This window comes from Candidatus Pantoea deserta (genome assembly GCF_003813865.1).
In the GTDB taxonomy this organism is placed as follows: domain Bacteria; phylum Pseudomonadota; class Gammaproteobacteria; order Enterobacterales; family Enterobacteriaceae; genus Pantoea; species Pantoea deserta.
In genome coordinates this window covers 1-57,237 of the sequence record NZ_RMVG01000023.1, presented here as the reverse complement: position 1 = coordinate 57,237, position 57,237 = coordinate 1, and the positions used below count along the sequence as shown (strand labels likewise).

The following is a 57,237-nucleotide window of genomic DNA, read 5'->3' as shown; positions in this document are numbered from 1 at the left end:
CGGCGACGTCAGCGGCGAGATTCTGCTGCGCCGCCGCAGCGGTGAGCTGCTGGATGTGGCGCAGGCCGCTCCGAAAGTAATGCGGCGCGTGCGCGGGGCCGATATGGCGATGATCTTTCAGGAACCGATGACCTCGCTTAATCCGGTGTTTACCGTCGGCGAACAGATCGCCGAATCCATCCGCCTGCATCAGGGCAAAAGCCATCAGGCGGCGCTGGCGGAGGCGCGGCGCATGCTCGACCTGGTGCGCATTCCGGAAGCGCAGGGCGTGCTGGCGCGCTATCCGCATCAGCTCTCCGGCGGCATGCGCCAGCGCGTGATGATCGCCATGGCGCTGTCGTGCCGACCTGCGCTGCTGATCGCCGATGAGCCGACCACGGCGCTTGACGTCACCATCCAGGCCCAGATTCTCCAGCTGATCCGCGTACTGCAAAAAGAGATGCATATGGGGGTCATTTTTATTACCCACGATATGGGCGTGGTGGCTGAAATGGCGGACCGCGTGCAGGTGATGTATCGCGGCGATGTGGTTGAGAGCGCGCCGGTGCAGCAGCTGTTCGACGCGCCGCAGCAGCCCTATACCAAAGCGCTGCTGGCCGCCGTGCCTAAGCTTGGCGCGATGCGCGGCCAGCCGCTGCCCGCGCGTTTCCCGCTGCTGCATGCCGACGCGCAGGCCGAGCCGGAAACGCCGCAGGATACGGTGCGGCGCGATCTTGCCCCCATCTTGCAGGTGCGCGATCTGGTCACGCGTTTCGATATTCGCGGCGGGCTGCTTAATCGCGTAAAGCGGCGCGTGCACGCGGTAGAAAAAGTCAGCTTCGATCTTTACGCGGGCGAAACCCTGGCGCTGGTGGGGGAGTCGGGCTGCGGTAAATCCACCACCGGGCGCTCGCTGCTGCGGCTGGTGGCAAGCCAGGGCGGCACCATTACCTTTAACGGTCAGCGTATCGACACTCTGGCCGGTTCGGCGCTGGCCCATCTGCGGCGCGATATTCAGTTTATTTTTCAGGACCCTTACGCCTCGCTCGATCCGCGCATGACGGTGGGGTTCTCTGTGATGGAGCCGCTGTTGGTGCACAAGGTGATGCCGCGGCGCGAGGCCGAACAGCGCGTCGCCTGGCTGCTGGAAAAGGTCGGCTTGCTGCCGGAGCACGCGCAGCGCTATCCCCATGAGTTTTCCGGCGGCCAGCGCCAGCGTATCTGCATCGCGCGCGCGCTGGCGCTCAATCCCAAAGTGGTGATCGCCGATGAGTCGGTGTCGGCGCTTGATGTTTCTATTCAGGCGCAGATCGTCAACCTGATGCTCGATCTGCAACGGGAATTTGGCATTGCCTTTTTATTTATTTCGCACGATATGGCGGTGGTAGAGCGCATCAGCCATCGTGTGGCAGTGATGTATCTCGGACAGATCGTTGAAATGGGACCGCGTCAGGCGGTATTTGAACAGCCGCGCCACCCTTATACCCGCAAGCTAATGGCGGCCGTGCCAGTGGCCGATCCGGCGCACCGCCGTCGCGAGCGCGCCTTAATGGTCGATGAGATCCCTGGCGTTATTCACGCGCTGGGCGACGAACCGGAAGTGGCGCCGCTCACTGAGGTCGCGCCGGGCCATTTCGTCGCGCGGCATGCCATTAGCGGCACCTGAACATAAATCAGAAGGAGAGTACAATGCGTAAAGGTTTACTGGCCGCGGGCATCCTGAGCAGCGTGGCAGCACTACCCGTCTGGGCGGCAAAAGATGCGGTCGTCGCCGTCGGCTCGAATTTCACCACGCTCGATCCCTATGATGCCAATGACACGCTGTCACAGGCGGTAGCCAAATCGTTCTATCAGGGGCTGTTCGGCTTCGACAAAGATATGAAGCTGACCAACGTACTGGCGGAGAGCTATCAGGCCAGCCCGGATGGTCTGACCTACACCATCAAACTGCGTTCAGGCATTAAATTCCAGGACGGCAGCGACTTTAACGCCGAAGCGGTGAAGGTCAACCTGGATCGCGCCAGCAATCCGGATAATCACCTCAAGCGTTACAACCTGTTCAAATATATCGCCACCACCGAGGTGGTTGATCCCACGACGGTGAAGATCACCCTGAAGCAGCCGTTCTCTGCCTTTATTAACAACCTGGCGCACCCGGCTGCCGTGATGATTTCGCCGACGGCGTTGAAAAAATATGGCAAAGAGATCGGCTTCCATCCGGTGGGCACCGGTCCCTATGAATTTGTCACCTGGAACCAGACTGACTATGTGAAGGTGAAAAAGTGGGCGGGCTACTGGAAGCCGGGCTATCCGAAACTCGACAGCATTACCTGGCGTCCGGTAGTCGATAACAATACCCGCGCGGCGATGTTGCAGACCGGAGAAGCCAACTTCGCCTTCCCGATTCCGTTCGAGCAGGCCAGACTGCTGGAGAAAAATCCAAAGTTGAAAGTAGTGACGTCGCCGTCAATCATGCAGCGCTATATCAGCCTCAACGTCACCCAAAAGCCGTTTGATAACCCGAAAGTGCGTGAGGCGCTGGAGTACGCCATTAACCGGGAGGCGCTGACCAAAGTCGCTTTTGCCGGTTACGCCACGCCTGCGACGGGCATCGTGCCGCCGTCGATTGACTTTGCGCAAACCTATCCGGCCATTCAGTACAATCCGGCCAAAGCGCGCGAGCTGCTGAAGGAAGCTGGCTATCCCAACGGTTTTGAAACCACGCTCTGGTCGTCACACAACCACAGCACGGCGCAAAAGGTGTTGCAGTTTACGCAGCAGCAGCTGGCGCAGGTAGGGGTGAAGGTGAAGGTGACTGCGATGGATGCAGGCCAGCGCGCCGCTGAAGTCGAGAGCAAAGCCCAGAAAGAGAGCGGCGTGCGGATGTTTTATACCGGCTGGTCAGCGTCTACCGGCGAAGCCGACTGGGCGCTGACGCCGCTGTTCGCCACCACGTCCTGGCCGCCTGCGATCTTCAACACCGCGTTTTACAGTAATCCGCAGGTGGATAAAGATCTGGCTGATGCGCTGAAGACCACCGATCGCGCGCGTAAAGCCAGCCTGTATAAAAACGCTCAGGATACCATCTGGAACGACCATCCGTGGATCCCGCTGGTGGTCGAAAAGCTGGTTTCCGCCAACACCGCATCGCTGAGCGGGTTCTACATGATGCCCGATACCTCATTTAGCTTTGACGAGGCCGACCTGAAGTAACCCGGCTGGCCAGCCCCTGCGGGCTGGCCGCCGCTGCGCAGGATTTTGCATGGTTAACTATTTTATAAAACGTTTGCTGGGACTGATCCCTACGCTGCTGATTGTGGCGGTGCTGGTGTTCCTGTTTGTTCACCTGCTGCCTGGCGATCCGGCGCGCCTGATCGCCGGTCAGGACGCCGATGCGACGGTGGTGGCGATGGTGCGCCAGGAGCTGGGGCTGGACCAGCCGCTGCCGCAGCAGTTCTGGCACTTTATCCTTAATGCGCTACAGGGAGATTTTGGCCAGTCGCTGGTGTCGAAGCGGCCGGTCTCTACCGAGATCGCCACCCGCTTTATGCCGACGCTGTGGCTGACCCTGGCCAGCATGATCTGGGCGGTGATTTTAGGGATGGCGATTGGCATCTGTTCTGCGGTATGGCGCAACCGCTGGCCGGACCGTCTCGGCATGACGCTGGCGGTATCGGGCATCTCTTTTCCCGCCTTTGCGCTCGGCATGCTGCTGATGCAGATCTTCTCCGTGGAGCTAGGCTGGCTGCCGACCGTAGGCGCGGACAGCTGGAAACACTATATTCTGCCGTCTGTTACGCTCGGCGCCGCCGTAGCTGCAGTGATGGCGCGTTTTACCCGCGCGTCGTTCGTCGAGGTGATGCAGGAAGACTATATGCGCACCGCGCGCGCTAAGGGCGTTCGCGAATCGCTGGTGGTGGTAAAGCACGGCCTTCGCAACGCCATGATCCCGGTGGTCACCATGATGGGGCTTCAGTTCGGCTTTTTGCTTGGCGGCTCTATTGTGGTGGAGGTGGTTTTCAACTGGCCAGGGCTGGGCCGCCTGCTGGTGGATTCAGTCGAAATGCGCGACTACCCGGTGATTCAGGCCGAAGTGCTGCTGTTTTCGCTGGAGTTTATTTTGATCAATCTGATTGTTGACCTGCTCTATGCGGCAATCAATCCCGCTATTCGCTACAGGTAAGGAGTCGCAATGAAAAACTGGCGACGCGAAGCGGTGCTGAAAAGCCTGCCGCTGACGACGGAAAATCGGGTTCGCACGCCCTGGAGCGCGTTCTGGCGACGCTTTCGTCGCCAGCCGGTAGCCATGACCGCCGGACTCTTTGTTCTGCTGCTGATCGTGCTGGCGTTTATTGCGCCCGTTATCGCGCCGTTCGACGCGGAAAACTATTTTGATTATGACCGGCTGAATCAGGGACCCTCCCTGATGCACTGGTTTGGCGTGGATTCGCTGGGGCGCGACATCTTCAGCCGCGTGCTGGTCGGGACGCGTATCTCACTGATCGCCGGATTTTTTTCCGTGGCCATCGGCGCGGCGATCGGCACCTTTTTTGGCCTGCTTGCCGGTTACTATGAAGGCGCCTGGGATCGCATTACCATGCGTATCTGCGACGTGCTGTTCGCCTTTCCCGGCATTCTGCTGGCCATTGCCGTGGTCGCGATTATGGGCAGCGGTATGAGCAATGTGATTATCGCGGTGGCGATTTTTAGTATTCCGGCCTTCGCGCGGCTGGTGCGCGGCAATACGCTGGTGTTAAAACATCAGACCTATATCGAGTCAGCGCGCAGTATTGGCGCATCCGATATGACGATTTTGCTGCGGCATATTTTGCCGGGAACGGTATCGTCTATCGTGGTCTATTTCACCATGCGTATTGGCACCTCCATCATCACCGCCGCCAGCCTGTCATTTCTCGGTCTCGGCGCGCAGCCGCCTACGCCGGAGTGGGGCGCGATGCTCAACGAGGCGCGCGCCGATATGGTGCTGGCGCCGCACGTCGCTATTTTTCCCAGCCTGGCGATTTTTCTCACGGTTTTAGCATTTAATTTGCTTGGCGACGGGCTACGCGACGCACTCGATCCTAAACTCAAGTCATGAAAAAATTCGATTACGAGCAGGACTTTAAAACCATCGACTTTCGCAAACACCCGGAGCTATATCAGGTCGGGCGCGGCGAGCAGGGTGTGTTAATGGTGGAACCCTATAAGGGCGAAATTTTACCGCACTGGCGCTTCCGCACCGTGCCGATAGCCAAAGCGTCGGCGGCGAAGATCATGGAGATGTTTGAGGCGTATCGCGCGCAGGATGATTTCGTCGGTATGGATATGGCACGCAAATTTATCCAGATGGGCTATACCCGCGCGCGCCGCTACAGCAACCATAAGGGCGGACGTAAGTACGATGCTGACGGCAATGAGCTGCCGCGCGGCGTAGATGAAGAAAAGGCCGCTGCGGCGGCCGTTTTCAAAGCTTACTGGGATCGACTGCGGGAAGATGAGGACTATCTGGCGCGCAAGCAGGCGCACCAGAAGCTGTATGGTTAAACCCGCGTTCCCCAGAGATCGTACTCGTCGGCGTTATCGACTTTCACGCGGATCACATCGCCCGGCTTCACACTGCGTTCGCCGTTGAGGTAAACCGCGCCGTCAATTTCCGGAGCGTCCGCCATGCTGCGGCCAATCGCGCCTTCTTCGTCTACCTCGTCAATAATAACGAGGATTTCGCGGCCCACTTTTTCCTGTAGGCGTTCGGCCGAAATCTGTTGCTGAAGCTGCATAAAGCGATCGAACCGCGCCTGCTTGACCGCCTCATCTACCTGATCGGGCAGCTGATTGGCGGTAGCGCCCTCAACCGGGCTGTACTGGAAGCAGCCGACGCGGTCCAGACGCGCTTCGCGGATAAAGTCGAGCAGCAGCTGAAAATCTTCTTCGGTTTCGCCGGGGAAGCCAACGATAAAGGTCGAGCGCAGCGTCAGCTCCGGACAGATTTCGCGCCAGCGCTTGATGCGTTCCAGCGTACGCTCCACCGATCCCGGACGCTTCATCAGCTTCAGGATACGCGGACTGGCGTGCTGAAGCGGAATATCCAGGTAGGGCAGGATTTTGCCTTCGGCCATCAGCGGAATGACATCATCAACGTGCGGATAAGGGTAGACGTAGTGCAGACGCACCCAGACGCCGAGCTTCGCCAGCTGTTCGCACAGGCCCACCATGCTGGTTTTCACCGGCTGACCATTCCAGAAGCCGGTGCGGTGTTTCACGTCCACGCCGTAGGCGGAGGTGTCCTGAGAGATCACCAGCAGCTCTTTCACGCCTGCTTCGACCAGACGCTTCGCCTCATCCAGCACCTCGCCGATGGCGCGGCTGTCGAGATCGCCGCGCATTGACGGGATAATGCAAAAGGTGCAACGGTGGTTGCAGCCCTCAGAAATCTTCAGATAGGCGTAGTGACGCGGCGTCAGCTTAACGCCCTGCTGCGGCACCAGACTTAAAAAGGGATTATGCTGCGGTTTCGGCACATAGGTATGCACATGGGACAACACCTGCTCATAGCTGTGCGGACCGGTGATCTCCAGCACTTTAGGATGAACTTCGCGGATTTGATCCACTTTTGCGCCAAGACAGCCGGTCACGATCACCTTGCCGTTTTCGTTTAACGCTTCGCCGATCGCTTCCAGCGATTCCTGCACGGCGCTGTCAATAAAACCGCAGGTGTTCACGATAACGATTTCCGCATCGTCATAGCGCGGCACCACATCGTAACCCTCTGTGCGCAGCTCGGTCAGAATACGTTCAGAATCAACGAGATTTTTAGGACAGCCGAGCGAGACGAAGCCCACGCGCGGCGGCATTGTTGTATTGGTAGTAGACATGGCTCTTTTTTCCGGGTTCTGCACAGCAATGGCGCGCGATTTTACCTGTGTCGCGGTGAAAATTGTAGCCTTATCTGTAGGGGGATTTAGCGGGCTTTTCAGGCGGATAAGCGGCGCATGAATCGCGCGATCAGGCGCAGGCCAGGGGGGCTGTAACGTAAATAAGTGCAAACCTCGCGGCCAGCTTTTCTGCGAGTAACCTCTGGTTATCTCAGCAAAAAATGACGCTTTCCCCAACCGACGAACCTCGTCAATACTTAATACAGGGTTGAGTTTAGTGCGGCCCGGTGCTTAAATCCAGACTTCAAATTTACTGTGAATTCAATAATAAGCAGATGAAAAGGCAGCTGCGGAAGCCTGTTACCGCAGTCGACTAAGTGGATAATGTGAGAGCGCAATGATGAAAGAGATCGTTAACGGATTTCTGAGTTTCCAACAGAATGTATTTCCTGAAAGGCAGGATCTTTTCAAAAGCCTGGCGTCAAACCAAAATCCTAAAGCGCTGTTTATCTCCTGTTCTGACAGCCGTTTAGTACCGGAACTGGTGACCCAGCAGGAGCCGGGCCAGCTGTTCGTTATTCGTAACGCAGGCAATATCGTGCCGCCCTTTGGTCCAGAGCCAGGCGGCGTGTCGGCGACGATTGAATATGCGCTGATGGTGCTGGGCGTTAGCGATATTATTATTTGCGGCCACTCTAACTGCGGCGCGATGAACGCTATCGCGTCCTGTCAGTGCATGGATTCGATGCCAGCGGTCGAACACTGGCTGCGCTACGCCGACGCGGCGAAAACCGTGGTAGAAGAGCGCAAGCTGGAGACGCCGGAAGCCAGGCTGAACGAGATGGTGAAAGAAAACGTTATTGCTCAGCTCAATAACATCAAAACCCATCCGTCTGTCGCGCTGGCGCTGCGTAAAGGCAAAGTCCGCCTGCACGGCTGGGTCTACGACATTGAGTCGGGCAAAATCATTGCCCTGACCGAAGGCGGAAAAAACTTTATTTCCCTTTCCGATAACCCCGACACCTGCTTCGAGTAACACGTCTGCCCGCCGCGCAGGCGGCGGGCGTTTTCTCTGCCTTTTGCGCGCGGTTCGCCGGCGTCAGCATGCGAGGCGGAGCCGCCTTCCTTAATCTTTTGTAAAGCCTGAACATTATCCCGTCGCGCTGGCTACCCTTAAACTCATCCCCTGGCGACTGGAGTAGATTATGGCCCGACTGACTGCCGCAGTGTTACTCGGCGGCGCGCTGTTGACGTTACCGGCACTGGCGGCTGACGTGCAGGTTGAGGTTTTACAGGACAAACTTAATCATCCCTGGTCGGTCGCTTTTCTGCCCGACAACCAGACGCTGCTAATTACGGAGCGAAGCGGACAGCTGCGCAGCTGGCGGCCGGATAGCGGTTTATCGCAGCCGATAGAAGGGGTGCCGAAAGCCGTGGTGCGTCGTCAGGCGGGACTGCTGGATGTGGTGCTGGCGCCAGACTTCGCTCAGAGCCGCCGCGTATGGCTGAGCTACACCGAAGCCAACAGCGAAGGCAATCTGGGCGCCGTGGTCGGCTACGGTCAGCTCAGCGAGGATAACCGGCGGCTGAACGGGTTTAAAACCGTCATTCGCCAGACGCCGCAGCTGTCAGCAGGCAATAATCTCGGCACGCGCATGGCCTTCGATCGCGATGGCTATCTCTATATCGTCTTCGGCGATAACTTCCACAGCAGCAGCGCGCAGGATCTCGACAAGCTGACCGGAAAAATCCTGCGTCTGAATCAGGACGGCAGCGTGCCGCAAGATAATCCGTTCGTCAGCCGCAGCGGCGCGCGTCCAGAGATTTGGGCCTATGGCCTGCGCAATCCGCAAGGGCTGGCGTTTAACCCCTGGACGCAGCAGATGTGGGAGAGCGAACACGGCCCGCGTGGCGGCGATGAGATCAACATTCCGCAAAAGGGCAAAAACTACGGCTGGCCGCTGGCGACCTGGGGCATTGATTATGATGGCAACCGCGTGCCGGAATCGAAAGGTTCGCATGCTGACGGAACCGAACAGCCGGTCTATTACTGGAAAGTCTCGCCGGCGCTGAGCGGGATGGCGTTCTACAACAGCGCGCGCTTCCCGACGTGGAAAAACTCCCTGTTTATCGGCGCGCTGAAAGAGAGAAACCTCATTCGCCTGACGGTTAACGGCGATAAGGTCGTGGAAAGAGAGCGTCTGCTTACCGATCGCAATGAGCGTATTCGCGACGTGCGTCAGGGCCCGGACGGCTATCTCTACGTGCTGACTGACGACGACAACGGCAAGCTGCTGAAAGTGGGATTAGCGCAGGACGGCGGCGCGTCCCGCGGCTAACTAGCGCGCCCAGCGGCACACTTCCCAGCCGCGGCTCAGCGCCTCCTGATGCAGCAGCGCGTCCGGGTTAATCACCAGCGCCCGATCGGCCTGCGCCAGCAGCGGCAGGTCGTTCATTGAGTCGCTATAGGCCCAGGTCTGATGAAAGCGATCTTCCTGCTGAAGGGCGCGCCAGTCGGTGAGCCGCGTCACTTTACCCTCTTTATAGGTCAGGGTGCCGTAGGTCAGTCCGCTGTAGCGATCGTTTACGACCTCAACGCCAATCGCCAGCGCGCCGTGCGCGCCAAGGCGTTCGGCTATCGGCGTCACCAGATGTTCGCCGCTGGCCGAACAGATCACCACTTTATCGCCGCGCTGCTGATGCCACTGAATGCGCTTCCGCGCTTCCGGATAGACGCGCGGCAGAATGTCGCGCTGGATCCAGCGGCGCACCCAGCCCGCCACCGTCGGCGCGGCCAGACCAGCCAGCGGCGAAAGGGTGAGCGCCATGTAATCCTCCATCGCCAGCGTGCCCGCATAGTAGTGGGCCATTAACGCCTGCTCTTCAGCCAGCAGCGTTTCACGCGCGAAGCCTTGCGAAACCAGCCAGCGCAGCCACAGGCCGGTACTGTCCTCGCAGATGACGGTTTCGTCCAGGTCGAATACGGCTAAGTCCATGGGGATCTCCTCGGTTGGTTCACCTCAGCCTGGCAGAGTTTTGTGACGGTCTTAACTTTTCTGCGAAAAATCGGAATTTCACTGAGTTTGCCCGGCGGCGCATAGCGTGACGCTGGTCAGCGCATCCGGCAGATGCCAGGGTTACTCTACTAAACTCTATAAAACTTTACGGTCGGGCGGTTTTTTTCATGCCCTACAGCAGGTAGCGTTTCACTCTGTAGGTTTTGCCTTAAAACCGCGATTTAACATGGAATTTCCTCGCACATGACAATTACTCGTTCTTCACGTCCTCTGCGGCTCGCCGCCGCCGCCTCTTTACTGCTGTTTATCGCGCCCGCAACCTTTGCTGTAGACGCGCCCGCGCCGCCGCAGGTAGAGGCGAAAGCCTGGATTTTAATGGATTACGCCAGCGGTAAGGTGCTGGCGGAAGGCAATGCCGATGACCGTCTCGATCCGGCCAGCCTGACCAAAATGATGACCAGCTACGTGGTCGGCCAGGCGCTCAAGTCAGGCAAAATCAAGCGCGATGATATGGTGACCGTGGGTCAGGACGCCTGGGCCACCGGCAATCCAAAGCTCAAAGGGTCTTCGCTGATGTTTCTCAAGCCCGGCGATCGCATTCCGGTTTCCGAGCTGAATAAAGGTATCGTGATCCAGTCGGGCAATGACGCCTGTATCGCGCTGGCGGACTATGTCGCAGGCAGTCAGGATGCCTTTATCGGCCTGATGAATAACTATGTGAAAGCGTTCGGGCTGAAGAATACTCATTTTATGACCGTGCATGGACTGGACGCCGAGGGGCAGTACAGCACCGCGCGCGACATGGCGTTGATCGGGCAGGCGCTGATCCGCGACGTGCCGGACGAATACGCGCTGAATAAAGAGAAAGAGTTCACCTTTAACCATATTCGCCAGATGAACCGCAACCGGCTGCTGTGGAGCACCAACCTCAACGTCGACGGCATCAAGACCGGCCACACCTCAGGCGCAGGCAATAATCTGGTGGCCTCCGCCACTGAAAACGATATGCGCCTGATTTCCGTGGTGCTGGGCACCGCCACCGACGCGGCGCGATTCCGCGAAAGCGAAAAACTGCTGACCTGGGGCTTCCGCTTTTTCGAGACCGTGACGCCGATTAAATCTGATAAGCCCTTTGCCCAGCAGCGCGTCTGGTTTGGCGATCGTAAAGAGGTCAATCTTGGCGTGGAGAAGGATGCCGCGCTGACGATACCGAAAGGGCAGATGAAGAATCTGAAGGCGAGCTATAACCTGACGACGTCGCAGCTGGAAGCGCCGCTCAAGAAAAACCAGGTGGTGGGCACCATCGATTTCCAGCTTGACGGCAAAACCGTTGAGCAACGTCCGCTGGTGGTGATGGAAGAGGTTCAGGAAGGCAATTTCTTTAGCCGCATCGTCGATTTTGTCCTGATGCAGTTCCATACGCTGTTTGGAAAATGGTTTAGTTAATCCATGCGCGCCGTTTGCCCTTTCTGGCAAACGGCGACAGGTTCAGGAAGCGGGTAACAGGCGCCGGGACGCAACGCGTCTCGCGGCAGGGATAACAACGCAACGTGTCGGCCCGGCAACGGACACACTTCAGGGAAGAGGTGCGTATCTGCGCGGGCCGAGCGCGCATGGAGGCCCTGAGCGGTTTTGCCATCAAGCCTGCGAGCCGCAGCATTCTACCTTCCGCCTGTCAGCCAGTGCGCTGCCTGCCGCTTTAATCCTGAATCCAGCCTTTGCGTATCGGCAGCGCGAACAGCGCGCGATAAGCGGCGTTAAACAGCGCCAGCATACGCGCGCCGTATCCCTGCCAGGCAAGATGCGACGCCAGGCAGCCGAGCAGCCCCACCAGAAAGCCTCCCAGCATATCCATTGGCCAGTGCACGCCGAGATAGACGCGCGACCAGGCGATAGCGCTGCCGATCGCCATCAGAATCACGCCTGACCACAGGCGGTGCCAGAAGATAAAGGCCAGCGCAAAGGTGAAGATGGTGGTGCCGTGGTCGCTGGGGTAGGAGTCGTCAGGCGCATGGTGCAAAAACTGATAGCCCAGGCCAATGGCAAACGGGCGAGGATGGGGGAAAAGCTGGCCGACGCACCAGGAGATGGCCAGCGCGTAAATCAGGGCCATGCCGGTTTTCAGCACCAGCACGCGCTGCGATTTGACCTGCTCGCGCGGTCCCCAGATCCACAGCGCGACAATCAGCAGCGGGACAATGGCGATCAGATCTTTTGCAATGAAAGTGGCCAGCGCCAGTAGCCAGCCAGGAGAATCAGGCGTGGCGTTGATGGATAAAAACAGGGAATGGTTGAACGCTTCCATTAGGGTCGTCGGATCCTCGTTGTGTTTACTGTGCCCGTTCGCTGCGGCGCACATTTTGCCAAAATATAACCCTATCCTGGCGGCGCTATGCAGCAGCGTATATAGCACCCGTTCCTAAATGTCATTCAGGTTGCAGAACGGTTTAAGTTTAATGACAGCCCCGCAGGCTGCCGCCACCCGCTAATCGGCATGAACAGGTAAATCGCAGGCATAAAAAAACCCGTCAGTAAAAAACTGGCGGGCTCCACAATTTGGGGATTTCAAAGAAAAGCAGTGGCACATATTCAGACTGAGTCTTAACAAAAAAGTTCTGGACGCAGCCAAAATTATTTTACAAAGGCAAAACAGGCCAGATGATAACAATAAGCGTACCCGCCAGCGTCAACAGCACGTTGGCGATAGCGTAAGTGCCTGCGTAGCCCAGCGCCGGAATATTGCTGCGCGCGGTATCGCAGATAATCTCCATAGCCGGCGCGCAGGTGCGCGCGCCCATGATGGCGCCGAACAGCAGAGCACGGTTCATGCGCAGCACGTAGGCGCCGAAAAGATAGCAGATCACCACCGGCAGCAGGCTGACCAGCAGACCGCACAGCAGCATCAGCGCGCCTTCGCTGCCGAGACCGTGATTAATGCCGCTGCCGGCGCTCAGGCCGACGCCCGCCATAAACACCATCAGTCCGAACTCTTTAACCATCGTCAGCGCGCCTTGCGGGATATAGCCGAAGGTGGGATGGTTGGCGCGTAAAAAGCCGAGCATAATGCCCGCAAACAGCAGTCCGGCGGCGTTACCGATGCCAAAACTGAAATTGCTGAACTGAAAGGTAACCAGGCCAATCATCAGGCCGATAATAAAGAAGGCGCAGAACGCCAGCAGATCGGTCACCTGACTGTGAATGGCGATAAAGCCGATGCGATCCGCCACGCTTTTAACGCGCTTCGCCTCGCCGCTAATCTGTAAGATGTCGCCCTTGTTCAGCATGATGCTGTCGTCGATAGGCATTTCAATCTGGCTGCGGATCACGCGGTTAAGGAAGCAGCCGTGATCGGTAAGATTAAGTTTGCTGAGGCGCTTATTTACCGCGTTGTGGTTTTTCACCACGATCTCTTCGGTAACGATGCGCATGTCGAGCAGATCGCGATCGAAAACCTCTTTGCCGTTGCGGAAGCTGGCGTCAAGGCGCGCGTGCGCGTCCGGATACCCCACCAGCGAGATGTCATCGCCAGGCTGCAACACCGCATCGCCGTCTGGACTGGCAAGAATACCGTTGCGGCGGATGCGCTCGATATAACAGCCGGTCTGGCGATAAATTCCCAGCTCGCGCAGATTCTTACCGCCGCTCCACGCCACCAGTTCCGGGCCGACGCGATAGGCGCGGATCACGGGCAGAAAAACTTTACGCTGGCTGTCGGCGTCAAGGCCGCGCTCGCGCGCGATCTGCTGCGCGCAGGTCGGCAAATCCTGATGCTGAAGGCGCGGCAGGTAGCGGGCGCCAAAAATCAGACTCACCAGCCCGATCAGATAGGTCAGAGCATAGCCGAGGCTGAGATGGTCCTGCATCAGCGTCAGGCGGCCGCCGTCGTTAATGCTCTGACGTAGCGTATCTCCCGCGCCCACCAGCACCGGCGTTGAGGTCATCGAACCCGCCAGCATGCCTGCCGTCAGGCCGATGTCCCAGCCGAAAAGTTTGCCGAGTCCCAGCGCCAGCAGCAGGGCGCTGACCACCATAACGATCGCCAGCATGAAATAATTTTTGCCGTCGCGGAAAAAAATAGAAAAAAAGTTGGGACCCGCTTCTATCCCGACACAAAAAATAAACAGCATAAAGCCCAGGCTTAGCGCGCTGGTATTAATGGCGAAGTGTTGCTGTCCCAGTAATAAGGAAACAACTAATACGCCAATAGAATTTCCCAGCTGCACCGAACCCAGGCGCAATTTCCCCAGGCACAGCCCAAGGGCCAGAACTACAAATAATAACAGAACGTCATTTCCGCTTAACAAATCTGCGACGTTTATGTTCACTGTTTAACTTCTTATTTACGTGTAAGTGGTTGATGTTGGGCTTTTTTTTGGCTATCTTGTGCGGGTTGCCTACTAAGCCGCCTGGTAGATAGTAACAAAGCAGTATTAAACGGCGGATATTCTAATCATAAAATTCCTCCTCAGCCATTAGTGAGAAATGAATTACGCGAATGGCCTGTTTCATTTGATTTCCACCAGTTCTCAGCATGTTGTTATCGGTATGATGGTTTTTGATAAGTGGGGTGATATGCCGCGGCGTTCCTTACACTGGACTGGTGCAATATTAGGCGTTGCGCTCTACAGTCTGGTATTTATCTATGCGCATCGCAGCTGGCTGATGGGCGCGTCTGCGCTGCATGGGCAGCCTGAACTGTTACTGTTTTTACTGCCGGGTATGATGATGGCGCTGTTGCATGTCGATAGCCCGTTGAAAAGTACCCTGCTGATGGCTTTCTGGGGAACGCTGGCCGGATCCGTCATGCTGAATAGCGCGCTGCTGGCGCATACCAACTGGGTGATTCTGCTGGTCTGGAATTTAAGTGCGGTGTTCTGGGCGGGCAGCGGGGCGCTGCTGGTGCGGCTGCTGCGCATCGTCTGGCGCTGACAGCCTGATAAAAAAACGGGCCAGAGCGGCCCGTTGCGTTGCGCGCAGCGGATTAGGCGCTGAGATTAGCCTGAGTCCAGGCCGCAAAGTCGGTGTAGCCGCCGATATGCTGCTCATCAACAAAGATTTGCGGCACGGTGCTGACCGGTTTGCCCGCGCTTTTTTCCAGATCCGCTTTCGTAATACCTTCCGCCTGGATGTCCACATACTGATAGCTAAAGTCGTCACGCTCGGCGCTAAGCTTGTCAGCCAGCTCTTTTGCGCGCACGCAGTACGGGCAACCCGGACGACCAAAAATGACAGTAACCATGACATGCTCCTTAATTCGGGCCAAATAATGTGATTTATCTCACACTATATCAGGATGGATGGTCAACATCATGCCCGCTCGAACCGCTTAAAGAAAGCAGGAAATGCCTGTTAGTCTGATGCGCGTCGTCTATGCAAGTTTATGAAGCTTGACCATAATTGACGGCCTGAACCCGGTGCGACGCAGGAGAACAGTATGCGAAATCTGGCGCCTTTACCCAAAGCGCTGTTGTTGATGGAGGCGCTCGGCGGCCTGCTGGTGCTCGGCGCGCTGCTGCTCGCGAACCACTGGCTGCCGGCACCGACCGGTATCGACAACAAGACGCTGGCCACTGCGCTGCTGACGACGGGCATACTGCTGATGCTGCCCGCCGCCTGGCTCATGATGTGGCGCACGGCCAGAGCCATGGCGCCGCAGCTGTTTGGCCGCACCGATAAAAAAAATCACACTCGCCGGAGACCTTAATGACACCCACTATCGATCTATTGTGCAGCCACCGTTCCATTCGCGCCTTTACCGATCAGGCTATCAGCGCGGAACAGCGAGAGGCGATTATCGCCGCGGCGCAATCGGCCTCCACCTCCAGCTTTCTGCAATGCTCCTCCATTGTTCGCGTGACCGACCCGGCGCTGCGCCAGCAGCTGGTTAAGCTGACCGGCGGGCAGCAGTGGGTCGCAGACGCCGCGGAGTTCTGGGTTTTCTGCGCCGATTTTAACCGTCACTTGCAGATCTGCCCCGATGCGCAGCTGGGACGCGCCGAGCAGCTGCTGCTCGGCTGCGTGGATACCGCTCTGATGGCGCAAAACGCCATGGTCGCGGCGGAATCGCTCGGCCTGGGCGGCGTATTTATCGGCGGTGTGCGTAACAGCATTGCTGAGGTGACGGAGTTGCTCGGCCTGCCAAAATTCGTGCTGCCGCTGTTTGGCTTCTGCATCGGCTACCCGGCCAGCGTGCCGGATACCAAGCCTCGTCTGCCGCAGGCGATGCTGGTGCACGAAAACCGTTATCAACCTGTAGACCCGCAGGTGCTGGCTGACTACGATAAGCGCACGGAAATCTACTACGAGCAGCGCGACAGCAACCAGCGCAGCGAAACCTGGAGCGAGCTGATTCAGCGTCTGATCATCAAAGAGACGCGTCCCTTTATGCTCGACTATCTGCACCAGCAGGGCTGGGCGACGCGCTAATTTCTGAGAGGTTCGATGATGAAAATTGCCATCCTGTCGCGTGACGGGGAGCTTTACTCCTGCCGGCGTCTGCGTGAGGTCGCCGAACGGCGCGGGCATTTTATTCAGATCATCGATCCGCTCTCCTGTTATATGAATATCAACCCGGCGTCGCCCGCCGTGCACTACCGCGGCGAACCGCTCGGCCATTTCGACGCGGTGATCCCGCGCATCGGCTCCGCGATAACCTTTTACGGTACAGCGGTGCTGCGGCAGTTCGAGATGTGCGGCAGCTATCCACTCAATGAGTCGCTGGCGATCGCCCGCGCGCGCGACAAGCTGCGCTCGTTGCAGCTGCTGGCGCGGCAGGGGATCGATATGCCGGTCACCGGTTTCGCCTCGTCGCCCGACGACACCCAGGACTTGATCGCCATGGTGGGCGGCGCGCCGCTGGTGGTGAAGCTGGTGGAGGGCACGCAGGGCATCGGCGTGGTGCTGGCGGAGACGCGGCAGGCCGCGGAGAGCGTGATCGACGCCTTTCGCGGCCTGAACGCCCATATTCTGGTGCAGGAGTTTATTCAGGAAGCGCAGGGACGCGACGTGCGCTGCCTGGTTATTGGCGGGGAGGTGGTCGCCGCGATCGAGCGCGAGGCGAAAGAGGGCGATTTTCGTTCCAACCTGCATCGGGGCGGCAAAGCGTACCCGGTAGAGATTACGCCTCAGGAGCGCGCCATCGCAGTGAAAGCCACGATGACGCTGGGGCTGGACGTGGCGGGCGTCGATATTTTGCGCGCCCGTCGCGGCCCGCTGGTGATGGAAGTGAACGCCTCGCCTGGGCTGGAGGGCATTGAAACCGTCACCGGCCTCGATATTGCGGGCCTGATGATTAGCTGGACAGAGCGGAACGCTTTACCCGGTTTCAGTCTTAAAACCGGCGGCTGAAAGGCGCTTGTCAGCGGTTTTCGTAGCATCGGGCGCTTTTTTTCCGTAAGCTTAGCGCCTGTTTATTCACCCCTTGGGACACTACGATGGATTCTCTTGTCGTTCCGGATATCGACCTGTTGCGTCGCTGGCTGGATCAGCAAAATATCACCTGGTTCGAATGTGATGCCTGTCAGGCACTTCATCTGCCGCACATGCAAAATTTCGACGGGGTGTTTGACGCCAAAATCGATCTGGTCGACAACGTTATTCTTTTCTCTGCGCTGGCGGAAGTGAAGCCGACGGCGTTGATTCCGCTGGTCGGCGACCTGTCGCAAATTAACGCCAGCTCGCTGACGGTGAAAGCCTTTATCGACATTCAGGACGACAACCTGCCTAAACTGATTGTCTGCCAGTCGCTTGGCACCAGCGCCGGTTTAACCTTCGGTCAGTTCGCCAGCTTTATGAAGCAGAGTGAAGAGCAGGTTTCCATGGTGATTATGGAAGCCTTCGCCAACAATTTACTGATGATGGGGGAGGAAGAGGAGCGTCCGCTGACCAGCTTCAGCCATTCGCTGCTGCACTAAGCCAGCCCCCTTTTTCGTCTCGCCTCAACTGCCGCTTTATGCGGCAGTTTTTGTTTTCAGCCCTGCCATTTTTTATTCTGCGTTTCGCCCGCTATTGCCAGATATTTCTCGTGGTTTATGCCAATCCTGCCAGACCTCATAGCACAAACATGCATAACCTATCGCTAAAAGGCGTTTTTTAAGCTGGGGTATGGTGCCGCAAAGGGCGGGGGGCTATTCTTGCGGGGCTGCGTAGTACGTGGATCCGTAACGCAGCTATCAGTTTTTACTATTAAACTCTCAATGAATATTGATTCATTGTGTCTGGAATTAGCGCACAGCCCAGCCGCGCTGGGGTCGAATTTGACCGGCTTTGATGATCCGCTCAGGAGGAAATAAAAAGATGTCTAATCAAAAAAAATGGTTGTCAGGTGCGATTGCCAGCGTACTGATGGTCGCCTCTGCGGGATCGATGGCGGAAGATAAAACGCTGCACGTTTACAACTGGTCAGATTATATCTCGGCGGACACCGTGCCGAATTTTGAAAAACAGACCGGCACGAAAGTGGTCTACGACGTCTTCGACTCTAACGAAGTGCTGGAAGGCAAACTGATGGCAGGCAGCACCGGCTACGATGTCGTGGTGCCGTCCTCAAGCTTTCTGGCGCGCCAGCTGCAATCCGGCGTGTTTCAGCCGCTGGATAAAAGCAAACTGCCCAACTATAAAAACCTCGATCCTGAGCTGATGAAGAAAGTCTCGCAGCACGATCCTGACAATAAATACGCTATCCCGTATCTGTGGGGCACTACCGGTATCGGCTATAACGTAGATAAGGTCAAGGCGGCGCTGGGCGCTGACGCGCCGGTAAACAGCTGGGATCTGGTGCTGAAGCCGGAAAACCTCGAAAAACTGAAAAGCTGCGGCGTCTCTTTCCTTGATGCGCCAGAGGAAATTTTCGCAACCGTGCTGAACTACCTGGGCAAAGATCCGAACAGCTCAGACAGCAAAGATTATTCGGGCGCCGCCACCGATCTGCTGTTGAAGCTGCGTCCGAGCATTCGCTACTTCCACTCTTCGCAGTACATCAACGATCTGGCCAACGGCAACACCTGCGTCGCTATTGGCTGGTCCGGCGATATTTTGCAGGCGAAAAACCGCGCTGAGCAGGCGAAAAACGGCGTGCATCTGGCTTACAGCGTGCCGAAAGAGGGGGCGCTGGCCTTCTTCGATATGATGGCGATTCCCAAAGACGCGAAAAACCTGGATGCGGCCTACCAGTGGCTGAACTACATCATGGATCCGAAAGTGATTGCCGACGTTTCCAACAAGATGTCCTACGCTAACGGTAACAAGGCGTCGCTGCCGCTGATTAATGCCGACATCCGCAACAACCCTGGCATCTTCCCGACGCCAGAGGCGATGTCGAAGCTGTTTGTGCTGAAGGTGCAGGATCCGAAGCTGGATCGCGCGCGCACCCGTGCATGGACGCGCGTGAAAAGCGGAAAATAAGCGGCTTTTTACGCACTCGCAAGCTTACAACCTGGAACAGAGGCGCTGCGCTGGCCTCTGTTTTCCTTTTTTTGCGGCTGGCTTAGCCGTTCCGCGTAGACCGGAGTGAACTGTTAGTGAACGACGCGATCCCTCGTCCCCAACCTAAAACCGCAAAGGCGCTGACGCCGCTGCTGGAGATCCGCAACCTGACGAAATCCTTTGACGGGCAGCACGCCGTTGATGACGTCAGCCTGACTATTTACAAAGGCGAGATTTTCGCGCTGCTTGGAGCCTCCGGCTGCGGAAAATCGACGCTGCTGCGTATGCTGGCCGGCTTTGAGCCGCCAACCAGCGGCCAGATTGTGCTGGACGGACAGGACCTTTCCCACGTTCCGCCTTACCAGCGGCCGGTTAATATGATGTTTCAGTCCTATGCGCTATTTCCGCATATGACGGTTGAGCAGAATATCGCGTTTGGTCTAAAGCAGGACAAGCTGCCAAAAGGCGAAATCGCCGCGCGCGTGCAGGAGATGCTGGCGCTGGTGCATATGCAGGAGTTCGCGAAGCGCAAGCCGCACCAGCTTTCAGGCGGCCAGCGTCAGCGCGTGGCGCTGGCGCGCAGCCTGGCGAAGCGTCCCAAGCTGCTGCTGCTCGACGAGCCTATGGGCGCGCTGGATAAAAAACTGCGCGACCGGATGCAGCTGGAGGTGGTGGATATTCTTGAACGCGTCGGCGCGACCTGCGTAATGGTGACCCACGATCAGGAAGAGGCGATGACCATGGCGGGGCGTATCGCCATTATGAATCGCGGCAAGTTCGTGCAGATCGGCGAGCCAGAAGAAATCTACGAGCACCCGACCACGGTGTACAGCGCCGAATTTATCGGATCGGTGAACGTATTCAGCGGCCTGCTGCGCGACCGGCAGGAAAATGGCCTGGTGATCGACAGCCCTGGGCTGGTGCATCCGCTGAAGGTCGATTCTGACGTGTCTGTGCTGGATAACGTGCCGGTGCACGTCGCGCTGCGTCCGGAAAAAGTGATGCTGTGCGAAGACGTGCCGGCGGACGGCTACAACTTTGCCGTGGGGGAAGTGGTGCATATTGCCTATCTCGGCGATCTCTCGATCTATCACGTCCGGCTGAAAAGCGGACAGATGATCAGCGCCCAGTTGCAGAATGCCCATCGTTTTCGCAAAGGGCAGCCGACCTGGGGCGACGAAGTGCGCCTCTGCTGGGATGTTGACAGCTGTGTGGTCCTGACGGCTTAAGGAGACGCAATGAGCCAACTATTTCACTCCAGCAAACCGCCGGGCGCACGGCTGGCGGGCACACCCTTGCAGCGCTGGGCGACGCGCATGAAAATGCATCACGGCCGCAAGCTGGCGATCGCGCTGCCTTACGTCTGGCTGGTGCTGTTTTTCCTGCTGCCTTTTTTAATCGTGGTGAAAATCAGCTTCGCCGATATTGCGCGCGCTATTCCGCCCTATACCGAGCTGATTAGCTGGGCCGACGATCAGCTGAATATCGTGCTGAATCTCGGCAACTACCTGACGCTGACCGACGATCCGCTGTACGTTGACGCCTATCTGCAATCGCTCAAGGTCGCGGCGGTCTCGACCCTGATCTGCCTGCTGGTTGGCTATCCGCTCGCCTGGGCGGTGGCGCACAGCAAGCCCTCAATGCGAACTATTTTGCTGCTGCTGGTGATCCTGCCGTCATGGACCTCTTTCCTGGTGCGCGTCTACGCCTGGATGGGGCTGCTGAATAACAACGGCATCCTGAACCGCTTTTTGCTGTGGCTGGGGGTCATTGACCATCCGCTGGTCATCCTCTATACCAACACGGCGGTCTATATCGGCATTGTGTACTGCTATCTGCCGTTTATGGTGCTGCCGATCTATACCGCGCTAACGCGCATTGACTATTCGCTGGTCGAGGCCTCGCTCGATCTCGGCGCAAAGCCCCTGAAAACCTTTTTCAGCGTCATTGTGCCGCTGACCAAAGGCGGCATTATCGCCGGTTCGATGCTGGTGTTTATTCCTGCGGTGGGCGAATACGTGATTCCGGAGCTGCTGGGCGGTCCGGACAGCATTATGATTGGCCGTATCCTGTGGCAGGAGTTTTTCAATAACCGCGACTGGCCGGTCGCTTCGGCGCTGGCGGTGATTATTCTGCTGATTTTGATCCTGCCTATCGTCTGGTTCCATAAACATCAAAATCGGGCAACAGGAGAGAAGGCATGAATCAGCTACCTGCGATTCGCTCGCCGTGGCGTACCGCTATTCTGGCGTGTGGTTTCCTGTTTCTCTATGCGCCGATGCTGCTGCTGGTGATCTACTCCTTTAACAGCTCACAGCTGGTAACGGTGTGGGAAAGCTTTTCGTTTCACTGGTATCACGTGCTGTTCCAGGATGAGGCGATGCTGGACGCGGTGGGGCTTAGCCTGACCATTGCGGCGCTGAGCGCGACCATGGCGGTGGTGCTGGGCACCCTGGCGGCGGTGGTGGTGGTGCGCTTTGGCCGCTTTCGCGGCCACACCGGCTTCGCCTTTATGCTGACGGCGCCGCTGGTTATGCCGGACGTTATCACCGGGCTGTCGCTGCTGCTGCTGTTCGTGGCCATGGGCAACGCGTTCGGCTGGCCGAGCGATCGCGGCATGCTGACTATCTGGCTGGCGCACGTGACCTTCTGTACCGCCTACGTCGCCGTGGTGATCAACTCACGCCTGCGTGAGCTGGATCGCTCGATTGAGGAGGCGGCCATGGACTTAGGCGCCACGCCGCTCAAGGTCTTCTTTGTGATTACCGTGCCCATGATTGCGCCGGCGATTGTAACAGGCTGGCTGCTGGCCTTTACGCTGTCGCTGGACGATCTGGTCATCGCCAGCTTTGTCACCGGACCGGGCGCCACCACCTTGCCGATGGCGATTTTTGCTACCGTGCGGCGCGGCGTCAATCCGGAAATCAACGCGCTGGCTTCGCTGATCCTGTTTATCGTCGGACTGGTCGGATTTATCGCCTGGCGCTGGATGGCGCACGAAGAAAAACAGCGAATCCGCGATATTCAGAAAGCCAGACGTGGCTGAAATGGCTGACTTTTGCCACTATAAGTGCGGGCGGATTTTTTCCGCCGCGTACAGGTGCGGTTACGGAGTCAACCATGTCGGAAACCCTGAAGAACAGTGATTTTCTCTCTCTTGCGCCCGTCCCGGTAACGGTAGCGGGCATCGCCATTATCGCCACCCGCTGCCTGAGCGTGCTGATGCTGGCGAATGAGCTGGGCCTGGAAGAGATAGCGAACTTTGTTCACCGCAGCGCGCAGGCGTGGGATTCGACCCTGATTTTTATCGCCAGCCAGCTGATCTTCTTTTACGAACTGCGCTGCGCCTTTTTGCTGCTGCGCGGCAGCAATCCGGGCCGCTGGGGCTTTGCCGCTACGCAGCTGGTGGTGCTGCTTTATATGCTGACGGCCTCGACCGGCGGCGTCTATCCGGAAATTTTCAGCATCAGCGGCGCGAATAACGCGCAAATCATTCACCATACGCTGCTGCAAAAGCTGCCCGATCTGCTGGTACTGGGGCTGCTGTTCCTGCCCGCCACCAGCCGCGCATTTTTCCGCAGGCGGTGATACAATCGCGCTCCGCCCGACCTTCCTGAGAACAATACAGGCCTTACCCGATGCAATGCGCGCTTTATGACGCTGACCGCTGCCGCTCATGTCAGTGGCTGGAAAAACCCTATTCGCAACAGCTCAGCGACAAGCAGTCGCGGCTAACGGCGCTGCTGGCGCAGCAGCCGGTGGCGCAGTGGCTGCCGCCGGTCACCTCGGCGCAGCAGGCGTTTCGCAACAAAGCGAAAATGGTGGTAAGCGGCAGCGTGGAGCGCCCGGTGCTGGGCATGGTGCAGCGCGACGGCAGCACGGTAGACCTGTGTGACTGCCCGCTCTATCCGTCCAGTTTCGCGCCGGTATTCGCCGCCCTGAAGCCCTTTATCGCCCGCGCGGGACTGACTCCCTATAACGTGGCGCGCAGGCGGGGAGAGCTGAAATTTCTGCTGCTGACCGAAAGCACCCAGGGCGGCATGATGCTGCGCTTCGTGCTGCGCTCCAGAGAGAAGCTTGAACAGCTGCGCGCGGCGCTGCCGTGGCTGCAACGGCAGCTGCCGCAGCTTAAGGTGATCTCCGCCAATATTCAGCCCGTGCATATGGCGATTCTGGAGGGAGATGAAGAGATTGCGCTGACGCCGTCGCAGTCGCTGGCGGAAAGCTTTAACAATGTGCCGCTGTGGATCCGCCCGCAAAGTTTTTTCCAGACTAACCCGCAGGTCGCGGCGGCGCTCTACGCCGCCGCGCGCGACTGGGTTGGCGAACTCACTATCAGCAGCATGTGGGATCTGTTCTGCGGCGTCGGCGGCTTTGGCCTGCACTGCGCCACGCCGCAGATGCAGCTGACCGGTATCGAGATTAGTGCGGAAGCGATCGCCTGCGCGCAGCGCTCGGCAGCGATGCTGGGGCTGGAAAACGTCAGCTTCGCCGCGCTGGATTCCACTGCGTTCGCCACCGGGCGCGATAAGGTGCCGGATCTGGTGCTGGTCAATCCGCCCCGCCGCGGCATCGGCGAAGCGCTGTGCGCGTATCTGAGCCGCATGGCCCCGGACTACCTTCTCTATTCCAGTTGCAATCCAGAGAGCATGGCGCAGGATCTGGCCCGTCTGCCCGATTACCGCGTCGAGCGCGTGCAGCTGTTTGACATGTTTCCGCACACCGCGCACTTTGAAGTGCTGAGCCTGCTGGTGCGCCAGGGAAAAGGAGAGGGTGGGCCAGCGTCCTGAGCGTCTGAGCTGAGGACGTTGCAGAACCGATCAGACGTCTGTCCGCTGGCCCATAGCCGTATTACTCAGGGAACCACTTCTGGTTCAGCTGTTGCAGCGTGCCGTTGCTCTTCAGCGTTGCCAGCGCCGCGTTGAGTTTGTCGCGCAGCGCGCTATCTCCTTTGCGCACCGCAATGCCCAGGCCGGTGCCGAAATAGGCGTTATCGGTGACGTGTTCGCCAACCGGCGCTAAGCCGCTGTTGGTTTTCAGCCACTGATTCACCACCGCCGTGTCGCCAAATACGCCGTCAAGGCGGCCGTTTTTCATATCCAGAATGGCATTCTGATAGCTGTCATAGGAAACGGTGGTGATTTCAGGATGTTTTTCCTGCAAATATTTCTGATGCGTCGTGCCGTTCTCGACGCCGATGCGTTTCCCCTTAAGCGCGGCCATATCGCTGAATTTGCCTTTTTGCGCGATCACTATGGCCGAGTTGGCGTAGTAGGGCTGGGTAAAGTCCACCTGTTTGCTGCGCTCGTCAGTGATGTCCATTCCAGAGATAACCGCGTCGAAACGGCGAAACTTCAGCGACGGGATCAGGCTGTCAAAGGCATTATTAGTAAAGGTGCACTCCGCCTGTAGCTGCTGACACAGCGCTTTGGCCAGATCGATGTCGTACCCGACGATCTCATTGGCGCTGTTAAGCGATTCAAACGGCGGGTAGGTGGCGGACGAGGCGAAACGAATTTTTTCTGCTGCGTGGGCGCTCATTGCCAGCGATGCCAGAGCGGCGGCAAGGATCCATTTTTTCATCGGTAACTCCTGATACTTATGCCAGAGGCGGAACGGGTTACACGATGCCAGCTAATGCATCTTTATGCAATATTTGTGAGTAAAAAATTAAAAAGGCGAGCAATGCTCGCCTGGTTATTAATTTCTGCGCTCAAAAGCCAGCGCGCGCCGTTCAATCAGCCGCATCATTAACGTCAGCAGGCCGTTGACCACCAGATAGACCAGGCCGGCAGCGGCGAAGACCATAACGTCGTAGGTACGGCCATAGAGCAGCTGACCGTGGCCCATCACTTCCATCAGCGTAATGGTGTAGGCGAGCGAGGTGCCTTTAAACACCAGCACCACCTCATTGGAGTAAGAAGAGAGGGCGCGTTTAAAGGCATAGGGCAGCAAAATACGCAGCGTATCTTTGCGATTCATCCCCAGCGCGGCGCAGGATTGCCACTGACCCGACGGAATAGCGCGCATTGCGCCATAGAACAGCTGCGTGGTGTAGGCCGCGCTGTTAAGCGACAGCGCCAGCATGGCGCACAGCCACGGCTGCGACAGCAGATGCCACAGCCAGGGAATGCTTTGCAGGCTGGGGAACTGACCGGGCCCGTAGTAAATCAGGAAGATCTGCACCAGCAGCGGCGTGCCGGTGAACAGGGTAATATAGATCTTCACCAGCGGACTGAGCAGCGGCGTTTTCAGCGACAGCACTACCGTAAACAGCAGCGCCAGCACCAGCGCCACCAGCAGCGACGCCAGGGTGAGCGTCAGGCTGGTATGCAGCCCTTTCAGAATTTCAGGCAAATAACTCAGCATTAGCCGTTCCCCCGCTCGAAACGCGTGGTACGCAGCTCAATACGACGCAGCACCGCCTGACTCAGCAGCGTAATCACCAGGTAAATCGCTGCGGCAATCAGAAACCAGGTAAAGGGTTCCTGGGTGCGCGTCGCAATGCTTTTGGTCTGAAGCATCAGATCGTTCACGCTAATCAGCGACACCAGCGCGGTATCTTTCAGCAGCACCAGCCACTGATTGCCGAGACCGGGCAGGGCGTGACGCCACATCTGCGGCATAATCAGACGCAGGAAAATAGCGGACTTTTTCATGCCCAGCGCCTGACCCGATTCCCACTGTCCCTGAGGCACCGCCTTCAGCGCGCCGCGCAGGGTTTGCGACGCGTAAGCGGAGTAGAGGATCGCCAGAGCAATGACGCCGCACAAAAACGGACTGACGTCGAAATTTTCGATGGTCATCTGTACCGGTAGCTGGAACAGGCCGAAATTCAGGGTAAAGCCGTCGGAGAGCATCAGCAGCAGCTGTGACGCGCCGAAGTAGATAAAGAGCACCACCAGAATCTCTGGCAGGCCGCGAATCAAGGTAACCAGCGCCGTACCTGTCCAGGCCAGCGGCTTCAGCCGCAGCGATTCCCAGCCGGCAAAAATCATCGCCAGCACGAGGCCGGCGATCAGCGCGCATACAGCGAGGCCGACGGTCATACCGGCGGCGCTGGCGAGAGGATAGAACTCACTCATCGGTAATTACTGCTGGAACCATTTGCTGTAGATCGTTTTATAGGTGCCGTCGGCCTTCACTTTCTCCAGCGCGGCATCGAATTTCGCCTGGAGTTCCGTGTTGCCCTGACGGACGGCGATGCCCAGCCCGGTGCCGAAGTAGGCTTTATCCGTGACTTTTTCACCTACCGCCGCCAGGTTCGCATTCTGCTTCAGCCACTCATTAACCACGGCCGTGTCGCCGAAGACCGCGTCGATACGACCATTTTTCAGGTCAAGCACCGCATTCTGGTAGCTGTCGTAAGGCACAGTGGTGATATCGCCATGCTGATCGTTGAGGTATTTCTGATGCGTGGTGCCGTTCTGCACGCCGACGCGTTTGCCTTTCAGCGCCGCCACATCCGCTACCTTGCCTTTCTGCGCAATAAACAGCGCTGAGTTGTCATAGTAAGGCTTGCTGAACAGCACCTGCTTTTCGCGCTCCGGGGTGATGTCCATACCGGCCATTACCGCGTCGAAACGGCGGAACTTCAGGCTGGGGATCAGGCTATCGAACGCCTGATTGGTAAAGGTGCAGGTGGCGTCCATCTCTTTACAGAGCGCATTCGCCAGGTCGACGTCAAAGCCCTGAATCTTATTGCTGGCGTCAACAAATTCAAACGGAGGGTAAGAGGCTTCAGTGGCGAAGCGAATAGTCTGCGCCGCAGACGCGCTCAGGCTCAGACCAGCAAGCAGTGCAGCAAGTACGATTTTTTTCATGTAGAGCTTCCTGACTTAATGCGAAAGATAATGTGCAAACGCCTCGGTTTGCGGCTGTGTAAATCGGCTGGCGTCACCCTGTTCTACGATATGGCCGTTCTCCATATAGACGACGCGGCTGGCGGTTTTGCGCGCCACTTCGACTTCGTGCGTCACGATAACCTGGGTGATTTGCGTCCTCGCCAGCTCGCGAATAATGCTGACGATCTGCGCGGTGATCTCTGGGTCGAGCGCGGCGGTCGGCTCATCGAACAGCAGCACCTGCGGCTCCATCATCAGGGCGCGCGCGATAGCGACGCGCTGCTGCTGGCCGCCGGAAAGGTGCAGAGGAAAACGATCGGCGTAGGGCGTCAGGCGCAGGCGCTCCAGCAGCTTATCCGCGCGGGCGCGCGCTTCGGCCTTGCTGAGACCCAGCACGCGGCAGGGCGCTTCGATCAGATTCTGTACCACGGTCAGATGCGGCCAGAGGTTATATTGCTGGAAGACCATGCCGACGTTCTGACGCAGTTCGCGGATCGCGGCGTCAGAAGGCGTTTTGCTAAAGTCGAAATGATTACCGGCGATTTGCAGGCTGCCTGAGCGCGGTTGCTCCAGCAGGTTAAGCACGCGCAGGAGTGAGCTTTTCCCCGCGCCGCTTGGGCCGAGTAGCACCAGCGTTTCGCCTTGCGGGCAAGCCAGATTGATGTCAAACAGCGCCTGATGCGCGCCGTAAAAGCAGTTAATCCCGTGTAGTTGAATACTCATGCGCAAATTTTGAATAGCCATTAGTGCCGCGAATCTTAACCGCACCAGAATAGTTATGCAAATGAAGTGGGTTAAAATTTATTAATCTATAGCGAAACAGGTAAAGCGTAGCACATTATCGCGTCACCTGACGGCTGGCCGGGCAGCCGCGCGGTCCGAGGCAAAAAAAAACGCGCCGCCAGGCGACGCGTCTCTTGTGTTGCCGAAAATTATTTAGCGGCCTGCTCCAGCGTCTGGCTAAGGGTGCCGCCGCCCGGATGCGGCCAGTCGGCCGCGTAGCGCACGTCATCCACCACCCAGCAGGTCCCTTCGTGGATCATCAGGACCTCATCCTGCCAGCTTTTGCCATCGCGGCTAAGCTGGACGCGCAGTGGGATATTACGCGCGTCGCGGTTCGGGATGCTTGAGCTGTCTGCGACGCTGGCGGTTGCCGGACCCTGCTGGAGGCTGGAGAAAAGATCGCTGCTGCGCCACTGCGCCGTGGCGTTGTCGCCGTGCGCGCTGGCCTGTTGCAGCGCCTTGTAAAGACGTTCGCTCAGATAGGGGCGATATTTTGCCAGCTGATCGCTGCCCGGCAGACCAGGCGTGGGCTGCTGGATGCGCAGATCGTAGAACTGCTGCGCGACGCTGTCTGGACCACCTTCAACGCAGGGCGCGGTGCGGGGACCATTGTCCTTAATCACTGGCTCAACCGTGGTACAGGCGGAGAGCAGCAGCGCAGTGGGAATCAGCAGCGCAAAGGCTTTGTTTCTCATCTCGATTTCCTTATTGTTCACTGGCAAAGCGTCATTTTTAGCATAGAGTATAGCCGTGCTTTTTAGTCGAAAGAGCCTTGCATCCTATTTCACCAAAGGAGAGAGCGATGAAATTTTCCACTACGCCTGGCCTGGAAGGACACAGCATCAGCGACTACTGCGGCGTTGTGACCGGCGAAGCGATCCTGGGTGCCAATATTTTCCGCGACTTTTTCGCCGGTATTCGCGATGTGGTCGGTGGCCGCTCCGGTGCCTATGAGAAAGAGCTGCGCAAGGCGCGCGAGATCGCCTTTGAAGAGCTGGAAGCGCAGGCAAAGGCGCTGGGCGCCAACGCGGTAGTCGGCATCGACATTGATTACGAAACCGTCGGCAAGGATGGCAGTATGCTGATGGTCAGCGTCAGCGGTACGGCGGTGATCCTGCGTTGAGGTGGCTGTTAGCCGCGCTGGCGCTGCTGCTGGCGGGCTGCCACAGCGGTCTGGAGTCGCGCCAGGGATACTGGGTCGATACCCGGCATCCAGCCTGGGGCGCCAGGCCGCGCGTTAAAGTGATTGTTATTCACTATACCGCCGAAGATTTTGCCTCTTCGCTGGCGACGCTTACTGACCGCGATGTCAGCGCCCACTATTTGATTCCCCGTCAGCCGGCACAGCGCGGCGGGAAGAGCGTGGTCTGGCAGCTGGTGCCGGAAGATCAGCTTGCATGGCATGCCGGACCCAGCTACTGGCGCGGCGCGACGCGCATCAATGACACGTCCATTGGTATCGAGCTGGTGAATCGCGGCTATACGCCGGTCCTGACCGGACGCGACTGGCAGCCTTTTACCCCGGCGCAGATCGCCGCGCTTGGCGTTATGCTGAAGGATATTGCGCGGCGCTACGCCATTGCGCCGGAAAATATCGTCGGCCATAGCGACATCGCGCCGCAGCGCAAGCAGGATCCCGGACCGCTGTTTCCCTGGCGCCAGCTGGCGCAGCAGGGCACCGGCGCCTGGCCGGACGCCTCGCGCGTAGCGCATTTTTTAGCGGATCAGGCGGCGGACGCGCCGGCAGACGCAAAGAAGCTGCTGTCGACACTGGCGCGCTATGGCTATGACGTCAGCGGCGCGACGACGCCGCGTCAGCAGCAACAGCTGATCGCGGCCTTTCAGATGCATTTTCGTCCGGCGGACTATCGCGGCTTGCCGGACGCAGAAACGCTGGCGATCGCCGAGGCGCTGGTGGAGAAGTATGGCGATTAGCGTTGCAGGAAGGCCTTCCAGTGGGCGACCACCTGCTCCAGCGCGTGGCGATCCACATCAAGGTGGGTGACGATGCGCGTCACCGGTCCTGGGCTCAGCAGCACCTCGCGCTGGGCGAACCAGCTTTTCAGCGCCTCAACCTGGTCAGCGGGCACGCGCACAAACAGCATGTTGGTCTGCTGATCGACGATCTCCAGGCCAGCCTGTTGCAGCTGCTGACCAAGCCAGGCGGCGTTATCGTGATCCTCTTTCAGGCGCGCGACGTTATGCTCCAGCGCATACAGCCCCGCCGCGGCCAGAATACCGGCCTGACGCATCCCGCCGCCCGCCATTTTGCGCCAGCGCCGGGCGCGTTCAATATAGGCCTCGCTGCCGCACAGCAGCGATCCTACCGGCGTGCCTAACCCTTTTGACAGGCAGATCGTCAGGGTATCGCAGTAGCGCGCAATCGCCTCCAGCGTGACATTCTGCGCGACCACCGCGTTGAAGATGCGCGCGCCGTCGATATGCAGCGCCAGCTTGCGCTCCCGGGTAAAGTCAAAGGCGCGGGCGAGATACTCCAGCGGCAATACCTTACCGTGATGCGTGTTCTCCAGGCTGAGCAGACGCGTGCGCGCAAAATGGATGTCGTCCGGCTTGATGGCGGCGGCCACCTGCTCCAGCGGCAGGGTGCCGTCTTCGGCGGCAAGGATCGGCTGCGGCTGGATGCTGCCCAGCACCGCCGCGCCGCCCGCTTCATACTTGTAGTTATGCGCCTGCTGACCGACGATATATTCGTCGCCGCGCTCGCAGTGGCTCAGCAGCGCGACCAGATTGGCCTGGGTGCCGGTAGGAAAGAACAGCGCGGCCGCTTTACCGCTAAGCCGTGCGGCCTCGGCTTCCAGCGCGTTCACGGTGGGATCGTCACGATAGACGTCATCGCCGGTTTTTGCGGCCATCATGGCCTGCAACATCGCGGCGCTCGGCCGGGTCACGGTATCACTGCGTAAATCGATCACGTCTCTCTCCTGAGAAAAGAAAAGCGGGCGTAAATGCCCGACAAGATTACCAGCAGGTGTGAAGGCGGCAGGCATGGGCCGGCGGCAACCTCACCCTGCCAGTTCCGCCCGTCCGGATACACGCCTTATCGCTGAGGCGGGCCAGCAATACGGCGTTTTTACCCCTGACGCGCAACGCTTTGCTGGCTGCCCATGCCATCCGCATTGCAGACCGCGGGCAGGCTGAAAAAACCTCAACGCCCGCCGTGCTCTTTCTCTTTTACCGCAGCCAGTTGGTTTTCGCCAGCTCCACCACTTCATCGCCGCGGCCATTCAGAATAGCGCGCAGCATATAGAGGCTAAAGCCTTTTGCCTGCTCCATCTTGATTTGCGGCGGCATCGCCAGCTCTTCTTTGGCGGTAATCACATCCACCAGCACCGGGCCTGGATGGGCGAACGCCTGCTCCAGCGCGCCGTTAAGCTCAGAGGCTTTTTCCACGCGCAGCCCCTTAATGCCGCAGGCCTGGGCGATGGCGGCGAAGTCAGGATTATCCAGCTCGGTGCCGTCGGTGAGATAGCCGCCCGCTTTCATCTCCATGGCGACGAAACCCAGCACGCTGTTATTGAAGATAACCAGCTTTACCGGCAATTTTAGCTGCGCCAGCGTTATAAAATCGCCCATCAGCATGCTAAAGCCGCCGTCGCCGCACAGCGCCACCACCTGACGGCTGCGGTCCAGCGCCTGCGCGCCAAGCGCCTGCGGCATGGCATTGGCCATCGACCCGTGGTTAAAGGAGCCGAGCAGGCGACGGCGTCCGTTCATCTTCAGATAGCGCGCGGCCCAGACGGTCGGCGTGCCGACATCGCAGGTGAAAATCGCATCATCGCTGGCGTAGCGGCTAATCTGCTGCGCCAGATACTGCGGATGAATCGGCTGTTTATCATTGGCGTTCGCCAGCTCGTCCAGCCCTTTACGCGCATCGGCATAGTGTTCCAGCGCGCGATCGAGATGATGGCGATCGGTTTTTTGCGTGAGGCGCGGCAGCAGCGCCTGAAGCGTCGGCTTCACCGCGCCGGTGTAGGCCTGATCGACATGGCAATGCGCCCCCAGGCTGCCGGGATTAATATCGAGCTGAATAATTTTTGCGTGTTCAGGATAAAAGGCGCGATAGGGGAATTTAGTGCCGAGCAGCACCAGCGTGTCGGCATTCATCATGGCGTGGTAGCCCGATGAAAAGCCGATCAGCCCGGTCATACCGACGTCATAGGGATTGTCGTACTCGATATGCTCTTTGCCGCGCAGCGCATGCACCACAGGCGCGTTTAGCGTCTCTGCCAGCCGCACCACCTCCTGGTGCGCGCCGGCGCAGCCGCTGCCGCACAGCAGGGTAATATTGCCCGCCTCATTAAGGGTTTGCGCCAGCCGCGCCAGTTCATCTTCCTGCGGCAGAACCTGCGGCAGCTGCGGCGGGTACCACTCGGCGGAGGCGCTCTCCGGAGCGGGCTTCAGAGCCACATCGCCCGGCAGTACGATCACCGAGACGCCGCGGTTCAGGATCGCTTTGCGCATGGCAATGCCCAGCACCTGAGGAAGCTGCTCGGCGCTGGAAACCAATTCGCAGTAGTGGCTGCATTCGCGGAACAGTTCCTGCGGATGGGTCTCCTGAAAATAGCCGCTGCCGATTTCACTGGAAGGGATGTGCGCGGCAATCGCCAGCACCGGTACGCGGTTGCGATGACAATCGAACAGGCCGTTAATCAGATGCAGGTTGCCGGGTCCGCAGGAACCGGCGCACACCGCCAGCTCGCCGCTGACGTGCGCTTCTGCGCCCGCCGCAAAGGCGGCGACCTCTTCGTGCCGCGTGGGCATCCACTCAATGGTGCCCATACGATTCAGGCTGTCGCTCAGCCCGTTCAGGGAGTCGCCGGTGACGCCCCAGATTCGTTTAACGCCTGCATTTTCCAGCGTTTTTGCGATTAGCGCCGCAACGGTCTGCTTCATGATGCTCTCCTCTGGCAATAGGCCATCTTCCCGATGGCGGACAAAGAAGAAGCCTGGACGAAGTTTCGCGTAGGCAGCTGTAAAAAAGTGCGCTTTAGGTCAGGCAGAGAAAAAGGCGATAAGCAGCGGCGCCAGCAGGCTCATCACAAAGCCGTGCACAATGGCCGCCGGAACGATCTCATTGCCGCCGGCGCGTTGCAGCACCGGCAGCGTGAAATCCATCGCGGTCGCGCCGCACAGCCCCAGCGCGCTGGAGCGATGTCGGGCAATCAGGCCGGGAATAAGCATGATGGCGACAAGCTCGCGTATCAGGTCATTAAAGAACGCGGCGCTGCCCACCACCGGTCCAAACGCCTCCGTCATCAGAATGCCAGAGAGCGAATACCAGCCAAAGCCGCTGGCGAGAGCCAGCCCGGTGTTGAGCGGCAGGCCCAGCAGCGCGGCGGCAAGCGCGCCGCCGAGCAGCGCGCTCAGCAACACCGCCACCGATACCATCATGCCGCGGCGGTTTAGCAGGATCTGACGAAGCGTCATGCCGCTGCCGCGCAGCTGCACGCCCACCAGGAACAGCAGGAAAATCAGCGCGTATTCGCTGGCGGTCGAGGCGTGGCGTAAAAAAGCCAGCTGCGTCAGGCCCGTCAGGAAGCCCAGCACCACCACGCCGCACAGCGTCAGCGAGTCGAGCGCCATGCGTAGCCGCGAAGGCAGGGCTTCCTGCTTATGCTTGTGCTGCCAGGGGCGACGCTTTTCCAGCAGGCGCAGCGCCAGTAGATTGCAGATCAGGATCGCCAGAGAAGAGGTCAGCGCGATATGAAACACGCTGAGCAGATTACGACTGAGATTATCGAGAAAGGCGAGGCTGATGCCCATAAAGAAAAGAATGATATAGACCATCCAGCCCAGCAGGCGATTTACAAGGCGCAACACGGTCGGCTGGCGCAGCGGCAAAAGCCAGCCGATAACCAGCGGCAGTAAAATAATTAGCAGTCCTGAATACATGGCGAGCGACGTTTCCATACAAAAAAAGTGGCGACAACGCTAGCGAAAAAGGCAGAGAGAGTAAACTGTTACCTGACAGCGCGCCGCCAGGGCGGGCGACGGCGAGTTAACCGCATGTGCGCAGATAATAAAAATGCCAGCGGTACGGCTGGCATTTTTTGGGGGAGTGTTCAGAATGGGGTGATGGTCGTTCAGACATGCACCGCCGCGTCGACCGGCACAATCAGGCTGGCATGATTGCCTTTCGGACCCTGATGAACATCAAACTGAACTTGTTGGCCGGCTTTTAGCGTTCTGTAACCATCCATCTGAATCGTAGAGTAGTGTGCGAAGATGTCTTCTCCGCCACCGATCGGACAGATAAAGCCGAAGCCCTTGGCGTTGTTGAACCATTTAACAGTACCTGTCTCCATGCTTTTACTTCCCTCGCAAGACTTTTGATAACCAGGTGAGTAGTTGAAGCTGTGAGTCGGTTTTGTTTAAAACTCAATCAGCTTGTGTCTGTAGAATGTAGAGAAATGGACCCTTGCGTCAAGCAAACCACCCGAGAGCGCGGCGATAAAATCGCCAAAATTTGAAGCAGTTAACGCTATTGCAAATTTTGTGATACAGGTCGCGCGGGGGTTTTGGGACAAAAAATTAACGCAGCCTGAGGGGGCTTGACAGGCGTGTTAAACTCTACGTATGGACAGTTAATCGTCCGTACCGATATGCAGAATTTCAACGGAACATTATGGCAAACACTAACGACTGGCTTAACTTTGAACATCTGGCCGAAGATAAAGCGAAGGAGGGGCTGAAGCCGCCTTCAATGTATAAAGTCATTCTCAATAATGACGATTATACGCCTATGGAATTTGTTATTGACGTTCTGCAAAAGTTCTTTTCTTATGATGTTGAACGTGCAACGCAACTGATGCTGAAAGTTCACTACCATGGAAAGGCGATTTGCGGTGTGTTTACCGCCGAAGTTGCGGAGACCAAAGTCGCTCAGGTGAACAATTACGCGCGGGAGAATCAGCATCCATTGCTGTGTACGCTGGAAAAAGCCTGAACTCGCCCTCATATAGTGAAGGTGAGGTTATCAGAGCGATAATTGGGGGAGGTGCCTAATGCTCAATCAAGAACTGGAACTCAGTTTAAACATGGCTTTCGCCAGAGCGCGTGAGCACCGTCATGAGTTTATGACCGTCGAGCATTTGTTGCTGGCACTGCTCAGCAACCCGTCGGCCAGAGAGGCACTGGAAGCCTGTACCGTCGATATTGTCGCTCTGCGGCAAGAACTCGAAGCCTTTATCGAACAGACCACACCGGTGCTGCCCGTCAGCGAAGGTGAGCGCGATACTCAACCTACGCTCAGCTTCCAGCGCGTGTTGCAGCGTGCGGTGTTCCATGTCCAGTCATCGGGCCGCAGCGAAGTCTCCGGCGCCAATGTGCTGGTCGCCATCTTCAGCGAGCAGGAGTCGCAAGCGGCCTATCTGCTGCGTAAACACGAAGTCAGCCGTCTCGACGTGGTGAACTTCATTTCTCACGGGACGCGCAAAGACGAACCCGGTCAGACGCCCCATAATGAGAATCCGGTCAATGAAGAGCAAGCAGGCGGGGAGGATCGTATGGAAAACTTCACCACCAATCTTAATCAGCTTGCTCGCGTCGGCGGTATCGATCCGCTGATCGGTCGCGATAAAGAGCTGGAGCGTACCATTCAGGTGCTGTGCCGTCGTCGGAAAAACAACCCGCTGCTGGTGGGCGAGTCTGGCGTCGGTAAAACCGCGATTGCGGAAGGTCTCGCCTGGCGTATTGTGCAGGGCGACGTGCCGGAAGTGATGAAAGAGTGCACCATCTACTCGCTCGACATCGGCTCGCTGCTGGCGGGCACTAAATATCGCGGCGACTTTGAGAAGCGCTTTAAGGCGCTGCTGAAACAGCTGGAGCAGGACAACAGCAGCATTCTGTTTATCGATGAAATCCATACCATCATCGGCGCAGGCGCGGCTTCAGGCGGCCAGGTGGATGCGGCTAACCTGATCAAACCGCTGCTCTCCAGCGGCAAAATTCGCGTGATGGGTTCGACGACCTATCAGGAGTTCAGCAATATCTTTGAAAAAGATCGCGCGCTGGCGCGTCGTTTCCAGAAAATTGATATCACTGAACCTTCGGTCGATGAAACCGTTCAGATCCTGAACGGCCTGAAGCCGAAATATGAGGCGCATCATGACGTGCGCTATACGGCGAAAGCCGTGCGTGCGGCGGTGGAGCTGGCGGTTAAATATATCAATGACCGCCATCTGCCGGATAAAGCTATTGATGTCATTGATGAAGCGGGCGCGCGGGCGCGTTTAATGCCTGTCAGCAAGCGGAAAAAAACCATCAATGTGGCGGACATCGAATCCGTGGTGGCGCGCATTGCCCGTATTCCTGAGAAGAGCGTTTCCGCAACCGACCGCGACACGCTGAAAAATCTCGGCGATCGTCTGAAAATGCTGGTATTTGGTCAGGATAACGCCATCGAAGCGCTGACCGAGGCGATTAAGATGAGTCGCGCCGGACTGGGGCAGGATCGTAAGCCGGTCGGCTCTTTCCTGTTTGCCGGACCAACCGGCGTCGGGAAAACCGAGGTAACGGTTCAGCTGGCGAAAGCGCTGGGTATCGAGCTGCTGCGCTTCGACATGTCCGAATATATGGAACGCCATACGGTGAGCCGCTTGATCGGCGCGCCTCCGGGCTATGTAGGCTTTGACCAGGGCGGTCTGCTGACCGATGCGGTGATCAAACATCCGCACGCGGTCGTGCTTCTCGACGAAATCGAAAAAGCGCACCCTGACGTCTTTAACCTGCTGTTGCAGGTCATGGACAACGGTATGCTGACCGACAATAACGGGCGTAAAGCGGACTTCCGCAACGTGGTGCTGGTCATGACCACTAACGCCGGGGTACGTGAAACCGAGCGTAAATCCATCGGCCTGATCCAGCAGGACAACAGCACCGATGCGATGGAAGAGATCAAGAAGATCTTTACGCCGGAGTTCCGCAACCGTCTCGACAACATCATCTGGTTCCGTCACCTGTCAACGGATGTTATCCATCAGGTTGTGGACAAATTTATTGTCGAACTACAGGCTCAGCTGGATGCGAAGGGCGTTTCCCTGGAGGTCAGCGACGAAGCGCGCGACTGGCTGGCAGAGAAAGGCTACGACAAGGCGATGGGCGCGCGTCCTATGGCGCGTACGGTGCAGGAAAACCTCAAAAAACCGCTGGCGAACGAACTGCTGTTCGGCTCGCTGGTGGATGGCGGATCGGTTTCGGTGGCGCTCGACAAAGAGAAGAACCAGCTGACCTATCACTTCCTCAGCGCGGAAAAACGCAAAACGGAAGGAACGGTGCACTGAGTGCTGTAATGTAAAAATAGAAAAGGCCAGATTCGCATCTGGCCTTTTTTTTCACCGCCGTTCAGGCGGCGAAAGCAGACTGTAGCCGCTTAGCGACTACGGAAGACAATGCGGCCTTTGCTCAGGTCGTACGGGGTCAGCTCAACAGTGACTTTGTCGCCCGTCAGGATGCGGATATAGTTTTTACGCATTTTACCGGAGATATGAGCGGTAACCACGTGCCCGTTTTCAAGTTCTACGCGGAACATGGTGTTAGGTAACGTATCAAGTACGGTACCTTGCATTTCAATATTGTCTTCTTTGGCCATCGAATCCTCTGGGTGGACTAGCTTTCAGTGAACCGGCAAGATAATGCCGAATTCCATGATTTATGTAAAGAAACGTTGGCAATAAGGCCAACGCTTCGCCGTGCTTCGCGCGTCAGGCACGAGCATCTCGGTTAAATTCGGGTGTTTATGTGACGTCTGCGGGGGATTAGCGGGCTAAGAATCTGCATCAGTAGGCGGTAACACGCGCTCATCTGAAACAGTTCCGGGAGTGCGTTATGATTCCCAGCCTGGCAATTCCGGCTCGCCGTTGCGAAGCGCGGACGACATACCAAACGCGACTATTATACCACTTTTACGCCTGCTTGTGTGCAAAACATCTGCGCAGGCTCAAAAAAGCGTTTGCGTGCGCCAGCAGCCTGGGCTGACGGGCTGCCAGGCAAGGGCCTGAACGTACTGTAAATAGTCGACGCGAGGGATCTCCACCGCGCCCAGCGAGGCGGTATGCGGGTTTAAAACCTGACAATCCACCAGCCTGCCCTGATGTTTGATGAAATGCTGGCAAAATACCCACAGTGCCGTTTTTGAGGCATTCTCACGGCGGCTAAACATCGATTCGCCGCAAAAAATCTGCCCCAGCGCCAGCCCGTACATGCCGCCGACCAGCTGCTGATCCTGCCAGACCTCGACTGAGTGGGCGTGGCCCAGCTCATACAGCCGCTGCCACGCCCGTTTGACTTCAAACGTAATCCAGGTGCCTTCCTGACGGCCTGTGGCGCAGCCTTCGACCACGTCGAAAAAGGCCTGATTCATGGTGACGCGATAGGGCGAGCGGCGATGGAAGCGCGCCATGCTGCGACTCAGGTGAAAGGTTTCCGGCAGCAGCACCGCGCGCGGATCCGGCGACCACCACAGGATGGGATCGCCTGGAGAGAACCACGGAAAAATGCCGCGCTGATAGGCGCTCAGCAGTCGGGCAGGGGAGAGATCGCCTCCCATCGCCAGCAGACCGTTCGGCTCGCGCAGCGCCATTTCAGGTGGAGGAAAATGAAGGGATTCCCGTGACAGTTGCACCAGTCTCATTGCATCTTTACTCGTCGGCTTTTCGCTAAGACTATAGCGCAATGCGCTGCTGGTAATGCCAGTAGCGCCCCTCTTTTGAGATTAATTCGTGATGAGTGCCCTGTTCAACGATTTGGCCGTTTTCCATCACGCAGATGCGATCCAGCGCCGCCAGCCCGGTCAGCCGGTGCGTAACCATAATCAGGGTTTTCCCGGCGGTGACCCGCTGGAGCAGCGCCAGAATATGGTGTTCGGTGGTAGCGTCAAGCCCTTCAGTAGGCTCATCCAGCAGCCAGAGATCGCCATCGTGCAGCAGCGCGCGCGCAATAGCCAGCCGTCGCAGTTCGCCGCCTGACAGGGGACGCCCGCCTTCGCCGAGCCACGCGTTCAGCCCCTCATCACCTTCCAGCAGGCGCGCCAGCCCGGTCTGGTGCAACACGTCGCTCAGCCGCGCGTCGCTGGCATCCGGCCGCGCGATCCGCAGGTTGTCGCGCAGCGTCTGGTTAAACAGGTGCACACGCTGCGTTACTACGCTAATACGCTGGCGTAGCGCGGCTTCGCTCCAGCGGCTCAGCGCGACGTTTTGCAGGGCGACAGAACCGGACTCCACGTCCCAGGCGCGCGTCAGCAGCGCCAGCAGGGTGGATTTACCACAGCCCGTCGGGCCGAGCAGGGCCATGCGCTCGCCAGGCTGAATGTGCAGAGAGAAATGATTCAGCACCGCTTCGCCACGCTGTGGATAGTGAAAAATCACTTTTTCTATGGCTACGGCCAGGCTGCCCGGCTCGATAGCCGAGGCTGGCGGAAAGATGAGAGCAGGGGGCTGATCGATAATGGCGTTGACGCGCTCAGCGGCAGCCGACACCTGCGCCAGCGGCAAAAAGGCCCCCGCAACCGGCGCCAGCGCTTCGAAAGCCGCCAGCGCGCAGAACACCACCAGCGCAATCAATGCCCCTGGCGCAGGCCAGTTGGCCAGGCCATCTGCGCTGAGCCACAGCAGCAGCGTTACGGTCCCGCCGCTCAGCAGCAGCAGCAGACTTTGTGACAGCGCCTGCAAACGGTGCTGCTGACGCTGCGCCTCTTGCCAGCGGCGTTCCTCAAGGTCGAGCCGCTGGCGCCAGCGCGCCGCCAGCGCGTAAATCGTCAGTTCGGCCTGGCCGCTCAGCCAGTGCATAAGCTGCAAACGCCAGCGGGCGCGCTGCCGGGCGATCGCGCGGCCAGCAGGCGCGCCCAGCCGATAAAACAGCGGCGGCAGGATAATCAGCGTCGCCAGCATAATGCCGCCCAGGATCAGCGCCAGCGGAAGATCGATCAGGCTGATGCCCAGCGTTACCGCCAGGATTACCACAAAGGCCCCGGCGAGCGGCGCCATCACCCGTAAATAGAGGTGGTCGAGCGTATCCACATCGCTGACAAAACGATTGAGCAGATCGCCCTGACGAAAGGCGGCGAGCTGGCCAGGCGATAGCGCAATCAGGCGGCTGAAGGTAAATACGCGCAGATGTTGCAGCACGCGAAAGGTCGCGTCGTGGCTGACCAGGCGCTCGAAATAGCGCGCGGCGGTGCGTATGATTGCCGCGCCGCGCACGCCCGCGGCGGGCAGCATATAGTTAAAGCTGTAAAGACCCGCCATGCCCGCCAGCGACGAGGCGGCCAGGAACCAGCCCGACAGCGTGAGCAGGCCGATACTGGCCAGTAACGTGGCGATAGCGAGCAGCACCCCGAGCAGCAGGCGGTAGGGATGGCGCTGATACAGGCGCAGGAAAGGACGCAGCGCAGACATTAATCAATCTCCTGTTGACGATGCGACACCATCTGGCTGAAAGGACCCGGCGCGCTCGCCAGCGTTTGCCAGCTCCCTTGCTGAACCAGTCGACCCTCCTGCATGACCCAAATCGCGTCCCAGTGGGCCAGCCGATCGAGCTGGTGGGTGATCATCAGGGTGGTCTGCTGGCGAGAGGCCTTTTCAAGCGCGCGCATCACATGCTGCTCGCTGTGGCTGTCAAGACTGGCGGCAGGCTCATCCAGCAGCAGCAGACGCGCCGGTTTATACAGCGTGCGGGCCAGCACAATGCGCTGCGCCTGACCAACAGAGAGACCGGCTCCCTCGTCGCCCGTGCGCGTCGCGATACCCTGAGCGAGGCGGGGTAAAAATTCATCGATGCCACAGTCTGCCAGCAATCGCGCCAGCTTAGCCTCGTCCTGAGCGCTGCCCATCACGATGTTATCGTACAGCCTGTCCGCCGGCAGCTGCGGGTTCTGCCCAAGCCAGGCGATCTGTTGCTGCCAGGCGCTGCGGCTCATTTCACGCAGCTCAGTGCCGTTGACGCGCAGTGAACCCTCATACGGCAGAAAGCCGAGCAGCACGTTCATCAGCACGGTTTTTCCCGCGCCGCTTTGTCCCACCAGCGCCACGCGCTCGCCTGCTGCAAGGGTAAAGCTCAGTGGACCGCACAATGGCTGTTTATCCGCGCTCAGGGCCACCAGATCTTCAGCGACGAGGGTTATCGCCGCATCGGCGTCAGGCTCAGCGCAGCCGCCTGTTTCCACAGGCTGCGGGCTTTCGCGCATAAAGCGCTCCAGCGCTTCCGCTCCGCCGACCGCCTGCGCTTTCGCATGGTAAAACGCGCCGAGATCGCGCAGCGGCTGAAAAAATTCCGGCGCCAGGATCAGGGCGATAAAACCGGCAAACAGCGTGACGCCCTGGCCGTAGGCGCCGAAATGCAGTTCGCCGAGGTAGGAGAAACCGAAATAGACCGCCACCACGGCAATCGCCAGCGACGCGAAAAATTCCAGCACGGCCGAAGAGAGAAAGGCGAGACGCAGCACGTCCATGGTGCGCTGGCGGAAATCTGTGGTGGACTGGGCGATGGCGACGGTTTCCGCCTCGGCGCGATGAAACAGGCGCAGGGTCTCGCGTCCGCGCAGGCGATCGAGAAAGTCGCCGCTCAGGCGGGCCAGCGCGATAAAATTGCGGCGGTTGGCGTCAGCGGCTCCCATGCCGACCAGCGCCATAAACAGCGGGATCAGCGGCGCGGTAGCCAGCAGAATCAGGCCAGCCGCCCAGTTCAGCGGAAACAGGGTAAGAAGAATACAGAGCGGAATCAGCGCGGCCAGCGTCATCTGCGGCAGATAGCGCGCATAGTAGTCCTGCATCTCTTCGACCTGCTCCAGCAGCAGCGTCGCCCAGCTGCCTGCGGGTTTGCCGCGAATCCAGGCGGGTCCCAGCGCGGAGAGGCGATCCAGCACCTGCTGACGCAATGCCCGGCGAATGGCCTGACCGGCGCGGAAGCCCGCCATCTCGCGCCCGTAGTTGAGCAGGGCGCGCAGCGCAAAGCAGAGCAGCAAACAGCCAAAGGGGAGAAGCAGGTCGCCGCGCGGTCGCTGCTCGACAATCAGCGCCTGGAGCAGAAAGGCCAGTAGCCAGGCCTGAGCGATAATCACCAGCGCGCTGAGCAGCCCGGCGAGGGTCGCCAGCCGCAGCCAGCGACCGCCCCAGGCGCGTTGCTGGCGTAGCCAGCGGGTAAGTTCCTGTTGCCGCGTTTTATTCATGCGAGACCGTATGCATTGCCAGTGACCAACCAAAGGAGAAAAGGCGTTCTCTTCAGGCGCACGAATCTAGCATGACGGCATAAAAAAAGGCGACTGAAAAACCGTCGCCTTGTATAACCTGGATCAGAGAAATAACAACTTACCGATCGTTTTTAACCAGACCGTCCAGATAACGCTCAGCATCCAGCGCGGCCATACAGCCGGTGCCCGCAGAGGTAATCGCCTGACGATAGATATGGTCCATGACGTCGCCTGCGGCGAATACGCCCGGAATGCTGGTTTGCGTGGCGTTGCCATGCAGGCCGGACTGCACCTTGATATAGCCATTTTCCAGCGCCAGCTGACCTTCAAAGATCGCCGTGTTGGGGCTATGGCCAATCGCCACAAACAGGCCCGCGACCTCCAGCGACTCGGTTTCCGCGTCGTTCAGCGTGGAGCGCAGCGTCAGGCCGGTTACGCCCATCTGATCGCCAACGACTTCTTCCAGCGTGCGGTCGGTATGCAGCACGATATTGCCGTTGCGCACTTTTTCCATCAGGCGGTCAATCAGGATCTTTTCCGCGCGGAAGCTGTCGCGACGGTGAATGAGATGGACCTCTGCGGCGATATTCGCCAGATAGAGCGCCTCTTCAACGGCGGTGTTGCCGCCGCCGATCACAGCGACTTTCTGGTTGCGATAAAAGAAGCCGTCGCAGGTGGCGCAGGCGGAGACGCCTTTGCCCTTGAACGCCTCTTCAGACGGCAGTCCCAGATAGCGCGCCGAAGCGCCGGTAGCGATAATCAGCGCGTCAGCGGTGTACTCTCCGCTGTCGCCGGTCAGGCGAAACGGACGGTTCTGTAAATCGACGGTATGAATATGGTCGAAAATGATTTCGGTATTAAATTTTTCGGCATGCTCGTGCATGCGCTCCATCAGCGAGGGACCTGTAAGATCGTGCGGGTCGCCGGGCCAGTTCTCTACCTCGGTCGTGGTGGTCAGCTGACCGCCTTTTTCGAGGCCGGTAATCAGCACCGGGTTCAGGTTAGCGCGTGCAGCATAGACCGCTGCGGTGTAACCCGCCGGGCCGGAACCCAGAATGAGCAATTTACTGTGTTTGGCCGTACTCATATGATCCTCAGTTTCAATCGGCTGACAACATGACCTGGGATTGTAGGGAATTTAACGAGGCAAAAAAAGGGCTGGAAAATTTTGTTGCCGATAGCTGCAAACGGCGTAGACGATAAGCGAACGTTTTGCACGCGCGTTGCGCTAAAAAGGGGCAATAATCGGTTTTTACTGGTGCAGAAGTTGAAAAATACTCATTTAAAAACAGTAACCCAGCGGTCTGTCTGGCATCTTGTCCTGAATTTAGTCTTTTTACTTTGACAATCGCCTGCGCTTTTGCGAAAACAATGACAGAAGCGAAGAAGATGGAGAGAGCGAAAACAGGAATTCATTCCTCGTTTTGCCCTTTTCACCGGATAAATTTCAGCCTGACATGGGTAATGACGCATGATGTGGACAGACAACATGCGTCATGCGGATGGATGCGCGAAGGCGTACAGGCTCTGATTCTTCACTTCAATAATGCCTTGAACAGTGACTGTTTTCAGGGTGTGGCAGGTAAAGGGAAGGAATTAAGAGAGACAATAATAATGGTAGACAATAAGAAACGCCCCGGAAAAGATCTCGACAGAATCGACAGAAACATTCTGAATGAACTTCAGAAAGATGGTCGTATTTCCAACGTAGAACTTTCCAAACGCGTAGGATTATCGCCTACGCCATGTCTTGAGCGTGTGCGTCGCCTGGAGCGTCAGGGTTTTATTCTGGGCTATACCGCGCAGCTTAACCCGCATTATCTCGATGCATCGCTGCTGGTTTTCGTTGAGATTACTCTGAATCGTGGCGCGCCGGATGTGTTTGAACAGTTTAACGCCGCTGTGCAAAAACTTGAGGAAACTCAAGAGTGTCATCTGGTTTCCGGCGATTTCGACTACCTGTTAAAAACGCGCGTGCCGGATATGTCCGCGTACCGTAAGCTGCTTGGCGAAACCCTGCTGCGTCTGCCTGGTGTCAATGACACCCGTACTTACGTGGTCATGGAAGAGGTCAAACAGAGCAATCGGCTGGTAATCAAAACCCGATAACGCAGCGCAGGTGCAAAACCTGTGATATTTCGATACACTCCTGTGAATTCATACAGGACCAGCGTCGGGCTTGCCCGGCGCTGTTGCCTTCATAATTTACAGGCACCTGGAGAGTTCTCTTGAGCCAGGAATACACAGAAGATAAAGAAGTTTCGTTAAAACCGCTCAGCAGTGGACGCCGTCTGCTGGAAGCGTTACTGATACTCGTTTCCCTTTTTGCCATCTATTTGATGGTGTCGCTTGTCAGCTTTAATCCTTCCGATCCGAGCTGGTCGCAGACCGCCTGGCACGAACCGATCCACAATCTGGGCGGCGGTGTAGGCGCCTGGCTGGCAGATACGCTGCTGTTCATCTTCGGCATCATGGCTTATGCCATTCCGCCGGTCATTATTGGGCTGTGCTGGATTGCCTTCCGCCAGCGCGAGCAGCAGGATTATATCGACTACTTCGCTATCGGCCTGCGCCTGATCGGCGTGCTGGCGCTGGTCGTCACGACCTGCGGGTTAGCCGCGCTCAACGCCGATGACATCTGGTATTTCGCTTCTGGCGGGGTTATTGGCAGTCTGGTCAGCAACGCTATCGCGCCGTGGTTTAGTCCGGCTACCGGCACCCTGGCGCTGCTGTGCGTCTGGGCCGCAGGCATTACGCTCTACACCGGCTGGTCATGGCTGACCATCGCTGAGCGCATCGGCGGGGTAGTCATGGGCGTGCTGACCTTTGCCAGCAACCGCTCGCGTCGCGATGAGCCCTGGCAGGAAGATGAAGAAGAAGATGAGGCTGAAGCTGCGCCGCGCTATGCCGCAACGCAGGATGACGAAGACGTACTGCTGTCCGCGCCGCGCGCCAGCGCCATACAGCCACAGCAGGAAGCGGCCGATCCGCTGCTGACAAAAGCGGCGGCCGCCACTGACGCGGCCTTGAACGCGGCTGCGGACGCCGCTGGCGTGTCGGCAGCTATCGCGCCCGCTGCGTCGGCTGCCGCGCCTGTTACGCCCGCCGCGTCGGTTACACCGGCTGCCGGGACGCTTCCGCCGACTGCCGCGCCCTTATCGGTTCAGCCTGAGACGGTACAGCCCGTTGCGGCTCCTCAGCAACCGGCAACACCGGCTGCGACTCCGCTGTCTCAGCCAGCCGCGGCCGCTGAGCCGCCGCGTTATCACTTCGAGATGCCGCAGGATCAGCCTGCGCCTGCCTTTACCGGCTGGGAAGAGGATGAAGGTCCGCAAATGGGCAACTGGCGTGACGCTGAAGTGAGCGCCACTGCCTCGGTTGCCGCAGCAGGCGCGGTCGCTGCGCAGACCGCCTCCGGACCGCTGTTCGATGTGGCTCCTGAATCAGACTACAACCCGCAGGTAAAACAGGGCATCGGCCCTGCGCTGCCGCGTCCAAACCCCGTTAAACTGCCTACCCGCCGCGAGCTGGCCTCTTACGGCATTAAACTGCCTTCCCAGCGTATGGCGGAGGAAAAAGCCAAAGCCGAAGAGCAGCAGCGCGTCGAAACATCGCCGCAGACGGAGATGTCCCAGTCTGAATGGTCGATTGAACAGCAGGACGAGCAGGACCAGGCGCAGCTGCGCGACGCCTTCGCCAGCCAGCAGCAGCAGCGCTACGGCGAGAGCTGGCAGCCGGATGAGGAAGAAGAGCAGGCTGCGGAACAGGCTGCGCTGGCGCAGCAGTTCGCCTCTCAGCAGCAGCAGCGCTATGGCGAGGTGGAACAGGAAGAGACGTCTCCAGCATTTAACCTGGACACCTCTTCTGTGTTCGACTTCTCGCCCATGAAAGATTTGGTGGACGATGGTCCGGGCGAGCCGCTGTTTACTATTGCCAGCACGCCGGAACCAGACGCGCCAGCGGCGACGCATGCGTCGTGGCAGCAGCCTGCCGAAACGCCGGTTGCGCAGCCGACTGTGCCGGTTGCCGCGCCGTCGGCGTCCAGCGGGTTTGCCCCAGCCGCGCCGCAGCAGCCGTCGGCGACCAGCGGGTTTGCCTCAGCCGCGCCGCAGCAGCCGTCAGCGACCAGCGGGTTTGCCCCAGTCGCGCCGCCGCAGCCGTCCGCGACCAGTGCGTTTGCGCCCGCCGCGGCGGAGCAGACTCCGGCCCCGTCCGCGCCAGCCGCCTCGCCGCAGCCTGGCTCACTGGATAACAGCCTGATCCATCCTTTCCTGATGCGTCATAATCAGCCGCTGGAGAAGCCCTCTACGCCGCTTCCGACGCTGGATCTGCTGACGTCGCCGCCAGCGGAAGAGGAGCCGGTTGATATGTTCGCCCTTGAGCAAACGGCGCGCCTGGTCGAAGCGCGTCTGGGCGACTATCGCGTTAAGGCCGAGGTAGTAGGTATTTCGCCGGGTCCGGTGATCACTCGCTTCGAGCTGGATCTGGCGCCGGGCGTGAAGGCCGCGCGCATCTCCAACCTGTCGCGCGATCTGGCGCGTTCGCTCTCGGCCGTCGCGGTACGCGTCGTGGAAGTGATTCCAGGCAAACCCTATGTCGGGCTGGAACTGCCTAACAAGCATCGTCAGACGGTCTATTTACGCGAGGTGCTCGACTGCGCCAAATTCCGCGATAACCCGTCGCCGCTCTCCGTGGTGCTGGGCAAGGATATTGCCGGACAGCCGGTGGTAGCCGACCTGGCGAAAATGCCGCACCTGCTGGTTGCCGGTACCACCGGTTCCGGTAAATCGGTGGGCGTGAACACCATGATCATTAGCATGCTGTATAAAGCGACGCCGGAAGAAGTACGCTTTATCATGATCGATCCGAAAATGCTGGAGCTATCGGTTTATGAAGGTATTCCACACCTGCTGACCGAAGTGGTCACCGACATGAAAGACGCGGCCAATGCGCTGCGCTGGAGCGTGGGTGAGATGGAGCGTCGCTACAAGCTGATGTCGGCGCTGGGCGTGCGTAATCTGGCCGGATACAATGAAAAAGTGGAACAGGCGGAAGCCATGGGCCGTCCTATTCCCGATCCGTTCTGGAAGCCGGGCGACAGTATGGACACCACGCCGCCGGTACTGGAAAAACTGCCTTATATCGTGGTGCTGGTGGATGAGTTCGCCGATCTGATGATGGCAGTGGGCAAAAAGGTGGAAGAGCTGATCGCCCGACTGGCGCAGAAAGCGCGTGCGGCGGGGATCCACCTGGTGCTGGCCACACAGCGTCCGTCTGTCGATGTGATCACCGGCCTGATTAAAGCTAATATCCCGACGCGTATCGCCTTTACCGTGTCGAGTAAAATTGACTCGCGTACCATTCTTGACCAGGGCGGCGCTGAATCCCTGCTGGGTATGGGGGACATGCTCTATATGCCGCCTAACTCCTCTATGCCGGTTCGCGTACATGGCGCCTTCGTGCGCGATCAGGAAGTGCACGCTGTTGTGCAGGACTGGAAAGCGCGCGGCCGTCCGCAATATATTGAGAGCATCACCGCGGGCGAAGAGAGCGAAGGCGGCGGCGGCGGTCTGGAGGGCGATGAAGAGCTGGATCCGCTGTTCGATCAGGCGGTCGCTTTCGTGGTAGACAAACGTCGCGCCTCGATTTCTGGCGTACAGCGTCAGTTCCGTATTGGCTATAACCGCGCCGCGCGTATCATTGAACAGATGGAAGCGCAGGGCATTGTCTCTGAGCCGGGCCATAACGGCAACCGCGAAGTCCTTTCTCCACCGCCGCACGAAATGTAGTGCGACATGCTTTGCAACAAACAATCATGGGCCAGTTTTTACTGGCCCATTGTTTAGATGCGTTTTACCCCCTATATCACATAACGCTTTCGGGTTTTTCTCCTGGCTCCATGCCGGAACGGCGACCAGAATAAAGACAGTATTCACTGGATAGAGATAAATAAGGAATTGAAGCAGATGAAATCAAGCCTAATCGTGCCTGGCCTGTTGGCCGTTTTTGCCTCTGCCAGCGTAATGGCGGATGCTTCCAGCGATCTGCAACAGCGCCTGAATAAGGTCAACAGCTTCCACGCCAGCTTCACGCAAAAAGTGACCGACAGCAGCGGCGCTAACGTGCAGGAAGGCGAGGGTGAGCTTTGGGTTAAACGGCCCAGCCTGTTCAACTGGCATATGACCGCGCCGGATGAAAGCGTAATCATCTCTGACGGGAAAAACCTGTGGTTCTATAACCCCTTTGTGGAACAGGCCAGCGTCAGCCTGTTGAAAAATGCGACCAGCAATACGCCGTTTATGCTGATTGCGCGTAACCAGCCCTCCGACTGGCAGCAATACAATATCAAACAGCAGGGCGACACCTTTGAGCTGACGCCGAAGAACAGCGACGGCAATCTCAAGCAGTTCACGCTTTCCGTGACCGCTTCGGGAACCATTAATCAGTTCAGCGCGATTGAGCAGGATGGCCAGCGCAGCAGCTATCAGCTTAAAAGCCAGAAAAACGGCGCCATCAGCCCGGATAAATTTACCTTCACGCCGCCTAAAGGGGTGACGGTAGACGACCAACGACAGTGAGGTAAGCGTGGGTAATCTGTCTCTGGATTTTTCCTCTGAGGATTTCAAGCCGCTGGCGGCGCGTATGCGACCTGAAACGCTCCAGCAGTATATCGGTCAGCAGCACCTGCTGGCACCGGGGAAACCCCTGCCGCGCGCTATTGAGGCGGGTCACCTGCACTCAATGATCCTCTGGGGACCGCCAGGCACAGGTAAAACCACGCTGGCGGAGATTATCGCGCGCTATGGTAACGCTGACGTAGAGCGTATCTCCGCCGTAACCTCCGGCGTCAAAGAGATTCGCGAAGCGATCGAGCGAGCACGCCACAGCCGTCAGGTCGGGCGACGCACTATTCTGTTCGTCGACGAGGTGCACCGCTTTAACAAAAGCCAGCAGGATGCGTTTTTGCCGCATATTGAAGATGGCACCATCACCTTTATCGGCGCAACGACGGAGAACCCCTCGTTTGAACTGAACTCTGCGCTGCTGTCGCGCGCGCGCGTCTATCTGCTGAAGTCCCTGACCACCGCCGATATTGAGCAGGTGCTGGACCAGGCGATGCAGGATAAAGCGCGCGGCTATGGCGACAGCGATATTCTGCTGCCTGACAACACGCGGCGTATGATCGCCGAGCTGGTGAACGGCGATGCCCGTCGCGCGCTCAATACGCTGGAAATGATGGCGGATATGGCGGAGAGCAATGCACAGGGCAAACGCGAGCTGACGCCGCAGCTGCTGACGGAAGTCTCCGGCGAGCGCGCGGCGCGCTTCGATAACAAGGGCGACCGTTTTTACGATCTCATCTCCGCGCTGCATAAATCGGTACGCGGTTCCGCGCCGGATGCGGCGCTGTACTGGTATGCGCGCATTATCACCGCCGGCGGCGATCCGCTCTATGTGGCGCGCCGCCTGCTGGCGATTGCTTCAGAGGACGTCGGCAACGCCGATCCGCGCGCGATGCAGGTGGCGATTGCCGCCTGGGACTGTTTTACCCGCGTAGGACCAGCCGAAGGCGAACGCGCGATTGCGCAGGCGATTGTCTATCTGGCCTGCGCGCCTAAAAGCAACGCCGTCTATACCGCATTCAAAGCCGCGATGCGCGATGCGCGCGAGCATCCTGACTATGATGTGCCTGAGCATCTGCGCAACGCGCCGACCCGGCTGATGAAAGAGATGGGGCTGGGTAAAGAGTACCGTTACGCCCATGATGAAGAGAACGCCTATGCCGCTGGCGAGGTCTATTTCCCCCCTGAAATGGCGCAGACGCGCTATTACGCGCCGACGCAGCGCGGGCTTGAAGGCAAAATTGGCGAAAAGCTCGCCTGGCTGGCTGAACAGGATCAAAATAGCCCGACAAAACGCTACCGCTAAAACAGACGTTACGGTAAGGTGAACAAGGTTTTCAAGGCATTCCATCGGGAATGCCTTCCTCTATTCTATTAACCTTTATTACACAGGATAAGCATGCTCGATCCCAATCTGCTGCGTAATGAGCCAGACGCAGTCGCAGAAAAACTGGCACGCCGAGGATTTAAGCTGGATGTGGAAACGCTGCGCTCCCTCGAAGAGCGTCGTAAAGTCTTGCAGGTCGAAACAGAGAATTTGCAGGCAGAGCGCAACTCCCGATCCAAATCCATCGGTCAGGCCAAAGCACGTGGGGAAGACATCGAGCCGCTGCGTCAGGAAGTGAACGCGTTGGGCGAACGCCTGGACGCGGCCAAAGCGGAACTGGATGCCCTGCAAAACGAAATTCGTGATTTTGCGCTGGCGCTGCCAAACCTGCCTGCGGATGACGTTCCCCTGGGTAAAGACGACAGCGAAAACCTGGAAATCAGCCGCTGGGGCGAGCCGCGCCAGTTTGATTTTCAGGTCAAAGATCACGTGGAGCTGGGCGAGCTGGCGAAAGGTCTCGATTTTGCCTCTGCCGTTAAGCTGACCGGTTCTCGCTTTGTGGTTATGCAGGGACAGATTGCGCGTCTGCATCGTGCGCTGAGCCAGTTTATGATCGACCTGCATACTGAACAGCACGGCTATCTGGAAACCTATGTGCCTTACCTGGTTAACCATGAAACCCTGTACGGCACCGGCCAGTTACCTAAATTCGGCGAAGACCTGTTTCATACGCGTCCGCTGAGCGAGGAAGCGGGCAGCAGCAACTATGCGCTCATCCCGACCGCTGAGGTTCCGCTGACCAACCTGGTGCGCGACGAGATTGTGGAAGAGGAGAGTCTGCCGATCAAACTGACCGCGCATACGCCTTGCTTCCGCTCGGAGGCCGGCTCCTACGGCCGCGACACGCGCGGGTTAATCCGTATGCATCAGTTCGACAAGGTTGAGATGGTGCAAATCGTCGCGCCGGAAACCTCGATGGACGCGCTGGAAGAGCTGGTGGGCCATGCAGAGAAGGTGCTACAGCTGCTGGGACTGCCGTACCGCAAAGTGCTGCTGTGCACCGGCGATATGGGCGCAGGCTCAACCAAAACGTACGATCTGGAAGTCTGGCTGCCGGCGCAAAACACCTACCGCGAAATCTCATCCTGCTCCAATATGTGGGATTTCCAGGCTCGTCGCATGCAGGCGCGCTGCCGCAGCAAGACCGACAAAAAGCCGCGTCTGGTTCACACCCTGAACGGCTCTGGTCTGGCGGTTGGTCGTACGCTGGTCGCAGTGCTGGAAAACTATCAGCAGGCCGACGGACGTATTCAGGTGCCGGAAGTTCTGCGCCCCTATATGAATGGCGTTGAGTTTATCGGCTAACGCGCCAGCATGATTAAAACCCGGACACGTCCGGGTTTTTTATTGTCTGAATAAGTACGAAGAGGAAACTTATCAGAAATAAACGTTATCGACCCTTCAAGGGGCGTTGCGCTTAAAAATCCAGTTTTTCATAGAGATAGCCTAAAAACCCGTCTGGTTTCACCGCTGTGTAAACTACTGAAGATTAATAAATTAAATTATCTTGCAGCAAAATGTGCTGCGCCTTTTTTTTATGCTTTTCCTTTAATTTCGCCAGTGGCAAACTGCGCGCAACTTCCTCTCTTTTCTTTGGTTTTATCCCTATGTCTACCTGGTCACGTCCCGTGGTGCTGCTGCTTTGCGGCCTGCTTTTGCTGACGGTTGCAATTGCAGTGCTCAATACGCTGGTTCCGCTGTGGCTAACTCACGATGCGCTGGCAACCTGGCAGGTTGGCGTGGTCAGCTCGTCCTTTTACACCGGCAATCTGCTGGGTACATTGATTGCAGGCTGGCTGATCAAGCATTACGGCTTTAATCGCAGCTATTATCTGGCCACGCTGGTTTTCGCTGGGGCGACCGCCGGGCTAATGATGCTGGAAGGCTTCTGGGCCTGGTCGACCCTGCGTTTTGGCGCGGGTATCGGCTGTGCGCTGATCTGGGTCGTGGTGGAAAGCGCGCTGCTGTGCAGCGGCACGGTGCGTAACCGCGGGCAGCTGCTGGCCGCCTATATGATCGTTTACTATCTCGGCACCGTGGCCGGGCAGCTGCTGGTGAGCAAAGTCTCTACGGAGCTGTTTAGCGTGATCCCGTGGCTTGCTGCTCTGATGCTGTGCGCTATTCTGCCGCTGATTTTTGTCAAAGTGACGGCCGCCAGCGAAGCCACCGAGGCCGCGCCGGGTAAAATCTGGCCAATGTTGCGTCGCCGCAGCTCAAGGCTGGGCATCAACGGCTGTGTTATTTCCGGTATCGTTCTGGGATCGCTTTATGGCCTGATGCCGCTCTATCTCTCTCATCAGGGAATGAGCGATGCGAATGTTGGCTACTGGATGGCGCTGCTGGTCAGCGCCGGCATCGTCGGACAGTGGCCGATCGGCCGACTGGCCGATCGTTTTGGCCGCCTGCTGGTGCTGCGCGTGCAGGTGTTCGTTGTGATTCTGGGCGCGATTGCCATGCTGACCAACGCCGCGATGGCGCCTGCGCTTTTTGTGCTCGGTCTGGCAGGCTTTACGCTCTATCCGGTCGCCATGTCCTGGGCGTGCGAAACGGTGGCGCATCATGAGCTGGTGGCGATGAATCAGGCGCTGCTGCTGAGCTATACCCTGGGCAGCCTGGCGGGTCCGAGCATGACCGCGATGCTGATGCAGAACTATTCTGACCGCATTCTGTTTGTGATGATCGCCGGTGTGGCGCTGGTTTATCTGGTGATGCTGCTGCGTAAGGCGGATCAGCAGGCGACGCCGGTGGCGCACGCCTGACAGGCAGGCAGGAGTAACCCGTGCGCCAGGCGTAACGCGCCGGAAGACGTTGTCACCAGCGCCGCGCGCGGGCCTGTTTACCGGCGCGTCTGATGAGCAGAGCGTCGGCCAGGCGAGCAGGGAGATCAGACGTTTTTCTGCCGCGCTTCTGACAAAAAAGGGAGCCTCAGGCTCCCTTCGGGTTAGTACATAACGTAGTGACCGTAGCTGGCGAGAATGTTTTTCACGCGCTCCATGGTCTCTTTAGTCGGCGGCTTCACGCCATCAAGCTTGTACTCTTCGCCCATTGCAATCCATTTATGTTTGCCCAGCTCATGATAGGGCAGCAGCTCGATCTTCTCGACGTTATCCATGTCTTTGGTAAATTCGCCAAGCCGATGCGCAGAGTCATCGTCATCGGAATAGCCGGGCACGACGACATAGCGTATCCAGGTGCGCGTGCCTCTTTTCTGTAGATAGCGGGCAAAATCCATAGTGCGATGGTTAGAGACGCCGACCAGCACCTGATGCACCTCATCATTGATCTGCTTAAGATCGAGCATGACCAGGTCGGTTACGTCCAGCAGTTCATCAATTACCGGATCGTAGCGGCGTACAAAACCATTGGTATCAAGGCAGGTATGAATGCCTTCGGCTTTGCAGGCGCGAAACCAGTCGCGCACAAACTCGGCTTGCAGGATGGCTTCGCCGCCGGATGCCGTTACGCCGCCGCCGGATGCGTTCATAAAGTGCCGATACGACAGCACGTCCTTCATTAGCTCTTCAACGCTGATCTCTTTCCCGCCGTGCGTGTCCCAGGTATCGCGGTTATGGCAGTAAAGGCAGCGCATCAGGCAGCCTTGAAAGAAGGTGATAAAACGGATGCCGGGACCGTCAACCGTCCCGCAGGATTCGAATGAGTGGATACGACCGTTGCAAGACATTGCGATGATTCTCCAGGTTAGCCTGTTAGCAGGCGCACAATCTCTGTTGTGCTCAGTGGTAAAGTCAGTTTTGACTGGCTTCTTCTTTGAGAGCGCAGACAAAACGGGCCTTGGAGAAAAGGCTCCCGAAGGAGCCTTTTTACAGCTTATCGCATCAGGTTAAAGTGACTGCGTAAAGGTACGCGTAATCACGTCCTGCTGCTGTTCTTTGGTCAGCGAGTTGAAACGTACGGCATAGCCGGAAACGCGGATAGTCAGCTGCGGATATTTTTCCGGATGCTCCATTGCATCCAGCAACATCTCGCGGTTCATCACGTTAACGTTCAGGTGCTGACCGCCTTCGATGCTGGCTTCGTGGTGGAAATAACCATCCATCAGGCCTGCAAGGTTGGTTTTACGCACGTTGTCATCTTTACCCAGCGCATTCGGCACGATAGAGAAGGTGTAGGAAATACCATCTTTTGCGTAGGCGAAGGGCAGTTTAGCCACCGAGGTTAATGAGGCGACAGCGCCTTTCTGGTCGCGGCCGTGCATAGGGTTTGCGCCTGGACCAAAAGGCGCGCCAGCGCGACGGCCATCCGGGGTATTACCGGTTTTCTTACCGTAAACCACATTAGAGGTAATAGTCAGCACGGACTGAGTCGGCACAGCGTTGCGGTAGGTGTTCAGTTTCTGGATTTTCTTCATGAAACGTTCAACCAGATCGCAGGCCAGATCGTCCACGCGCGCATCGTTATTACCAAACTGCGGATAGTCGCCTTCGATTTCGAAGTCAACCGCCAGACCGGTTTCGTCGCGTACCGGTTTCACTTTGGCGTACTTAATCGCAGACAGCGAGTCGGCAGCCACTGACAAGCCAGCGATGCCGCATGCCATTGTGCGATAGACGTCACGGTCATGCAGCGCCATCAGCGAGGCTTCATAGCTGTATTTATCGTGCATGTAGTGGATGATATTCAACGCGGTCACATACTGTTTCGCCAGCCAGTCCATGAAGTGATCCATGCGGCCCATAACGGTGTCGAAATCCAGCACTTCATCGGTAATCGGCGCCTCTTTCGGACCGACCTGCATTTTCAGTTTCTCATCCATGCCGCCGTTGATTGCGTACAGCAGGGTTTTCGCCAGGTTGGCGCGCGCGCCGAAGAACTGCATCTGTTTGCCCACGATCATCGGGCTAACGCAGCAGGCGATAGCATAGTCATCGTTATTAAAGTCAGGACGCATCAGATCGTCGTTCTCATATTGCAGAGAAGAGGTATCGATGGAGACTTTCGCCGCGTATTTCTTGAAGTTCACCGGCAGTTTTTCTGACCACAGAATGGTCATGTTCGGCTCAGGCGACGGACCCATAGTGTAAAGGGTATTCAGGAAACGGAAGGTGCTCTTCGTCACCAGCGTACGGCCGTCAACGCCCATACCGGCCAGCGATTCGGTTGCCCAGATCGGGTCGCCTGAGAAGAGTTCATCATATTCCGGCGTACGCAGGAAGCGAACCATGCGCAGCTTCATAACCAGATGGTCAATAAGTTCCTGCGCCTGTTCTTCGGTGAGTTTACCGGCTTGCAGGTCGCGTTCGATATAGATGTCGAGGAAGGTCGACACGCGACCAAACGACATGGCCGCGCCGTTTTGTGATTTCACCGCAGCGAGATAGCCAAAGTAAGTCCACTGTACGGCTTCCTGCGCGTTTGTTGCCGGGCCGGAAATGTCGCAACCGTATTTGGCCGCCATCTCTTTGATTTGGGCCAGCGCGCGATGCTGTTCAGCAATCTCTTCACGCAAGCGAATGGTGGCTTCGAGATCGACGCCGTTTTCCAGGTTGTCTTGCAGCGAGTTGAACTGCGCCAGTTTATCCTGCATCAGGAAATCAATACCGTACAGGGCAACGCGACGATAGTCGCCGATGATACGGCCGCGGCCGTAAGCGTCAGGCAGACCGGTCAGGACCCCGGATTTACGGCAGCGCAGGATGTCCTGGGTATAAACGTCGAACACGCCCTGGTTATGGGTTTTACGGTAGTCGGTGAAAATTTTCTTAATCGTCGGATCCAGCTCGCGGCCATAAACTTTACAGGAGCCTTCCACCATTTTGATGCCGCCAAAGGGAATAATGGCGCGTTTCAGTGGGGCTTCGGTTTGCAGACCGACGATTTTTTCCAGTGATTTCTCAATGTAGCCCGCATCGTGCGCGGTGATGGTTGAGGCGAGATCGGTATCGAAATCGACGGGCGCATGGGTCCGGTTTTCAATCTTGATGCCTTCCAGCACGGCGTTCCACAGTTTTGTGGTCGCGTCGGTGGCGCCGGCCAGGAAAGATTCATCGCCTTCATACGGGGTGTAGTTCTTTTGAATGAAGTCGCGAACGTTAACGCTGTTCTGCCATTCGCCGTTGGCAAATCCTGCCCAGGCCGCAGCCTGTTTTGCATTCAGATCGGTCATGATATACCTGCCTTATCTAAGAAGACTTTATGTTGATGTCGCCAGCTGCGGCGGCATCTGCCAGAAATGGTTAGTGCGCGGTAGAGCCGTTGCGTAAATAAATTACCCAGTAAGTGAGTCCTACCAGCAAACCGCCGCCGATAATGTTGCCAATCGTCACCGGAATCAGATTATCGATAATAAAGTTAACGGGGCTAAGTGCCTGGAACTGGTCGGCGCTGGCGCCAGCGGCCTGCCAGAATGCCGGGCTGGAGAAGTCGCGAATAATAATGGCGAGCGGAATAAGGAACATGTTAGCGATACTGTGTTCGAAACCGCTGGCGACGAACATGGAAACCGGCAGGATCATGGCGATGGTTTTGTCGACCAGGCTGTGGCCGGAATAGCTCATCCACACCGCCAGACACACCATTAAATTTGCCAGCGTGCCGAGGCAGACCGCCTCAATAAAAGTGTGATGCATTTTATGATCGGCCGTTTGCAGCACGTTCAAGCCCCAGGCGCCGTTTGCCGTCATATGCTCGCCGGAAAACCAGATTAAGGCGACGAAAAAGAGCGCCCCCGCCAGGTTGCCGATATAAACGTTGATCCAGTTGCGCACCAGCTGACCCCAGCTAATGCGACCGCTGGCTTTGGCGACGACGATCAGAACGGTAGAGGTGAAAAGGTCGGCACCGCAAACGACGACCAGAATTAAACCCAGAGAGAAACAGATGCCGCCGATTAATTTCGCCACGCCGTAAGGCATACCTGCGGTACCGGTGGTCGCAGTGATATAAAAAACAAAGGCGATGGAAATAAAGACACCGGCGGTAATAGCAAGGAAGAAAGTTGTTAAAGGGTGTTTAGTTGCTTTATAAACGCCTGCGTCTTCTGCCACTTTTGCCATTGCAGCGGGTAATAACAGATTAAAAGGGTTGTCAGCTTTCACACAACGCTCTCCAAAAGATGTCTGGAAAAATACTAACAAAGGAGTATCTGT

Annotated in this window: 52 protein-coding genes (1 of these 52 only partly in view); 29 read left to right on the top strand and 23 right to left on the bottom strand. The window is 57.9% G+C overall.

Translation table 11 applies throughout. The features are described from left to right. The 5 genes in view from gsiA to BBB56_RS20885 are tightly spaced (at most 49 nt apart) and all read left to right on the top strand, a layout consistent with a single transcriptional unit that may run on beyond the window. A protein-coding gene (gene gsiA, locus BBB56_RS20905) for a glutathione ABC transporter ATP-binding protein GsiA (protein ID WP_123802849.1) crosses the window boundary here: on the top strand, nt 1–1,645 show its 3' portion. 203 nt of this gene lie to the left of the window's left edge; only the last 1,645 of its 1,848 coding nucleotides appear in the window; the start codon falls outside the window, past its left edge; it ends in the stop codon at nt 1,643–1,645. A 23-nt stretch (nt 1,646–1,668) separates the two neighbouring features. Next, nucleotides 1,669–3,192, top strand: a complete 1,524-nt coding sequence (gsiB, locus tag BBB56_RS20900) for a glutathione ABC transporter substrate-binding protein GsiB (protein WP_123802848.1) — start codon at nt 1,669–1,671, stop codon at nt 3,190–3,192. Between the two features lie 49 nt (nt 3,193–3,241). Then, entirely contained in the window at nt 3,242–4,162 is a 921-nt protein-coding gene (gsiC, locus tag BBB56_RS20895; RefSeq protein WP_123802847.1) for a glutathione ABC transporter permease GsiC, read from the top strand. Between the two features lie 9 nt (nt 4,163–4,171). Continuing rightward, entirely contained in the window at nt 4,172–5,077 is a 906-nt protein-coding gene (gene gsiD / locus BBB56_RS20890) for a glutathione ABC transporter permease GsiD (protein WP_123802846.1), read from the top strand. Beyond that, the gene (locus BBB56_RS20885) at nt 5,074–5,523 is read left to right on the top strand and encodes a DUF4385 domain-containing protein (RefSeq protein WP_123802845.1); all 450 of its coding nucleotides are present in this window, start codon (nt 5,074–5,076) and stop codon (nt 5,521–5,523) included. Before gsiD ends, BBB56_RS20885 begins: the two co-directional genes overlap by 4 nt. Here BBB56_RS20885 and rimO read toward each other — a convergent pair. Continuing rightward, entirely contained in the window at nt 5,520–6,851 is a 1,332-nt protein-coding gene (gene rimO, locus BBB56_RS20880) for a 30S ribosomal protein S12 methylthiotransferase RimO (RefSeq protein WP_123802844.1), read from the bottom strand. The two genes, BBB56_RS20885 and rimO, sit on opposite strands and share 4 nt — an antisense overlap. 400 nt (nt 6,852–7,251) lie before the next feature. Between rimO and BBB56_RS20875 the strand changes: the two genes are divergently transcribed. Together BBB56_RS20875 and BBB56_RS20870 are read left to right on the top strand one after the other, a co-directional pair. Beyond that, on the top strand, nt 7,252–7,887 hold the full coding sequence (locus tag BBB56_RS20875) for a carbonic anhydrase (RefSeq protein WP_123802857.1): 636 nt from the start codon (nt 7,252–7,254) through the stop codon (nt 7,885–7,887). A 169-nt stretch (nt 7,888–8,056) separates the two neighbouring features. Next, nucleotides 8,057–9,190, top strand: a complete 1,134-nt coding sequence (locus BBB56_RS20870; RefSeq protein ID WP_123802843.1) for a PQQ-dependent sugar dehydrogenase — start codon at nt 8,057–8,059, stop codon at nt 9,188–9,190. Here BBB56_RS20870 and BBB56_RS20865 read toward each other — a convergent pair whose 3' ends face one another. Beyond that, nucleotides 9,191–9,847 (bottom strand): HAD family hydrolase, encoded by a 657-nt coding sequence (locus tag BBB56_RS20865; protein WP_123802842.1) that lies wholly within the window; start codon nt 9,845–9,847, stop codon nt 9,191–9,193. It abuts the gene before it with no gap. 264 nt (nt 9,848–10,111) lie between these two features. On the opposite strand from BBB56_RS20865, the gene BBB56_RS20860 reads away from it, so the two are divergent. After that, nucleotides 10,112–11,314: a serine hydrolase gene (locus BBB56_RS20860; protein WP_123802841.1), complete on the top strand. Its 1,203-nt coding sequence runs from the start codon at nt 10,112–10,114 to the stop codon at nt 11,312–11,314. A gap of 253 nt (nt 11,315–11,567) precedes the next feature. Here BBB56_RS20860 and ybjG read toward each other — a convergent pair whose 3' ends face one another. Together ybjG and BBB56_RS20850 are read right to left on the bottom strand one after the other, a co-directional pair. After that, a complete protein-coding gene (gene ybjG, locus BBB56_RS20855; RefSeq protein WP_123802840.1) occupies nt 11,568–12,173 on the bottom strand; it encodes an undecaprenyl-diphosphate phosphatase in 606 nt (201 codons plus the stop codon). Nucleotides 12,174–12,504: 331 nt separating this feature from the next. Next, a complete protein-coding gene (locus BBB56_RS20850; RefSeq protein ID WP_123802839.1) occupies nt 12,505–14,193 on the bottom strand; it encodes an aspartate:alanine antiporter in 1,689 nt (562 codons plus the stop codon). A gap of 157 nt (nt 14,194–14,350) precedes the next feature. Between BBB56_RS20850 and ybjM the strand changes: the two genes are divergently transcribed. Continuing rightward, on the top strand, nt 14,351–14,797 hold the full coding sequence (gene ybjM / locus BBB56_RS20845) for an inner membrane protein YbjM (protein ID WP_233593076.1): 447 nt from the start codon (nt 14,351–14,353) through the stop codon (nt 14,795–14,797). Nucleotides 14,798–14,849: 52 nt separating this feature from the next. On the opposite strand, the gene BBB56_RS20840 is transcribed toward ybjM, so the two are convergent. Then, nucleotides 14,850–15,107, bottom strand: coding sequence for a GrxA family glutaredoxin (locus tag BBB56_RS20840; protein ID WP_123802838.1), 258 nt, complete (start codon nt 15,105–15,107; stop codon nt 14,850–14,852). A 195-nt stretch (nt 15,108–15,302) separates the two neighbouring features. Between BBB56_RS20840 and BBB56_RS20835 the strand changes: the two genes are divergently transcribed. The 10 genes from BBB56_RS20835 (at nt 15,303) to rlmC (ending at nt 24,081) form a co-directional block, all read left to right on the top strand. Further along, complete coding sequence (locus BBB56_RS20835; RefSeq protein ID WP_123802837.1) at nt 15,303–15,572, top strand: DUF1418 family protein; 270 nt, start codon at nt 15,303–15,305, stop codon at nt 15,570–15,572. Further along, nucleotides 15,572–16,294 (top strand): oxygen-insensitive NADPH nitroreductase, encoded by a 723-nt coding sequence (nfsA, locus tag BBB56_RS20830; protein ID WP_123802836.1) that lies wholly within the window; start codon nt 15,572–15,574, stop codon nt 16,292–16,294. The genes BBB56_RS20835 and nfsA overlap by 1 nt, the downstream gene beginning before the upstream one ends. Before the next feature lie 18 nt (nt 16,295–16,312). Then, complete coding sequence (rimK, locus tag BBB56_RS20825) at nt 16,313–17,215, top strand: 30S ribosomal protein S6--L-glutamate ligase (protein ID WP_123802855.1); 903 nt, start codon at nt 16,313–16,315, stop codon at nt 17,213–17,215. A gap of 86 nt (nt 17,216–17,301) precedes the next feature. Beyond that, on the top strand, nt 17,302–17,781 hold the full coding sequence (locus BBB56_RS20820; protein WP_123802835.1) for a YbjN domain-containing protein: 480 nt from the start codon (nt 17,302–17,304) through the stop codon (nt 17,779–17,781). A gap of 382 nt (nt 17,782–18,163) precedes the next feature. After that, entirely contained in the window at nt 18,164–19,270 is a 1,107-nt protein-coding gene (gene potF, locus BBB56_RS20815) for a spermidine/putrescine ABC transporter substrate-binding protein PotF (protein WP_123802834.1), read from the top strand. Between the two features lie 116 nt (nt 19,271–19,386). Further along, nucleotides 19,387–20,520 carry a putrescine ABC transporter ATP-binding subunit PotG gene (gene potG / locus BBB56_RS20810; protein WP_158673953.1) on the top strand — a complete coding sequence of 378 codons (1,134 nt, stop codon included), beginning with the start codon at nt 19,387–19,389 and terminating at the stop codon, nt 20,518–20,520. A gap of 9 nt (nt 20,521–20,529) precedes the next feature. Next, nucleotides 20,530–21,495 carry a putrescine ABC transporter permease PotH gene (gene potH / locus BBB56_RS20805; protein WP_123802832.1) on the top strand — a complete coding sequence of 322 codons (966 nt, stop codon included), beginning with the start codon at nt 20,530–20,532 and terminating at the stop codon, nt 21,493–21,495. Then, a complete protein-coding gene (gene potI / locus BBB56_RS20800) occupies nt 21,492–22,337 on the top strand; it encodes a putrescine ABC transporter permease PotI (protein WP_123802831.1) in 846 nt (281 codons plus the stop codon). The genes potH and potI overlap by 4 nt, the downstream gene beginning before the upstream one ends. 74 nt (nt 22,338–22,411) lie before the next feature. Then, nucleotides 22,412–22,879: a YbjO family protein gene (locus tag BBB56_RS20795; protein WP_123802830.1), complete on the top strand. Its 468-nt coding sequence runs from the start codon at nt 22,412–22,414 to the stop codon at nt 22,877–22,879. A gap of 50 nt (nt 22,880–22,929) precedes the next feature. Continuing rightward, nucleotides 22,930–24,081: a 23S rRNA (uracil(747)-C(5))-methyltransferase RlmC gene (gene rlmC / locus BBB56_RS20790; protein ID WP_123802829.1), complete on the top strand. Its 1,152-nt coding sequence runs from the start codon at nt 22,930–22,932 to the stop codon at nt 24,079–24,081. A gap of 61 nt (nt 24,082–24,142) precedes the next feature. Here the strand turns inward: rlmC and BBB56_RS20785 are convergent, their stop codons facing one another. From BBB56_RS20785 to BBB56_RS20760, 6 genes are all read right to left on the bottom strand, one after another. Continuing rightward, nucleotides 24,143–24,874 (bottom strand): arginine ABC transporter substrate-binding protein, encoded by a 732-nt coding sequence (locus BBB56_RS20785; RefSeq protein ID WP_123802828.1) that lies wholly within the window; start codon nt 24,872–24,874, stop codon nt 24,143–24,145. A gap of 117 nt (nt 24,875–24,991) precedes the next feature. Continuing rightward, nucleotides 24,992–25,660: an arginine ABC transporter permease ArtM gene (gene artM, locus BBB56_RS20780; RefSeq protein WP_123802827.1), complete on the bottom strand. Its 669-nt coding sequence runs from the start codon at nt 25,658–25,660 to the stop codon at nt 24,992–24,994. After that, the gene (gene artQ, locus BBB56_RS20775) at nt 25,660–26,376 is read right to left on the bottom strand and encodes an arginine ABC transporter permease ArtQ (RefSeq protein WP_123802826.1); all 717 of its coding nucleotides are present in this window, start codon (nt 26,374–26,376) and stop codon (nt 25,660–25,662) included. The genes artM and artQ overlap by 1 nt, the downstream gene beginning before the upstream one ends. 6 nt (nt 26,377–26,382) lie before the next feature. Then, a complete protein-coding gene (artJ, locus tag BBB56_RS20770) occupies nt 26,383–27,114 on the bottom strand; it encodes an arginine ABC transporter substrate-binding protein (RefSeq protein WP_123802825.1) in 732 nt (243 codons plus the stop codon). Nucleotides 27,115–27,129: 15 nt separating this feature from the next. Then, nucleotides 27,130–27,858 carry an arginine ABC transporter ATP-binding protein ArtP gene (gene artP, locus BBB56_RS20765; protein ID WP_123802824.1) on the bottom strand — a complete coding sequence of 243 codons (729 nt, stop codon included), beginning with the start codon at nt 27,856–27,858 and terminating at the stop codon, nt 27,130–27,132. Between the two features lie 209 nt (nt 27,859–28,067). Further along, complete coding sequence (locus BBB56_RS20760) at nt 28,068–28,613, bottom strand: lipoprotein (protein ID WP_123802823.1); 546 nt, start codon at nt 28,611–28,613, stop codon at nt 28,068–28,070. Between the two features lie 107 nt (nt 28,614–28,720). Between BBB56_RS20760 and BBB56_RS20755 the strand changes: the two genes are divergently transcribed. After that, entirely contained in the window at nt 28,721–29,041 is a 321-nt protein-coding gene (locus BBB56_RS20755) for a heavy metal-binding domain-containing protein (RefSeq protein ID WP_123802822.1), read from the top strand. Beyond that, nucleotides 29,038–29,853, top strand: coding sequence for an N-acetylmuramoyl-L-alanine amidase (locus BBB56_RS20750; RefSeq protein ID WP_123802821.1), 816 nt, complete (start codon nt 29,038–29,040; stop codon nt 29,851–29,853). Before BBB56_RS20755 ends, BBB56_RS20750 begins: the two co-directional genes overlap by 4 nt. Here the strand turns inward: BBB56_RS20750 and ltaE are convergent. The 4 genes from ltaE to cspD form a co-directional block, all read right to left on the bottom strand. Continuing rightward, the gene (gene ltaE, locus BBB56_RS20745) at nt 29,850–30,851 is read right to left on the bottom strand and encodes a low-specificity L-threonine aldolase (RefSeq protein WP_123802820.1); all 1,002 of its coding nucleotides are present in this window, start codon (nt 30,849–30,851) and stop codon (nt 29,850–29,852) included. The genes BBB56_RS20750 and ltaE overlap by 4 nt on opposite strands. Before the next feature lie 259 nt (nt 30,852–31,110). Continuing rightward, nucleotides 31,111–32,832 carry a ubiquinone-dependent pyruvate dehydrogenase gene (gene poxB / locus BBB56_RS20740; protein WP_123802819.1) on the bottom strand — a complete coding sequence of 574 codons (1,722 nt, stop codon included), beginning with the start codon at nt 32,830–32,832 and terminating at the stop codon, nt 31,111–31,113. Between the two features lie 99 nt (nt 32,833–32,931). Beyond that, entirely contained in the window at nt 32,932–33,831 is a 900-nt protein-coding gene (locus BBB56_RS20735) for a LysO family transporter (RefSeq protein WP_123802818.1), read from the bottom strand. A 191-nt stretch (nt 33,832–34,022) separates the two neighbouring features. Further along, nucleotides 34,023–34,244, bottom strand: a complete 222-nt coding sequence (cspD, locus tag BBB56_RS20730; RefSeq protein ID WP_123802817.1) for a cold shock-like protein CspD — start codon at nt 34,242–34,244, stop codon at nt 34,023–34,025. Nucleotides 34,245–34,564: 320 nt separating this feature from the next. On the opposite strand from cspD, the gene clpS reads away from it, so the two are divergent. Together clpS and clpA are read left to right on the top strand one after the other, a co-directional pair. Next, nucleotides 34,565–34,885, top strand: coding sequence for an ATP-dependent Clp protease adapter ClpS (gene clpS / locus BBB56_RS20725; RefSeq protein ID WP_123802816.1), 321 nt, complete (start codon nt 34,565–34,567; stop codon nt 34,883–34,885). A gap of 58 nt (nt 34,886–34,943) precedes the next feature. Then, nucleotides 34,944–37,220 carry an ATP-dependent Clp protease ATP-binding subunit ClpA gene (clpA, locus tag BBB56_RS20720; protein WP_123802815.1) on the top strand — a complete coding sequence of 759 codons (2,277 nt, stop codon included), beginning with the start codon at nt 34,944–34,946 and terminating at the stop codon, nt 37,218–37,220. Between the two features lie 89 nt (nt 37,221–37,309). Here the strand turns inward: clpA and infA are convergent, their stop codons facing one another. The 5 genes from infA to trxB form a co-directional block, all read right to left on the bottom strand. Next, nucleotides 37,310–37,528, bottom strand: coding sequence for a translation initiation factor IF-1 (gene infA, locus BBB56_RS20715; RefSeq protein ID WP_002211347.1), 219 nt, complete (start codon nt 37,526–37,528; stop codon nt 37,310–37,312). A gap of 348 nt (nt 37,529–37,876) precedes the next feature. Beyond that, nucleotides 37,877–38,569 (bottom strand): leucyl/phenylalanyl-tRNA--protein transferase, encoded by a 693-nt coding sequence (gene aat, locus BBB56_RS20710; protein ID WP_123802814.1) that lies wholly within the window; start codon nt 38,567–38,569, stop codon nt 37,877–37,879. A gap of 31 nt (nt 38,570–38,600) precedes the next feature. Then, complete coding sequence (cydC, locus tag BBB56_RS20705; RefSeq protein ID WP_123802813.1) at nt 38,601–40,331, bottom strand: heme ABC transporter ATP-binding protein/permease CydC; 1,731 nt, start codon at nt 40,329–40,331, stop codon at nt 38,601–38,603. Then, on the bottom strand, nt 40,331–42,100 hold the full coding sequence (gene cydD / locus BBB56_RS20700; protein WP_123802812.1) for a heme ABC transporter permease/ATP-binding protein CydD: 1,770 nt from the start codon (nt 42,098–42,100) through the stop codon (nt 40,331–40,333). The genes cydC and cydD overlap by 1 nt, the downstream gene beginning before the upstream one ends. A gap of 139 nt (nt 42,101–42,239) precedes the next feature. Continuing rightward, nucleotides 42,240–43,208 carry a thioredoxin-disulfide reductase gene (gene trxB / locus BBB56_RS20695; RefSeq protein WP_123802811.1) on the bottom strand — a complete coding sequence of 323 codons (969 nt, stop codon included), beginning with the start codon at nt 43,206–43,208 and terminating at the stop codon, nt 42,240–42,242. Nucleotides 43,209–43,735: 527 nt separating this feature from the next. On the opposite strand from trxB, the gene lrp reads away from it, so the two are divergent. From lrp to BBB56_RS20665, 6 genes are all read left to right on the top strand, one after another. Next, nucleotides 43,736–44,230 (top strand): leucine-responsive transcriptional regulator Lrp, encoded by a 495-nt coding sequence (lrp, locus tag BBB56_RS20690; RefSeq protein ID WP_006118610.1) that lies wholly within the window; start codon nt 43,736–43,738, stop codon nt 44,228–44,230. 119 nt (nt 44,231–44,349) lie between these two features. After that, nucleotides 44,350–47,910: a DNA translocase FtsK 4TM domain-containing protein gene (locus tag BBB56_RS20685; RefSeq protein ID WP_123802810.1), complete on the top strand. Its 3,561-nt coding sequence runs from the start codon at nt 44,350–44,352 to the stop codon at nt 47,908–47,910. 177 nt (nt 47,911–48,087) lie between these two features. Next, entirely contained in the window at nt 48,088–48,699 is a 612-nt protein-coding gene (gene lolA / locus BBB56_RS20680) for an outer membrane lipoprotein periplasmic chaperone LolA (protein WP_123802809.1), read from the top strand. A gap of 7 nt (nt 48,700–48,706) precedes the next feature. Beyond that, on the top strand, nt 48,707–50,050 hold the full coding sequence (locus tag BBB56_RS20675; protein ID WP_123802808.1) for a replication-associated recombination protein A: 1,344 nt from the start codon (nt 48,707–48,709) through the stop codon (nt 50,048–50,050). Nucleotides 50,051–50,143: 93 nt separating this feature from the next. Beyond that, nucleotides 50,144–51,436, top strand: a complete 1,293-nt coding sequence (gene serS / locus BBB56_RS20670; protein WP_123802807.1) for a serine--tRNA ligase — start codon at nt 50,144–50,146, stop codon at nt 51,434–51,436. 302 nt (nt 51,437–51,738) lie between these two features. Next, a complete protein-coding gene (locus BBB56_RS20665) occupies nt 51,739–52,890 on the top strand; it encodes an MFS transporter (RefSeq protein WP_123802806.1) in 1,152 nt (383 codons plus the stop codon). A gap of 182 nt (nt 52,891–53,072) precedes the next feature. On the opposite strand, the gene pflA is transcribed toward BBB56_RS20665, so the two are convergent. From pflA to focA, 3 genes are all read right to left on the bottom strand, one after another. Beyond that, nucleotides 53,073–53,813: a pyruvate formate lyase 1-activating protein gene (pflA, locus tag BBB56_RS20660; RefSeq protein ID WP_123802805.1), complete on the bottom strand. Its 741-nt coding sequence runs from the start codon at nt 53,811–53,813 to the stop codon at nt 53,073–53,075. 159 nt (nt 53,814–53,972) lie between these two features. Continuing rightward, nucleotides 53,973–56,255 carry a formate C-acetyltransferase gene (pflB, locus tag BBB56_RS20655; RefSeq protein ID WP_123802804.1) on the bottom strand — a complete coding sequence of 761 codons (2,283 nt, stop codon included), beginning with the start codon at nt 56,253–56,255 and terminating at the stop codon, nt 53,973–53,975. A 70-nt stretch (nt 56,256–56,325) separates the two neighbouring features. Further along, nucleotides 56,326–57,186 (bottom strand): formate transporter FocA, encoded by an 861-nt coding sequence (gene focA, locus BBB56_RS20650; RefSeq protein ID WP_123802803.1) that lies wholly within the window; start codon nt 57,184–57,186, stop codon nt 56,326–56,328. Nucleotides 57,187–57,237 lie beyond the last annotated feature (51 nt).

Coding starts and splice junctions, on each gene's coding strand:
- gsiB (WP_123802848.1), top strand. CDS start 1,669: ATGCGTAAAGGTTTACTGGCCGCGGGCATCCTGAGCAGCGTGGCAGCA.
- gsiC (WP_123802847.1), top strand. CDS start 3,242: ATGGTTAACTATTTTATAAAACGTTTGCTGGGACTGATCCCTACGCTG.
- gsiD (WP_123802846.1), top strand. CDS start 4,172: ATGAAAAACTGGCGACGCGAAGCGGTGCTGAAAAGCCTGCCGCTGACG.
- BBB56_RS20885 (WP_123802845.1), top strand. CDS start 5,074: ATGAAAAAATTCGATTACGAGCAGGACTTTAAAACCATCGACTTTCGC.
- rimO (WP_123802844.1), bottom strand. CDS start 6,851: ATGTCTACTACCAATACAACAATGCCGCCGCGCGTGGGCTTCGTCTCG.
- BBB56_RS20875 (WP_123802857.1), top strand. CDS start 7,252: ATGAAAGAGATCGTTAACGGATTTCTGAGTTTCCAACAGAATGTATTT.
- BBB56_RS20870 (WP_123802843.1), top strand. CDS start 8,057: ATGGCCCGACTGACTGCCGCAGTGTTACTCGGCGGCGCGCTGTTGACG.
- BBB56_RS20865 (WP_123802842.1), bottom strand. CDS start 9,847: ATGGACTTAGCCGTATTCGACCTGGACGAAACCGTCATCTGCGAGGAC.
- BBB56_RS20860 (WP_123802841.1), top strand. CDS start 10,112: ATGACAATTACTCGTTCTTCACGTCCTCTGCGGCTCGCCGCCGCCGCC.
- ybjG (WP_123802840.1), bottom strand. CDS start 12,173: ATGGAAGCGTTCAACCATTCCCTGTTTTTATCCATCAACGCCACGCCT.
- ybjM (WP_233593076.1), top strand. CDS start 14,351: ATGAATTACGCGAATGGCCTGTTTCATTTGATTTCCACCAGTTCTCAG.
- BBB56_RS20840 (WP_123802838.1), bottom strand. CDS start 15,107: ATGGTTACTGTCATTTTTGGTCGTCCGGGTTGCCCGTACTGCGTGCGC.
- BBB56_RS20835 (WP_123802837.1), top strand. CDS start 15,303: ATGCGAAATCTGGCGCCTTTACCCAAAGCGCTGTTGTTGATGGAGGCG.
- nfsA (WP_123802836.1), top strand. CDS start 15,572: ATGACACCCACTATCGATCTATTGTGCAGCCACCGTTCCATTCGCGCC.
- rimK (WP_123802855.1), top strand. CDS start 16,313: ATGAAAATTGCCATCCTGTCGCGTGACGGGGAGCTTTACTCCTGCCGG.
- BBB56_RS20820 (WP_123802835.1), top strand. CDS start 17,302: ATGGATTCTCTTGTCGTTCCGGATATCGACCTGTTGCGTCGCTGGCTG.
- potF (WP_123802834.1), top strand. CDS start 18,164: ATGTCTAATCAAAAAAAATGGTTGTCAGGTGCGATTGCCAGCGTACTG.
- potH (WP_123802832.1), top strand. CDS start 20,530: ATGAGCCAACTATTTCACTCCAGCAAACCGCCGGGCGCACGGCTGGCG.
- potI (WP_123802831.1), top strand. CDS start 21,492: ATGAATCAGCTACCTGCGATTCGCTCGCCGTGGCGTACCGCTATTCTG.
- BBB56_RS20795 (WP_123802830.1), top strand. CDS start 22,412: ATGTCGGAAACCCTGAAGAACAGTGATTTTCTCTCTCTTGCGCCCGTC.
- rlmC (WP_123802829.1), top strand. CDS start 22,930: ATGCAATGCGCGCTTTATGACGCTGACCGCTGCCGCTCATGTCAGTGG.
- BBB56_RS20785 (WP_123802828.1), bottom strand. CDS start 24,874: ATGAAAAAATGGATCCTTGCCGCCGCTCTGGCATCGCTGGCAATGAGC.
- artM (WP_123802827.1), bottom strand. CDS start 25,660: ATGCTGAGTTATTTGCCTGAAATTCTGAAAGGGCTGCATACCAGCCTG.
- artQ (WP_123802826.1), bottom strand. CDS start 26,376: ATGAGTGAGTTCTATCCTCTCGCCAGCGCCGCCGGTATGACCGTCGGC.
- artJ (WP_123802825.1), bottom strand. CDS start 27,114: ATGAAAAAAATCGTACTTGCTGCACTGCTTGCTGGTCTGAGCCTGAGC.
- artP (WP_123802824.1), bottom strand. CDS start 27,858: ATGAGTATTCAACTACACGGGATTAACTGCTTTTACGGCGCGCATCAG.
- BBB56_RS20760 (WP_123802823.1), bottom strand. CDS start 28,613: ATGAGAAACAAAGCCTTTGCGCTGCTGATTCCCACTGCGCTGCTGCTC.
- BBB56_RS20755 (WP_123802822.1), top strand. CDS start 28,721: ATGAAATTTTCCACTACGCCTGGCCTGGAAGGACACAGCATCAGCGAC.
- poxB (WP_123802819.1), bottom strand. CDS start 32,832: ATGAAGCAGACCGTTGCGGCGCTAATCGCAAAAACGCTGGAAAATGCA.
- BBB56_RS20735 (WP_123802818.1), bottom strand. CDS start 33,831: ATGTATTCAGGACTGCTAATTATTTTACTGCCGCTGGTTATCGGCTGG.
- cspD (WP_123802817.1), bottom strand. CDS start 34,244: ATGGAGACAGGTACTGTTAAATGGTTCAACAACGCCAAGGGCTTCGGC.
- clpS (WP_123802816.1), top strand. CDS start 34,565: ATGGCAAACACTAACGACTGGCTTAACTTTGAACATCTGGCCGAAGAT.
- clpA (WP_123802815.1), top strand. CDS start 34,944: ATGCTCAATCAAGAACTGGAACTCAGTTTAAACATGGCTTTCGCCAGA.
- infA (WP_002211347.1), bottom strand. CDS start 37,528: ATGGCCAAAGAAGACAATATTGAAATGCAAGGTACCGTACTTGATACG.
- aat (WP_123802814.1), bottom strand. CDS start 38,569: ATGAGACTGGTGCAACTGTCACGGGAATCCCTTCATTTTCCTCCACCT.
- cydC (WP_123802813.1), bottom strand. CDS start 40,331: ATGTCTGCGCTGCGTCCTTTCCTGCGCCTGTATCAGCGCCATCCCTAC.
- cydD (WP_123802812.1), bottom strand. CDS start 42,100: ATGAATAAAACGCGGCAACAGGAACTTACCCGCTGGCTACGCCAGCAA.
- trxB (WP_123802811.1), bottom strand. CDS start 43,208: ATGAGTACGGCCAAACACAGTAAATTGCTCATTCTGGGTTCCGGCCCG.
- lrp (WP_006118610.1), top strand. CDS start 43,736: ATGGTAGACAATAAGAAACGCCCCGGAAAAGATCTCGACAGAATCGAC.
- lolA (WP_123802809.1), top strand. CDS start 48,088: ATGAAATCAAGCCTAATCGTGCCTGGCCTGTTGGCCGTTTTTGCCTCT.
- serS (WP_123802807.1), top strand. CDS start 50,144: ATGCTCGATCCCAATCTGCTGCGTAATGAGCCAGACGCAGTCGCAGAA.
- BBB56_RS20665 (WP_123802806.1), top strand. CDS start 51,739: ATGTCTACCTGGTCACGTCCCGTGGTGCTGCTGCTTTGCGGCCTGCTT.
- pflA (WP_123802805.1), bottom strand. CDS start 53,813: ATGTCTTGCAACGGTCGTATCCACTCATTCGAATCCTGCGGGACGGTT.
- pflB (WP_123802804.1), bottom strand. CDS start 56,255: ATGACCGATCTGAATGCAAAACAGGCTGCGGCCTGGGCAGGATTTGCC.